49 protein-coding genes, 1 tRNA gene and 1 pseudogene (2 of these 51 only partly in view) are annotated in these 57,039 nt (G+C 64.3%); 18 read left to right on the plus strand and 33 right to left on the minus strand.

What is annotated here, in order from left to right; genetic code table 11:
- From fusA to N0B28_RS09875, 7 genes are all read right to left on the minus strand, one after another.
- Positions 1-1,402, minus strand: the 5' portion of a protein-coding gene (gene fusA / locus N0B28_RS09845; RefSeq protein WP_078481078.1) for an elongation factor G. It extends 704 nt beyond the left edge of the window; the window shows 1,402 of its 2,106 coding nt (coding positions 1-1,402); the start codon lies at positions 1,400-1,402; its stop codon lies beyond the left edge, outside the window.
- Positions 1,403-1,499: 97 nt separating this feature from the next.
- A complete protein-coding gene (locus tag N0B28_RS09850) occupies positions 1,500-1,889 on the minus strand; it encodes a tautomerase family protein (protein ID WP_078481076.1) in 390 nt (129 codons plus the stop codon).
- Between the two features lie 128 nt (positions 1,890-2,017).
- Entirely contained in the window at positions 2,018-2,416 is a 399-nt protein-coding gene (locus tag N0B28_RS09855) for an ACT domain-containing protein (RefSeq protein ID WP_210015095.1), read from the minus strand.
- A 100-nt stretch (positions 2,417-2,516) separates the two neighbouring features.
- Entirely contained in the window at positions 2,517-3,680 is a 1,164-nt protein-coding gene (locus N0B28_RS09860) for a Gfo/Idh/MocA family oxidoreductase (RefSeq protein ID WP_123753230.1), read from the minus strand.
- A complete protein-coding gene (aroQ, locus tag N0B28_RS09865; protein WP_043861097.1) occupies positions 3,677-4,132 on the minus strand; it encodes a type II 3-dehydroquinate dehydratase in 456 nt (151 codons plus the stop codon). Before aroQ ends, N0B28_RS09860 begins: the two co-directional genes overlap by 4 nt.
- Positions 4,129-5,526 (minus strand): MFS transporter, encoded by a 1,398-nt coding sequence (locus tag N0B28_RS09870; RefSeq protein ID WP_275731610.1) that lies wholly within the window; start codon positions 5,524-5,526, stop codon positions 4,129-4,131. Before N0B28_RS09870 ends, aroQ begins: the two co-directional genes overlap by 4 nt.
- A gap of 70 nt (positions 5,527-5,596) precedes the next feature.
- Positions 5,597-6,649, minus strand: coding sequence for a Gfo/Idh/MocA family oxidoreductase (locus tag N0B28_RS09875; protein WP_054916496.1), 1,053 nt, complete (start codon positions 6,647-6,649; stop codon positions 5,597-5,599).
- Positions 6,650-6,727: 78 nt separating this feature from the next.
- On the opposite strand from N0B28_RS09875, the gene N0B28_RS09880 reads away from it, so the two are divergent.
- Positions 6,728-7,681 carry a LysR family transcriptional regulator gene (locus tag N0B28_RS09880; RefSeq protein WP_043861094.1) on the plus strand — a complete coding sequence of 318 codons (954 nt, stop codon included), beginning with the start codon at positions 6,728-6,730 and terminating at the stop codon, positions 7,679-7,681.
- A 58-nt stretch (positions 7,682-7,739) separates the two neighbouring features.
- On the opposite strand, the gene N0B28_RS09885 is transcribed toward N0B28_RS09880, so the two are convergent.
- The gene (locus N0B28_RS09885; protein ID WP_043861144.1) at positions 7,740-8,387 is read right to left on the minus strand and encodes a TIGR04211 family SH3 domain-containing protein; all 648 of its coding nucleotides are present in this window, start codon (positions 8,385-8,387) and stop codon (positions 7,740-7,742) included.
- A 218-nt stretch (positions 8,388-8,605) separates the two neighbouring features.
- Between N0B28_RS09885 and N0B28_RS09890 the strand changes: the two genes are divergently transcribed.
- Together N0B28_RS09890 and N0B28_RS09895 are read left to right on the plus strand one after the other, a co-directional pair.
- Positions 8,606-9,001 carry a DUF4398 domain-containing protein gene (locus N0B28_RS09890; RefSeq protein ID WP_052504235.1) on the plus strand — a complete coding sequence of 132 codons (396 nt, stop codon included), beginning with the start codon at positions 8,606-8,608 and terminating at the stop codon, positions 8,999-9,001.
- An 11-nt stretch (positions 9,002-9,012) separates the two neighbouring features.
- On the plus strand, positions 9,013-9,783 hold the full coding sequence (locus N0B28_RS09895; RefSeq protein WP_043861092.1) for an OmpA family protein: 771 nt from the start codon (positions 9,013-9,015) through the stop codon (positions 9,781-9,783).
- Between the two features lie 3 nt (positions 9,784-9,786).
- Here N0B28_RS09895 and N0B28_RS09900 read toward each other — a convergent pair whose 3' ends face one another.
- Positions 9,787-11,403, minus strand: coding sequence for an inorganic phosphate transporter (locus N0B28_RS09900; RefSeq protein ID WP_100632490.1), 1,617 nt, complete (start codon positions 11,401-11,403; stop codon positions 9,787-9,789).
- 138 nt (positions 11,404-11,541) lie between these two features.
- Here N0B28_RS09900 and N0B28_RS09905 point away from each other — a divergent pair, with 138 nt between their 5' ends.
- Both N0B28_RS09905 and N0B28_RS09910 read left to right on the plus strand, forming a co-directional pair.
- Positions 11,542-11,949, plus strand: a complete 408-nt coding sequence (locus tag N0B28_RS09905; protein WP_054916493.1) for a DUF488 family protein — start codon at positions 11,542-11,544, stop codon at positions 11,947-11,949.
- A 121-nt stretch (positions 11,950-12,070) separates the two neighbouring features.
- Complete coding sequence (locus N0B28_RS09910; RefSeq protein WP_054916520.1) at positions 12,071-12,502, plus strand: GNAT family N-acetyltransferase; 432 nt, start codon at positions 12,071-12,073, stop codon at positions 12,500-12,502.
- Here N0B28_RS09910 and N0B28_RS09915 read toward each other — a convergent pair.
- The 11 genes from N0B28_RS09915 to N0B28_RS09965 all read right to left on the minus strand — a co-directional run bounded on the left by N0B28_RS09915 (position 12,492) and on the right by N0B28_RS09965 (position 26,852).
- Positions 12,492-14,000, minus strand: a complete 1,509-nt coding sequence (locus tag N0B28_RS09915) for a right-handed parallel beta-helix repeat-containing protein (RefSeq protein ID WP_255000040.1) — start codon at positions 13,998-14,000, stop codon at positions 12,492-12,494. The two genes, N0B28_RS09910 and N0B28_RS09915, sit on opposite strands and share 11 nt — an antisense overlap.
- Positions 14,001-14,017: 17 nt before the next feature.
- Positions 14,018-15,133: a polysaccharide lyase gene (locus N0B28_RS09920; protein WP_275731611.1), complete on the minus strand. Its 1,116-nt coding sequence runs from the start codon at positions 15,131-15,133 to the stop codon at positions 14,018-14,020.
- Positions 15,124-16,524, minus strand: a complete 1,401-nt coding sequence (locus N0B28_RS09925) for an alginate biosynthesis protein AlgX (protein WP_058540405.1) — start codon at positions 16,522-16,524, stop codon at positions 15,124-15,126. Before N0B28_RS09925 ends, N0B28_RS09920 begins: the two co-directional genes overlap by 10 nt.
- A gap of 38 nt (positions 16,525-16,562) precedes the next feature.
- Positions 16,563-17,207: an alginate O-acetyltransferase AlgF gene (locus N0B28_RS09930; protein ID WP_043860258.1), complete on the minus strand. Its 645-nt coding sequence runs from the start codon at positions 17,205-17,207 to the stop codon at positions 16,563-16,565.
- An 11-nt stretch (positions 17,208-17,218) separates the two neighbouring features.
- Positions 17,219-18,313, minus strand: a complete 1,095-nt coding sequence (locus N0B28_RS09935; RefSeq protein ID WP_043860259.1) for an alginate O-acetyltransferase — start codon at positions 18,311-18,313, stop codon at positions 17,219-17,221.
- Positions 18,314-18,322: 9 nt separating this feature from the next.
- Positions 18,323-19,750, minus strand: coding sequence for an MBOAT family O-acyltransferase (locus N0B28_RS09940; RefSeq protein ID WP_275731613.1), 1,428 nt, complete (start codon positions 19,748-19,750; stop codon positions 18,323-18,325).
- Between the two features lie 14 nt (positions 19,751-19,764).
- A complete protein-coding gene (locus tag N0B28_RS09945; protein ID WP_043860261.1) occupies positions 19,765-21,219 on the minus strand; it encodes an alginate biosynthesis protein AlgE in 1,455 nt (484 codons plus the stop codon).
- Positions 21,216-22,661, minus strand: coding sequence for a sel1 repeat family protein (locus tag N0B28_RS09950; protein ID WP_052504205.1), 1,446 nt, complete (start codon positions 22,659-22,661; stop codon positions 21,216-21,218). The genes N0B28_RS09945 and N0B28_RS09950 overlap by 4 nt, the downstream gene beginning before the upstream one ends.
- A gap of 11 nt (positions 22,662-22,672) precedes the next feature.
- A complete protein-coding gene (locus N0B28_RS09955) occupies positions 22,673-23,842 on the minus strand; it encodes a PilZ domain-containing protein (RefSeq protein WP_229590236.1) in 1,170 nt (389 codons plus the stop codon).
- Positions 23,843-23,857: 15 nt separating this feature from the next.
- Positions 23,858-25,390 carry a glycosyltransferase gene (locus tag N0B28_RS09960; protein WP_173925053.1) on the minus strand — a complete coding sequence of 511 codons (1,533 nt, stop codon included), beginning with the start codon at positions 25,388-25,390 and terminating at the stop codon, positions 23,858-23,860.
- Positions 25,391-25,544: 154 nt separating this feature from the next.
- Positions 25,545-26,852 (minus strand): UDP-glucose/GDP-mannose dehydrogenase family protein, encoded by a 1,308-nt coding sequence (locus tag N0B28_RS09965; protein WP_043860264.1) that lies wholly within the window; start codon positions 26,850-26,852, stop codon positions 25,545-25,547.
- A 724-nt stretch (positions 26,853-27,576) separates the two neighbouring features.
- Between N0B28_RS09965 and uvrY the strand changes: the two genes are divergently transcribed.
- The 4 genes from uvrY (at position 27,577) to N0B28_RS09985 (ending at position 30,777) form a co-directional block, all read left to right on the plus strand.
- On the plus strand, positions 27,577-28,218 hold the full coding sequence (gene uvrY / locus N0B28_RS09970) for a UvrY/SirA/GacA family response regulator transcription factor (RefSeq protein ID WP_043860265.1): 642 nt from the start codon (positions 27,577-27,579) through the stop codon (positions 28,216-28,218).
- A 1-nt stretch (position 28,219) separates the two neighbouring features.
- Positions 28,220-30,043, plus strand: coding sequence for an excinuclease ABC subunit UvrC (gene uvrC / locus N0B28_RS09975; RefSeq protein WP_043860266.1), 1,824 nt, complete (start codon positions 28,220-28,222; stop codon positions 30,041-30,043).
- Positions 30,044-30,075: 32 nt separating this feature from the next.
- Positions 30,076-30,636 carry a CDP-diacylglycerol--glycerol-3-phosphate 3-phosphatidyltransferase gene (gene pgsA, locus N0B28_RS09980; RefSeq protein WP_043860267.1) on the plus strand — a complete coding sequence of 187 codons (561 nt, stop codon included), beginning with the start codon at positions 30,076-30,078 and terminating at the stop codon, positions 30,634-30,636.
- A 65-nt stretch (positions 30,637-30,701) separates the two neighbouring features.
- Positions 30,702-30,777: transfer RNA gene (locus N0B28_RS09985), tRNA-Gly, on the plus strand.
- A gap of 115 nt (positions 30,778-30,892) precedes the next feature.
- Here N0B28_RS09985 and N0B28_RS09990 read toward each other — a convergent pair.
- Both N0B28_RS09990 and N0B28_RS09995 read right to left on the minus strand, forming a co-directional pair.
- Positions 30,893-34,108, minus strand: coding sequence for a hybrid sensor histidine kinase/response regulator (locus N0B28_RS09990; protein ID WP_275731617.1), 3,216 nt, complete (start codon positions 34,106-34,108; stop codon positions 30,893-30,895).
- Between the two features lie 99 nt (positions 34,109-34,207).
- Positions 34,208-34,333 carry a hypothetical protein gene (locus tag N0B28_RS09995; RefSeq protein ID WP_275731618.1) on the minus strand — a complete coding sequence of 42 codons (126 nt, stop codon included), beginning with the start codon at positions 34,331-34,333 and terminating at the stop codon, positions 34,208-34,210.
- Between the two features lie 228 nt (positions 34,334-34,561).
- Here N0B28_RS09995 and N0B28_RS10000 point away from each other — a divergent pair, with 228 nt between their 5' ends.
- The gene (locus N0B28_RS10000; protein ID WP_078481051.1) at positions 34,562-35,536 is read left to right on the plus strand and encodes a tripartite tricarboxylate transporter substrate binding protein; all 975 of its coding nucleotides are present in this window, start codon (positions 34,562-34,564) and stop codon (positions 35,534-35,536) included.
- Between the two features lie 228 nt (positions 35,537-35,764).
- Entirely contained in the window at positions 35,765-35,905 is a 141-nt protein-coding gene (locus N0B28_RS10005) for a hypothetical protein (RefSeq protein ID WP_275731621.1), read from the plus strand.
- Between the two features lie 348 nt (positions 35,906-36,253).
- Here N0B28_RS10005 and N0B28_RS10010 read toward each other — a convergent pair whose 3' ends face one another.
- Entirely contained in the window at positions 36,254-36,559 is a 306-nt protein-coding gene (locus tag N0B28_RS10010; RefSeq protein WP_058540395.1) for a DUF3077 domain-containing protein, read from the minus strand.
- Positions 36,560-36,742: 183 nt separating this feature from the next.
- Here N0B28_RS10010 and N0B28_RS10015 point away from each other — a divergent pair, with 183 nt between their 5' ends.
- Positions 36,743-38,056 (plus strand): hypothetical protein, encoded by a 1,314-nt coding sequence (locus N0B28_RS10015; protein WP_275731624.1) that lies wholly within the window; start codon positions 36,743-36,745, stop codon positions 38,054-38,056.
- Between the two features lie 655 nt (positions 38,057-38,711).
- Here the strand turns inward: N0B28_RS10015 and N0B28_RS10020 are convergent.
- Positions 38,712-39,605 (minus strand): LysR family transcriptional regulator, encoded by an 894-nt coding sequence (locus N0B28_RS10020; protein WP_275731625.1) that lies wholly within the window; start codon positions 39,603-39,605, stop codon positions 38,712-38,714.
- 94 nt (positions 39,606-39,699) lie between these two features.
- Between N0B28_RS10020 and N0B28_RS10025 the strand changes: the two genes are divergently transcribed.
- On the plus strand, positions 39,700-40,866 hold the full coding sequence (locus N0B28_RS10025) for an MFS transporter (RefSeq protein WP_275731626.1): 1,167 nt from the start codon (positions 39,700-39,702) through the stop codon (positions 40,864-40,866).
- A 109-nt stretch (positions 40,867-40,975) separates the two neighbouring features.
- Positions 40,976-41,201 (plus strand): annotated as a pseudogene (locus tag N0B28_RS10030) (hypothetical protein); the annotation flags it as partial.
- 59 nt (positions 41,202-41,260) lie between these two features.
- Here N0B28_RS10030 and N0B28_RS10035 read toward each other — a convergent pair.
- The gene (locus tag N0B28_RS10035; RefSeq protein WP_275731628.1) at positions 41,261-42,673 is read right to left on the minus strand and encodes an amidase; all 1,413 of its coding nucleotides are present in this window, start codon (positions 42,671-42,673) and stop codon (positions 41,261-41,263) included.
- Between the two features lie 88 nt (positions 42,674-42,761).
- Positions 42,762-44,054: an MFS transporter gene (locus tag N0B28_RS10040; RefSeq protein WP_275731629.1), complete on the minus strand. Its 1,293-nt coding sequence runs from the start codon at positions 44,052-44,054 to the stop codon at positions 42,762-42,764.
- 97 nt (positions 44,055-44,151) lie between these two features.
- Between N0B28_RS10040 and N0B28_RS10045 the strand changes: the two genes are divergently transcribed.
- Positions 44,152-45,135, plus strand: coding sequence for an Lrp/AsnC family transcriptional regulator (locus tag N0B28_RS10045; RefSeq protein ID WP_054914269.1), 984 nt, complete (start codon positions 44,152-44,154; stop codon positions 45,133-45,135).
- Positions 45,136-45,171: 36 nt separating this feature from the next.
- Here N0B28_RS10045 and N0B28_RS10050 read toward each other — a convergent pair whose 3' ends face one another.
- The 3 genes from N0B28_RS10050 to N0B28_RS10060 form a co-directional block, all read right to left on the minus strand.
- Entirely contained in the window at positions 45,172-45,504 is a 333-nt protein-coding gene (locus N0B28_RS10050; protein ID WP_275731632.1) for a hypothetical protein, read from the minus strand.
- Between the two features lie 76 nt (positions 45,505-45,580).
- The gene (locus N0B28_RS10055) at positions 45,581-46,090 is read right to left on the minus strand and encodes an autoinducer binding domain-containing protein (protein WP_275731634.1); all 510 of its coding nucleotides are present in this window, start codon (positions 46,088-46,090) and stop codon (positions 45,581-45,583) included.
- Between the two features lie 120 nt (positions 46,091-46,210).
- On the minus strand, positions 46,211-46,843 hold the full coding sequence (locus N0B28_RS10060) for a hypothetical protein (RefSeq protein WP_275731636.1): 633 nt from the start codon (positions 46,841-46,843) through the stop codon (positions 46,211-46,213).
- A gap of 346 nt (positions 46,844-47,189) precedes the next feature.
- Between N0B28_RS10060 and katG the strand changes: the two genes are divergently transcribed.
- Complete coding sequence (gene katG / locus N0B28_RS10065; RefSeq protein WP_275731638.1) at positions 47,190-49,460, plus strand: catalase/peroxidase HPI; 2,271 nt, start codon at positions 47,190-47,192, stop codon at positions 49,458-49,460.
- A gap of 90 nt (positions 49,461-49,550) precedes the next feature.
- Here the strand turns inward: katG and N0B28_RS10070 are convergent, their stop codons facing one another.
- From N0B28_RS10070 to N0B28_RS10085, 4 genes are all read right to left on the minus strand, one after another.
- Positions 49,551-51,419 (minus strand): ATP-binding protein, encoded by a 1,869-nt coding sequence (locus N0B28_RS10070; RefSeq protein WP_275731640.1) that lies wholly within the window; start codon positions 51,417-51,419, stop codon positions 49,551-49,553.
- An 8-nt stretch (positions 51,420-51,427) separates the two neighbouring features.
- Positions 51,428-52,111 (minus strand): response regulator transcription factor, encoded by a 684-nt coding sequence (locus N0B28_RS10075; protein WP_043861687.1) that lies wholly within the window; start codon positions 52,109-52,111, stop codon positions 51,428-51,430.
- Between the two features lie 107 nt (positions 52,112-52,218).
- Positions 52,219-52,854 (minus strand): LysE family translocator, encoded by a 636-nt coding sequence (locus N0B28_RS10080; RefSeq protein WP_043861688.1) that lies wholly within the window; start codon positions 52,852-52,854, stop codon positions 52,219-52,221.
- A gap of 81 nt (positions 52,855-52,935) precedes the next feature.
- The gene (locus N0B28_RS10085; RefSeq protein ID WP_043861689.1) at positions 52,936-54,348 is read right to left on the minus strand and encodes a PLP-dependent aminotransferase family protein; all 1,413 of its coding nucleotides are present in this window, start codon (positions 54,346-54,348) and stop codon (positions 52,936-52,938) included.
- Positions 54,349-54,708: 360 nt separating this feature from the next.
- Here N0B28_RS10085 and N0B28_RS10090 point away from each other — a divergent pair, with 360 nt between their 5' ends.
- On the plus strand, positions 54,709-56,124 hold the full coding sequence (locus N0B28_RS10090) for an amino acid permease (RefSeq protein ID WP_043861690.1): 1,416 nt from the start codon (positions 54,709-54,711) through the stop codon (positions 56,122-56,124).
- 222 nt (positions 56,125-56,346) lie between these two features.
- Positions 56,347-57,039, plus strand: partial view of a methyl-accepting chemotaxis protein gene (locus N0B28_RS10095; protein ID WP_275731644.1) — the 5' portion only. 1,191 nt of this gene lie beyond the right edge of the window; 693 of the gene's 1,884 nt are visible here — the first part of the coding sequence; the start codon lies at positions 56,347-56,349; its stop codon lies off the right edge, out of view.

Raw genomic sequence — 57,039 nt, forward strand, 5'->3', positions numbered from 1 at the left:
CCAGGTGCAACTCGCCCATGCCGGAGATGATCGTCTGCGCGGTTTCTTCATCGGTGCGCACGCGAAATGACGGGTCTTCCTGGGCCAGCTTGCTCAGGGCGATGCCCATCTTCTCCTGGTCGGCCTTGGTCCTGGGTTCCACGGCCACCGAGATCACCGGGTCGGGGAAGTCCATGCGTTCGAGGATGATCGGCTGGTTGATGTCGCACAGGGTGTCGCCGGTGGTCACGTCCTTCATGCCGATCAGTGCGGCAATGTCGCCGGCGCACACCGCCTTGATCTCGGCGCGCTGGTTGGCGTGCATCTGCACCATGCGGCCCACGCGCTCCTTCTTGCCCTTGACCGAGTTGAGTACCGCATCGCCCGAGTTCAGTACCCCGGAGTACACCCGGGCGAAGGTCAGGGTGCCGACAAAGGGGTCGGTGGCAATCTTGAAGGCCAGCGCCGAGAACGGCTCGCTGTCGTCGGCATGGCGCTCCAGGTGCCGGTCTTCATGATCCGGGTCGGTGCCGTTGATGGAGGGGATCTCGGACGGGGCGGGCAGGTAGTCGATCACCGCGTCGAGCATCAGCGGCACGCCCTTGTTCTTGAACGACGACCCGCAGATGGCCGGCACGATCTCGTTGTTGAGGGTGCGCTGGCGCAGCCCGGCCTTGATCTGCTCGTTGTCGAGTTCGGTGCCGTTGAGGTACAGCTCCATGAACTCGTCGTTGGCCTCGGCGGCGGCCTCGATCATGTGCGCACGCCACTCGGTGGCCAGCTCCAGCATGTCGGCCGGTATCGCCTCTTCGCGGTAGCTGGTGCCGTTGTCGGCCTCGTTCCAGTAGATGGCCTTCATCTTCACCAGGTCGATCTGGCCGATGAAGTGTTCCTCGGCGCCGATGGCCAGCTGGATCGGCACCGGGTGGTGGCCCAGGCGCTTGTCGATCTGTTTGACCACGCGCAGGAAGTCCGCGCCCTGGCGGTCCATCTTGTTGACGTAGGCCAGGCGCGGCACATGGTACTTGTTGGCCTGGCGCCACACCGTCTCGGACTGCGGCTCGACCCCGTCGGCGCCGCTGAACACCACCACAGCGCCATCGAGCACGCGCAGCGAGCGCTCCACCTCGATGGTGAAGTCGACGTGGCCGGGGGTATCGATGATGTTGAAGCGGAATTTCTCGGGGAACTGCTTGGTCGAGCCCTGCCAGAAGGCGGTGGTGGCGGCGGAGGTGATGGTGATGCCGCGCTCCTGTTCCTGGGCCATCCAGTCCATGGTCGCGGCGCCGTCGTGCACTTCGCCCATCTTGTGGTTGACCCCGGTGTAGAACAGGATGCGTTCGGTGGTGGTGGTCTTGCCCGCGTCGACGTGGGCGACAATGCCGATATTGCGGTACAGCTCGATGGGGGTGGTGCGCGCCATGGTCGTTCACCTGTGCAAAAGGCGGGCAGCCTGTGGCCCGGGTTCTTCCAGTTAAGCAGAAGAATGCACGGCTGCTGCTACCGGTCGGCGCGTGTGTTCAGACCTCCACGGTGTAGTTCAGGCCCAGCTCGTCGCCGGGCAGGCCGCGTATGCCCCAGTTTTCGCGGGGGGTCTCGAACAGGGTGATCTCGATGTCCTGGGCGCCGATGCCGGTGTGCTCGCCGATGCGCTGGAACAGTTGGCGGATCAGGTCTTTCCTTGCGGCGCTGGAGCGGCCTTCGAACAGGCTGATCTCGATGATCAGGTAGTGTTCGCTGCGGTCGTCGGGGTAGAGGAAGTCGGCGGGGTCCAGGGCCAGGTAGCGCTGGAAGCGTTTTTCCGGCGGGTACTGCAGGGCGCTCATCACCGCGCCATGGATGGCTTCGGCAAGGGCAGGGCGGTGCTGGTCGAGGGTGGTGCGCAATCCATAGATCTTGATCTGGGCCATGCTGACGTTCCGTGTAGGGCGGGGGGAGGTGCATCGTGGCCGATGGCCCTGGCGCCGGCAAGGCTGGCTGCTGCAGAGAACGCCGAACCTGTAGGAGCCGGCCTTGCCGGCGAAGGCCCCTGCTATCATCAGGCCCCCGCCGCCAACCCTTCCAGCACCGCCATCGCCCGCTGCGCATCGGCCTGCGCGACGAAGATATGGTCATGGTAGAACGCGGCCACCACGTTGCAGCTGATGCCGGCCTGGCCCAGCGCCGTGGCGAACGCCGCGGTCAGGCCCACCGCCTCCAGCGACGAATGCACCGTCAGGGTGATCCACGCGGCCTCGTAGCTGAAAGGCAGTTTCAGCGCCTCCGCCCGCCCACGCGACACGATCACCGTCAGCCCCTCCTGCTCGCGAAAACTGCCGATCACCTCGTCAGGCTGCAGCCCCGACCAGTCGGCCAGCGTGCAGAACACGTAGCTGCCTTCATTCAACTGCGGCCGCATGCTGCGCAACAGCGTGGCCAGACTTGTTTCACCCGACATGATCGTGCCCCTGCAAAAGAAATCGGCCGCCAGTCTGGCAGCCGATTGTTGATCAGCAAAATCAATTCTGCTGGGCCTGCATAAGTGCAGCTTCTGGCGTTCAGGCCTGCGTCCAGCGCCCATCCGCCGCATCCGAGCGCACGCAGGCATCAATGAAACGCATGCCGCGTACTCCATCCTCGGCCGTCGGGCACAGCAGCGACTGCGCGCTCGGCGCACGGTGCTCGCGGCGCGCCATGATCCGCTCGGCCGCCTCGCTGTAGATGTTGGCGAACGCCTCCAGCAGCCCCTCCGGCTGGCCCGCCTTGATTCGCGTCGACAACCTGGCCGACTCGCTCAGCCAGGCCTCGCCACGGCGCAGGATCTGGTGCGGCTGGTCCTGATGACGCAGCTCCAGCCGGTCGGGTTCCTCTTGATGCCAGTACAGCGATCCGGTGGAGCCGAACACGCGCAACTGCAGGCCATGCCGGTGCCCGGCCGCCACGAAGCTGGCCCACAGCATGCCGCGCGCGCCATTCTGCAGGCGCAGCTTCACGTGTGCGTTGTCGTCCGACTGGCGCCCCGGCACCAGGGTGCTCAGCTCGGCCGACACTTCGCTGACCTCCTGCCCGGTGACAAAACGCAGCAACTGGTGGGCATGCACGCCCACATCTGCCAGCACCGATGAGGCCCCGGCCTGGGCCGGATCGGTGCGCCAGGCCAGCGCCTTGACCCCTTGTTGCTCCAGCGGGTGGGTGCCGAAGGCGCTGGCGTGTTCCACCTGCACCAGGCGCACCTCGCCGATGGCGCCGCGCGCGATCAGCTCGCGGGCTTCGCGCACCAATGGGTAGCCACTGTAGTTGTGGGTCAGCAGGTGCAGCGCCGGGCCCTTGCGTGCGCGTTCAAGCAGTTGCTGCGCCTGGGCCAGGCTCGAGGCCAGCGGCTTGTCGCAGATCACGTCGATGCCCTGGTCGAGAAACGCCAGGCTGGCCGGCACGTGCACCGCGTTGGGCGCCATGATCGCCACCGCCTGCACGCCATCGGCGCGCGCGGCTTCGGCCACGGCCATGCGCTGGAAGTCCGGGTACACCCGCTCCGGCGCTACGCCGTAGGCCTGGGCAGCGGCGCGGTTGCGTGCCGGGTCGCGGGCGAAGACCCCGGCCACCAGTTCGAAGTGCCCGTCCAGTTGCGCGGCGTAGCGGTGGGTGGCGCCGATCGACGACTCCAGGCCGCCGCCGACAAAACCCAGGCGCAGGCGCTGGCTGGGGTTGGCTACGGTTTTCATTGCGCGGCTCCTTGCGCGGTGCGCTGCAGGTGGGCGAAGTGGTTGATGGCCAGCACGTAGCCATGGGTGCCGAACCCGGCCAGTACCGCCTGGGCCACCAGCGACACATAGGAGTGGTGGCGGAAGGCTTCACGCTTGTGCACGTTGGAAATGTGCACCTCGATCACCGGCACCTCGGCGGCGATCAGCGCGTCGTGGATCGCCACCGAGGTATGGGTCCAGGCACCGGGGTTGATCACGATGCCGGCCACGCGGCCACGGGCCTGGTGAATCCAGTCGATCATCTGGCCTTCGTGGTTGGTCTGGTGGAACTCGATGTCCAGGTCCAGGCGTTGGCCGGCGCTGTGGCACAGCGCCTGCACATCGGCCAGGGTTTCGCGGCCGTACACCTCGGGCTGGCGCAGGCCGAGCATGTTGAGGTTGGGGCCATTGAGCACGAGCAGGGTCTTCATTGGGCGGTTTCCGTAGCAGGGGTGGTGCGCAGGGCCTTGGCCCGCAGCGCGTCATACACGGGTTTGTCGAGGGCCACGGCGTCCGGCTTGCCGAGCTGGTCCAGGGGCGTGCGGTAGGTTTCCGGAGCGCTCCAGGCAGCCACGGCCGAAATGGCGGTGACCGCGCAGGTGATGGCGCCGATCAGCAGCGGCACGTTGTTCGAGCCGGGCGGGGCCACGGCGGTGAACAGCGCCGGAAGCAGGGCGGTGATCATGTAGCCGACGTTCTGCGCGATGGCCATGGCCGACACGCGGTAGTGGGTCTGGAACTGTTCGGGGAAGAAGCTGGGGAAGATCGCGTTGTAGCCCTGGTAGACCATGCCCCACATCAGCAGCGAGGCGCCGAACGCCAGCGGCAGGTTGTGCAGGCTGATGGCATACAGGTAGACGAACGACATCAGCCCGCTGCCCAGTGCGCTGCCGATGATCAGCGGGCGCCGGCCGATGCGGTCGGAGAGGTTGCCCACGAACGGGATCACCAGCACCGCGACGATGTTGCCCACCACCGGAATCCACAGGTACACGCTCTTGTCGAAGCCCACGCCATAGGCCGGCTGCACCGCGTAGGCGGCGCCGAAGATGGTGGTCACCACCGGGATCACGTTCATCAGCGACACGCCGAACACCACCAGCATGCCGCGCCAGCTGTAGGTGAAGGCATCGCGGATCGGCGAGCGCGCGGTCTGCTTGGCGGCCACCTTGAAGGCCTCGGGCTCCTTGACCTCGCGGCGAATGATGTAGGCGGCGATCAGCACCGCGGCGCTGAGCAGGAACGGGATGCGCCAGCCCCAGCTGTTGAAGGCGTCGCTGGGCATGAAGTACGCCAGCGGCAGGAACACCGCCGCTGCCATCACCTGGCCGGCCTGTACGCCCTGCAGGGTGAAGCTGGCAAAGAAGCCGCGGCGCCCGGGCGGTGCGTGTTCGAGAATCATCGAGCTGGCCCCGGCGATCTCGCCGGCCACCGCAAAGCCCTGCACCAGGCGCAGCACCACCAGCAGTGCCGGCGCCCAGTAGCCGATCTGCTCGAAGGTCGGCAGCAGGCCCACGGCCATGGTCGCGATGCCCATCAGAAACATGCACAGCAGCAACACGTTCTTGCGCCCGCGGGTGTCGCCCCAGTGGCCGAGCACGAAGGCCCCGACCGGGCGCGCCAGGTAGCCCACGCCATAGGTGGCCAGGGAGGCGAAGATGGCCAGCTTGGGGTCGGTGCTGGGGAAGAAGATCTGCGGGAAGATCAGCGCCGCGGCCTGGGCATAGATGAAGAAGTCGTAGTACTCCAGCGCAGAGCCCACCCAACCGCTGGCGGTGGCTTTGCGGGTTTGGCGCGCACTGTGCGCGGCGTCATGTGTGGCCATCGCAATTCTCCGTTTGTTGTTTTTATTGGGGGCACGCAGGCGTCCCGGCGCAGGGCCGGGGCACCGATGTTCAGAGGCTGTCGATCATTACCGTGTGGCCGCAGCGGGCGGCTTGGCCAATGGCGTCGATGACCTGCAGGTTGCGCAGGCCGTCGCGCACGCTCACCAGCGGCCGGGCCTGGCCACGGATCACCTGGCAAAAGTGCGCCAGCTGGCGGGCCAGCGGGTCGGCCTCGTCGAGGCTGGCGGTGGCGCACTGGAACGGCCGCCACCACGAGCGCTGTTCGTGGCGGGCGTAGTACTTGAGGCGCATGGTCGGTATCGACAGCGAGCCCTGGGTGCCGGCCAGTACGTAGCAGTCCTCGTCGGCGTAGCTGGGGTAGTCGAGGTTCTCGCGGGCGGTCTGCTCCCAGCTGCGCGCGCAGGCGGCGGTGTCGGAGAGCATGAAGGTGCCCAGCGCGCCGCTGGCAAAGCGCAGGCTGATGGCGATGCTGTCTTCCACGGCAAAGCCGCGGGTGGCGTTGGACGCCTGGGCCTGCACCGCGACGATCTCGCCGCACAGCGAACGCAGGTTGCCGATCTCGTGGATCAGGTTGATCAGCACCGGGCCACCGCCGGCTTCGCGGCGCCAGGGGGCGGCGTCGAAGTAGTCGTCGGGCTTGTAGAACAGCGCGCTGCCCATCACCGCCACCAGGTTGCCCAGTACCCCTTCGGCAATCACTTCGCGGGCCTTGTGCAGGATCGCACTGTGGGCGCGGTGGTGGCCCACCAGCAGGCGTGCATCACGCTGCTCGGCGATGGCCAGCAGGCGCTTGCCGTCTTCCAGGGTATGCGCCACCGGCTTTTCGATCAGTGCCGGTATGCCGTGCTCCACGCAGGCCAGTGCGCCGTCGACATGCAGGTGGTTGGGCGTGGCCAGGATCACCCCGTCCGGGCGCTGCGCGCCGAACAGTTCGGCCAGCCCCGGGTACAACGGTACGCCGCAGGCGTTGGCCAGTTCGGCGGCGGCGGGCGAGGGGTCGACGATGGCGGCCAGCTGGCACTCGGCGCTGGCCTGGATCAGTTCGATATGGCGGCGGCCGATCAGGCCGGCCCCGGCCACGGCAAGGCGTAATGCAGTCATGGTTCTCACTTTCTTGTTCTGGGTCGAAGCGCGTTTGTGAGAGGCTAATAAAAAAGCGCCAGGAGATAATCGGGCCAGATGAAGAATCAGAATGCGCTGATAGCGAATAATGAGCCGTTGCTGCGTGACCTTCAGTTGTTCTGCGAGGTGGCGCGGCGCTCCAGCTTCATCGCGGCAGCCACCGAGACTGGCCTGTCGCCGGCGCATGTGAGCAAGCGCATCGCCACCCTGGAGACGATGCTCGGGGTCAAGCTGTTCAACCGCACCACGCGGCGGGTCAACATCACCAGCGATGGCGAGGCGACGTTCGTGTGGGCGCAGAAGATCCTCGAGGACGTGGGCGCGATGTTCGATGCGTTGTCCGGCGGGCAGCGCGAGCCGCAAGGCACCTTGCGCGTGTGCACCAGCCTGCGCCTGGGGCGCGAGCACGTGGCGCCGATCCTGTCGCTGCTGCGGCGCCAGTACCCGGCGCTGGAGGTGTGGGTGGAGCTGCTGGACCGGCGCGTGGACCTGATTGCCGACAACTTCGATATCGATGTGCGGGTGGGCGAGGTGCAGGAAAAACACCTGATCGCGCACCGCATCGCCAGCAGCTCGCGGGTGCTGGCGGCCGCCCCGGACTACCTGGCGCGGCGCGGCCAGCCGCGGGTGCCGGCCGACCTGGCGCAGCATGACTGCCTGCTGTTTCGCAGCCGCGACGACCGTTTCGGGGTATGGCGCCTGGTGGGGCCCAATGGCGCCGAGACGGTGAAGGTGACCGGGCCGATGGCCTCCAACCACAGCGACATCGTGCGCCAGTGGGCCCATGACGGGCACGGCATCATCATGGCATCGCGCTGGGACGTGGCGGCCAGCCTGACCAGCGGGGCGCTGGTGCAGGTGCTGCCGGGGTATCACCAGCCGGCGGACATCTGGGCGGTGACGGCGGTGCGCTCGTCAAGTTCGGCCAAGGTGCGCAGTTGCGTGGCGTTTCTGCGTGAGCAACTGGCGCAGGGGCCCTATGCGCTGGCTGGGGGAAGGGCGGGGCAATAGTGGGGCGGCCTTCGCCAGCAAGGCTGGCGCCTGCACCCTGCGGGCGAAGGCCGGGGCCTCAGAACCAGCGGTCGCTGCGCTTGCGCCCGCGGCTGAGCATCGGCAGGATCAGCCCCGCCAGCAAGCCGGCCCCGGCAATGCCGCCGCCGTACACCATGTAGCGCATCAGCACCTGCTTGTTCTCGTCGCCCAGCTGCGCCTGGGTAGCGCGCAGTTGCGATTGCGCATCGCCCAGCTCGGCATTGAGCGCGGTGCTGCGCGCCTCCAGTTCGTCGATCAGCGCCTTGCGTGAATCCAGTGTCTCCTGCATGCCCTGCACCCGGGTCTTCCAGCTGTCGTCGATGGTCTTGAGCTGCTCGCTCAACTGGGTCACCTGTTCGCTCAGTTGCGGCACGCGCTCGGCCTGGCCGGGCACCGTCTGCAGGTCGCTGCTGTTGATCCACACGGTATCGCCCGACTCGCCACGTACCTGGCTGTAGTTGCCCTGGCTGGTCAGCAGGGTGACCTTCTGGCCGGATTTGAGGTTGCCGACGATCCGGTGCCCGTCGGTAGGGCCGCTGCGCACGTAGGTGCTGAGGCTGTCGCTGACCCAGCGTTCATTGCCGCTGCCTTCCTCGGCGTGGGCCGGGCCACACAGGATGACCAGGCTGCCGAGCAGGCCGGGGATAAGAGAGCGCCGTGCGCGAAGCTGAAAAGATGGGGGCATGGTGATCTTCTTGAAAACGGAAAAAATGAAACCCACAGACCATTTTTTGCCCGTCAGGTTCACTGCGCACTGACGAAGGGCAGGCACGAATCGTGGCAATGCCGGAGAAGTTTCCTACCTGACAGCAGGATGCCCCCTGATAGGGGCGGGGCATGACCGGGAATAGTCTTACGCGGCTTGAACAACGGTCTGTCTTTCTCATGTTATGGAGTCTTTCAATGGTTGCTAAACGCACCACGAACTACCTGGCCGCCAGCAGCCTGCTGATGGTGCTGGCCGGTTGTGCCGGCGTGCCCGTGCCCACCGAGCAGGTCGAACTGACCCGCAACGCGGTCAGCCGCGCCGTGACCGCCGACGCCACCCAGTACGCGCCAGCCGAAATGAAGGCCGCCCAGGACAAGCTGTACGCCGTCGAGCGCGCCCTGGGCGAACGGAACCTTGTCGCGGCCCGCACCCTGGCCGAGCAGGCCGAGGCCGATGCCAACCTGGCCGAGCGCAAGGCGCGTGCCGCCAAGGCCCAGCAGCAACTGCGCAGCGCGCAGCAGGGCATTGAAGTGCTGAAGCAGGAAATGCTCCAGTCGCCCGACGCCATCACCCCCACGATCACGCCGTAAGGATGCCCGTCATGTCCGTCAAATACCTGTTGCCTGCCGTTTCCGTGATGGGCCTGTTGCTCGCCGGTTGCAGCACTACCGCCGAAAACCCTGGCCTGCTGCAAGCCCGCGAGCACTTCAGCGTGCTGCAGAGCAAGCCGGAGTCCAGCCGCCTGGCGGCACTGGAAACCAAGGATGCGTTCAATGCCCTGGGCAAGGCCGAGCTGGCTTCGATCAAGGACCGCAAGGCCCCGCAGATCGAGCAGCTGGCCTATCTGGCCAACCAGAAGATCGCCGTCGCCGAGCAGACCATTGCCCTGCGCCAGGCCGAAGCCGGCCTGCAGGGCATCGAGGCGCAGCGCACCCAGGCCCGCCTGGACGTGCGTACCGCGCAGCTCAAGGCCCTGCAGCAGCTCAAGGCCAAGCAGACCGAGCGTGGCACCGTGGTGACCTTCGGCGATGTACTGTTCGACACCGGGCGTGCCGAGCTCAAGGCTGGCAGCCAGCGCAACATCGACCAGCTGGCCGAGTACCTGCGTGCCAACCCGGAGCGCAAGGTACGGGTCGAGGGCTTCACCGACTCGACCGGCAGCGACAGCCTCAACCAGCAGCTGTCAGAGCGTCGCGCAGCGGCTGTGACCAACGCCCTGCGCCGCAACGGGGTGGATGCCGGGCGCATCATCAGTGCCGGCTATGGCAAGGAGTACCCGGTGGCCTCCAACGCCGACGCGCAGTCGCGTCAGCTCAACCGCCGCGTCGAAGTGATCATCTCCCACGGCAATGCTGCCGTCGGCCAGCGCTGAGGCCTACAGCAGCCGGGTCAGCAGCCAGTACAGCCCGCCCGACAGCATGATCGCTGCGGGCAGGGTCAGTACCCAGGCCATCGCCAGGTTGGCGATGGTGCGCAACTGCAGGCCCGAACCGTTGGCCACCATGGTGCCGGCCACCCCGGACGACAGTACGTGGGTGGTCGACACCGGCAGCCCGTACATGTCCGCCGCACCGATGGTGCACATCGCCACCAGCTCCGCCGAAGCCCCCTGGGCGTAGGTGAGGTGGGTCTTGCCGATCTTTTCGCCCACCGTGACCACGATGCGCCGCCAGCCGACCATCGTGCCCAGCCCAAGGGCAATCGCCACCGCCACCTTGACCCACAACGGAATGAACCGGGTGGCGTCGTCGATGCGGCTCTTGAACAGCTGCACCTGCGCGGTGGCGGCCGCGTCGAGCCCGCCGTGCTGGTGCTTTTGCATCAGGCGGATGGCTTCGCTGGTCAGGTACATGTCGTTGCGCACGTTGGCCATGGCCTCGGCCGGTACGTGGGTCAGCGAGCCGTAGCCTGCGACTTCCTCGCCGATCAGGCCGGCCAGTGCCGCCAGGGCCGGTACCAGCTCGGGGCTCGGTTGCCGCTCGCGCAGGTACAGGGTGAGGGTGGCGCGCGGGTCGCCGACATGGGGCTGCGCCGACTGGCCGAGCAACTGCTGCTGGGTGGCCTGGGCCACGGCGGCAAACTGCAGCGACTGGTCGGCCGGCATGGTGCGGTTCAGCGCGTAGGCCATCGGCAGGGTACCCACCAGAATCAGCATGATCAGGCCCATGCCCTTCTGCCCGTCGTTGGAGCCGTGGGCGAACGACACCCCGGTGCAGGTGGCGATCAGCAGGCCGCGAATCCACCAGGGCGGCGGGGCGTCGCCGACCGGCGCCTGGTACAGCTCGCGGCGCTTGACCAGCATGCGCAGGCCCACCAGCAGCAGCGCCGCGCAGGCAAAGCCCACCAGGGGCGAGAACAGCAGCGCGTAGCCCACCTTGCTGGCCTGGGTCCAGTCCACGCCGCTGGTGCCGTCGCGCCCGTTCATCAGCGCATTGGCCACGCCCACGCCGATGATCGAGCCGATCAGGGTGTGCGAGGAGGAGGCCGGCAGCCCCAGCCACCAGGTGCCCAGGTTCCAGATGATCGCGGCCAGCAGCAGGGCGAAGACCATGGCAAAGCCGGTGGCCGAACCCACCTGCAGGATCAGCTCCACCGGCAGCAGGGCAATGATGCCGAAGGCCACCGCGCCGCTGGACAGCAGCACCCCGATGAAATTCCAGCACCCCGACCACACCACGGCGAACTGCGCCGGCAGCGAGTTGGTGTAGATCACGGTGGCCACGGCGTTGGCGGTGTCGTGGAAACCGTTGACGAATTCGAAACCCAGGGCAATCAGCAGTGCCAGGCCCAGTAGCAGGAAGGGCGTCCAGGTGGTGACCACGGTACCGGCGGCATCGATGTCGCGGAACAGGCTCCAGGCGGTGTACACCAGGCCCCCCAGCAACAGGCAGACGAACAGGGTGACGGAGGCGCGGCCGGGGCGGGTGGCCAGTTGTGCAAGGGAGGGGCGGCCACCCGCGGAGTCAAGGGTGGTGCTGATCGGGGTTGTCATTAGACGGGTCCGGTAGGGTGGAAGTCGTGCCTGGCGCATCAAGGATAAAAACCCTGAGTGATGGCATAGTGACTTCGATCAACAAAAACGCGGGTTGCCCAGCTACGCTTGTACCCAGGCAGTGGGAGGAACGTGCCGATGATTCAGTGCAAACGGGCCTATGAGGCGCCTGCGCCGCAGGATGGCGAGCGGGTGCTGGTGGATCGGATGTGGCCGCGCAACCGGCGCAAGGATCAGTTGCACCTGAGTGCCTGGCTACCGGAGGTGGCGCCGTCGTCGGCGTTGCGCCAGGCCTTTCACCGCGGTGAGGTGGACTACGACGGGTTCTGCCAGCGGTATCGCCAGGAGCTGGCCGACCGGCCGCAGCATTGGTGGGGGCTGCTGGACAAGGCCCGTGGCGGCACCCTGACCCTGGTGTACGCGTTCAAGGATGAACAGCACAACAATGCGCGGGTGCTGGCCCAGTGGCTGGAGGATGAGCTGGATCGCCAGGGGCCCGGGAGTTCGCCGGTTTGCTATGCCGATGAGCTGGGGCCTAAAGTGTGACTCTCTGAATCTGCGTTACGGCCATCGCGGGTCAAGCCCGCTCCCACAAGGCCCCGCCTTACCTGTGGCAGCGGGCTTGACCTGCGATGGCCGCGCCGAAAATCCCCTGACGGGCACCCAAATGACCCCAACCCTGACCCCCGCCACCGACCTGCACCGAACCTTCGCCCGCGACCTCACGCGCCGCGCCATGCTGGCGTACTACCGCGAATTCGATCTGCTCTGGCTGGAGGAAGCCTTCGACCAGGCCTGGGGCTGGCGCGAGCAATGGCTGATTGTCGACGCCGGACAGCCCCTGGGCTTCTGCAGCCTCAGCCAGGACAGCCGTGCGCTGTACATCCGCGAACTGCACCTGGTCGAGGCCGCCCGCGGCAAGGGTATCGGTGGCTGGGTGCTGGAGCAACTGGCCGAATGGGCCGGCAGGCGCCATCTGCCGCTGCTGCGCCTGACCGTGTTCAAGAGCAATCCGGCCCAGGCCCTGTACCTGCGCCACGGCTTCGTCGCGCAGGGTGAGGACGAATGCTTCGTGCGCATGCAGCGGGTTATCGGCTAGCACTCTGCACGCAGGTCAGCCCCGGCTGCGGGGTACCGGCGGCCACCCGGCGTACCTGCACCACGCAGCCCTGGCGCACGGTGGCGTCGAGCAAGGGGCCCTGCACCGGCAGCAGGTCGCCGATCAGCAGGTTCTGCAGCAATGGCTTGCCCTCGAAACGGTTGCTGCCCAGCAGCACCTGGTCCATGCCTTCCACCCGAACCACCGCCTTGCCCACCCGGCCCAGGGTGTTGCCGCCCAGAATCAGCGGCCCGGCCAGCGGCTGGGTGTTGCGCAGGCTGATGGCGTACTCGGGGGTGTTGCCGATGTGGTTTTCCAGCATGACCGCGCCAGCCACGTCGCTGGCGTCCACCGCGCTGCCCTGGCTGTTGCCGATGAAGTTGCCTTCGATCAGCACCGGCATCTCGCCCTTGAGGTTGCGCAGCAGCACGCCGTTGCCGCGGCTGGCGCCGATGCGGTTGCCGCTCAGCAGCAGGGCGCCTTGCTGGTCGCTGACCTCGATGGCGGCCTTGTGCGTGCCCAGGATCAGGTTGTCGTCGAGCCAGGCGCGGGTCTGCCCGCGCAGGCGGATGCCGCTGTTGTTGTCGACCCCGCGAATCTGGTTGTGCGCCATGCGCATCTGGCTGTCGCGCACGTCCACGCCATACTGCTGGGCACTTTCGAAGCGGCTGCCCTCGATCACCCCACGGCTGTGCTGCAGCTCCACCGCCGACAGCTCGCTGAACTGGCTGTCGCGTATCAGCACGCTGGCCGGCCGGGTGGCCGGCGATTGCTGGCTGCTCAGGGCAGTGGTCAGGCCCCGCGACAGGTTGGCGTTGTAGCCCAGGCGGTTGAGGGTGGCGCCGATCAGCTGGGTATGGCTGCCGGCCCAGGCCACCACGAACGGACGCCAGGCGCGCTCGGTGTTGCCGGCCTTGTCGCCGGCCACGCTTTCCAGGCGCGACTGGTTCAGGCCCAGCCAGCCCTGGTTGATCAGGGCCGTGCCCGAATAGCTGTAGAGGTACAGGCTGGTGCCCTCCAGCACCAGCCCGCCATCGGCGGCGATCATCAGCGGGTAGCTGAGCAGATAGCCGTCCTTGTAGCGCTTGAGTACCTGCGGGTTGTTCAGGGTGTCGGCCAACTGCGCCAGGGTGATGCTGCCACCCTGGATCAACACCGCCTGCGGGTGGTGCGCCTGGTAGCCGGCCACGGCGCGGAACAGGCCGTTGTTGACGAACGGCTCGAACGGCCAGCTGCCGCCCTGGGCCGAGAACATCGGTTGCAGGCTGACAGTGGCACGCCCGCCGGGGCGCGGGCGTTCCTGCAGGGTGAAGCTCACCGCTTCGCGGGTGCTGGCCTGCACCTGTTGCACCTGCGCCTGGTAGTCGTTGGGGCTGACCACGCGCAGTGCCTGCTGCATCGGCAGGCCCTGGGGGGCGGCGTGGGCCACGCCGGCGAGGCCGGCCAGCAGCAGGCCGGCCAGTCGGGTAAAGCGGAAAATGCGGGCAGGCTGGGCCATGGCGATTCGTCCTTGGGTTACGGCAAAGGGGGGTAGAAGGGCTTGAGCGGGCCGCCGATCTGACTGTAGTTGTCGACGTTGCCGTCCTCGCTTTTGTACAGCTGGCGGGCCAGGCGGTTGTTGGGCGCGCGGTACAGGAACGGGATCAGCCAGGCCAGCTTGTAGGGGGCTACCTCGGTCTGGGCCTGGCCCATCAGTTCGGGCAGCGGGCCGGGGTCGAGCACCGTGCGTGCGGCGAAGTTGCCCAGCAGCTCCAGGGTCTGCTGGTCGTGTTCGCTCCAGGGCAGGCCATTGGCCCGCGCCGACTCGGCCAGCAGCACCAGCGGCACCAGCGCGTACTGGCTGTAGGTGGCGGCAAGCCGGGCCCGCGCCACTTCCAGCGGCAGGTAGGCATAGCTGCCGTCCCCGCTGCGCACCGCCTGCTGCAGGCCGCGACGCAGATTGCCGTCGGCCCAGCGGATGAAGTCGTCGCGCTGCACCAGCATGCCGCTGGCGGCCACGGCCCAGGCGGCCCAGTAGTCGTGGTTGTTGAACCAGGTGAAGCTGGCGGCCTGGCGTGGCTGGTACTCGCGGATGATCAGTTCGCCGAGCTGTTCGAACCAGCGCGTCTGGGCCGGCGACAGCTGCACCTTGCCGTTGCTGGCGGCCTGGGTCAGCAGCAGCGTCGAGGCCATGGCCGCCACCGCCCACTTGCGCGCCGCCATGCCGGTGCTGCTGGCATCCGGGTTGAGCAGGGCACCGGCCTGCGCCCAGTGCTCCAGCCACTGGTCCTGGCAGGCCAGGGCCATGTTGGCCTGTTGCGGGGTCTTGGCGCGCTGGAAACGCTTGCTGGCGAAGATCAGCCCGGCGATGAACTGCTTGACCTGCTTGCTCGCCGCCTCGGTGTCGGCATCGGGGCGGCTGCGCAGGGTCGACTTGCTGGCATCGCGCTGGTCGTACTTGCTCTGCATGCGCAGGCTGGCGGTGTACGGTGGCGGCGGCTGTTTGCTGCACTGCAGGGTGCGGTAGTCGGCGATCATCGCCGACTGGGCGGTGGCCCGCGCCGGCCAGATCGATTGCGCGGCCAGGCTGCTGCCCAGCTGCAACCCGGCGCACAGGCCCAGGGTGGCGACCAGCCAGGGCTTCAGAGGCATAGACGGGTTTCCACCTGGGTGGCGGCCTGGCTCGGCTTGGTCGGTTCGAGGAACACCGAGAGCAGGTTGGCCCCGGCGAACTCCTTGGCCTTGCTCAGCTCCAGGTAGTACTGGCCACCGCTGACGGCCGCCTCGCGGCGAAACCACACCTTGTCGCGGGCACCGTTGTCGTAATACACGATCACGTAGAAGTCCTTGACGTTCTTGTCGCTGATGCGGATGTCCAGAAAGCCCTGGCCGCTGCCCAGTGCCTTGCGGCTTTCGCCGGCGTTGCTCAGCAGTTCGATGCGGTCGTTGACGCGCAGCGCCGGGCGCTGCAGGCGGTTGCCCAGCACCGGTGTGGAGGTGCTGCAACCGCCCTTGACCGCCGGAATCAGCTGGCGGTACATCTGGTCGGACTCCAGCTGGTAGTTGGCCGGCAGCTCCCAGATGATCAGTCTGGGCGGTGCGTCGGGCTTGTAGTTCTCGGAAAGCAGGTATTCGAGCAGCGAGCCGTCCTGGCCAACGCCGGGCAGGGCGTAGTTGAGGATGTCGACATCCAGGTACTGCTTGAGGTAGCCGTCGAAGTTGAACTGCTTGCTCTCGTCCTCACGGGCTGCGGCGTTACTGTCGCCCACCAGGATCACCTGCGGGTCGGGGGCTTCGTCGAACAGTGCGTCGGCATCGTCGGCCACCGGGATGGTCTGGTAGCCGCGCACATACTGGAAGCCGTAGTTGTTGCCGCAGATGCTGCTCATCGCCAGGTTCATGGTGCCGTCCTTGGGCACCATCACGCCGGGCTCGGTGCGGTAGTGCTTCTTGGTCAGGTCGGCATAGAACGGCTGGCGGCGCACCTCATCGGCCACCAGGCGTGCGGTGGCCTCGGCACCGCTGGGGGTCCAGTGGTGGTCGCGGCGAAAGAAGTACTCGCCCGCCGGCGGGGTGCGCACCAGTTGCATCAGGTCGGGCACCACCGCGCCGCCGCTGCGCAGCTGCTGCAGGTAGCTGGCCAGGTTGTTGCTGGCGCGCTCGAAGTCGAACCCGTGCAACTGCCCGGGGTAGAGCTTGTCGCGGTGCATCAGCCCACGGGTGGGCTGCACGGCCATGGCCACGTGGATACCCTGCTGGCGGAACGCGGCCATCAGGCGCGCGAACTCCGGGCGCATGGGCGCGGGGATGCCGAAGTCGTTGGTCAGGTCGACGGCCGAACGGAACAGCCAGCGGTCCTTGCCCGGGACGATCTCGCGCATCAGTTTCATCCGCCCTTCGGCGTATTTCTGCGGATCGCTCAGGGCCGGGCAGACCATGCACTCAAGGCTGGTGCAGCCGGTGCTGGGCGCCTCGGCGGCCTGGCCGGCCTGGCTGGCGGCAGCGAGTACGGCCATCAGGCCGAGGGAGGTAAGGATCTTCATGCGCGGTTCATCATCCTGTGTTCAAGGCCAGCCTGCGGTTACAGCGTGGGGTCGATGCTGTTGGCCACGCTGATGCTCTTGTAGCCATTGGCGGCGGGCAGCAGCACGTAGCTGTACGAGCGGCCTTTCTTGAGGAACAGGTCGTCGAACTGGGCGACGTTGCGCTGATCGACATAGGCGGCGAAGCCGATCTTGATTTCGTTGACCAGGCGGCTGCCGGTCTGGTCCTTGCCCAGCGGGTCGATGACCGAGGTCTTGCCGTCGGAGGTCTTGAGGGCGGCCTGCGCGGGGGTCAGGTTGTAGAAGGCGATCTGGGCCTTTTTCGGTTCGTTGACGTATTTGTCGGCGATCAGGGTCAGGCCCTTGCCGTCATACACCACGGTGCTGGCGGCGTTGGCCTTGAGCTGCGGCTCGATGGCCTGCTTGTCGACCGCGATCTTGTGGCTGCCGGCAGGGGTGAAGCGGTAGCCGCTGAGCTGGCCGGGGGCGACCTTCTGTGGGTTGACCTTGCCGCTCAGGGTCACGTCGATGCTGCGATCGCTCAGGTTGAGCACGCGCACGAAGGCCGAGTCGGCCGGGGCCACGGCGTCGTAGAGGTCGGCATTGCCGTCGTTGGCGAGGCTGGCGGTGCTGACCAGCAGCAGGGCGGTGGCGGCGAGCAGTTGGCGTGGCGAACGGGTCATGGTGTATCTCCTTAGAAGTGTTGGGTCTGGTTCATCTGACGCTGGCCGCTGACCCGATGGGCCAGCAGGGTGCGCAGCGGGAATTCCCAGACCACGGTGTCGATGTCAGGGTTGCCCAGCTCATCGCTGGCCAGAAACTGGTTCATTGCCTCGAACGGCCCGCGGGCCTCCACGGCAATGCTCAGCAGGTCACGGTTGAGGGCTTCCTTGAGAAAACCGACGAAGTTCCAGTCGTCGATCTTGCTGTAGCTGGTACCTACCAGCAGCAGGCTTTGGGCCTGGTCGGCGAACAGCTCATCGCTGCTCTGTTCGGCCTTCAGGGTTTCGTACACGGCGATCTGGTTGGCGCCAAAGTCCGGCATCAGCCGGCTCTGGTCGAACTGGATGTAGTTCATCAGGTCGCCCTTGACGGTCTTTTGCGCGACCTGGTGCGACACATAGCGCTCCTGGCCCAGCAGCTCCGGGTGCTGGCGCGCCAGTTCGAAGGCGGCCAGGCGTGCGCCATCGGGGCTCCAGTGGGTGTCGGACTTGAGAAACAGCGGCGGGCCGCCGAGGTTGTCCAGAAACGCCGAGCGCAGCGGCGTCACCGTGACGTTGCGTGCCTGCAGCTGCGCCACGAAGCGGTCGTACAGGCTGATGGCGCGCGGATCGAACGGGTGCTCGGCATGCGCGGCATAGATGTCCAGCTTCATCGGCAACGGCAGCAGCACCAGGCGCTTGCCGTGCTGCGCCAGTTGCGCCTGCACGGCGTCGATCTGTGCCAGCTGGCCTTGCAGGTTGGCCTCCAGATCATTGGGCACACGGTATTCCTGGGAGGTATAGAGCCAGCCGTCCTTGCCCAGTACCACGCCCTTGGTGCCCTCCCTGAACAGCAGGTACTGCGCGTCGGCCCACAGCTGCACCGAGGGCTCACGCAGGAAGAAGCGCTTGTCGTAGGCCTGCTCGAACTTGCGCAGCAGCTTGCCGTCGACGAACAGGTTCCAGGCGTCACTCTGGTTTTTCGCGAAACTGAAAACCGGTGGCAGGGAGTAGACGAACATCCCCGCCAGCACCAGGCAGAACAGAATGCCGTTGACCTTGCTTGCCGAGTTCATCACCGGGTACATGACAGTCTCCTAGAACTGGAAGTAGAGGAAGGGGGAGAACGAGTGCGCAGCCAGGCTGCTCAGCGCCAGCGCGAAGCCGGCCCACAGCAGCACGGCCTTGAGCCCGCCGACATGGGCCATGAAGAAGTGCTGCTTGTTGCCGGCGTAGTAGCGCACGTTGTTGCTACCGGCCAGGATCAGCCAGCACAGCGCCACCGCCACGAACGACATGGCCATCTTCGAGGCGCCCAGCACGTAGAGCTCCAGCGAGCCCAGGCCGTTGAAGCCGAACAGCGCCTGGTAGATGTCCAGGCTGTGGCGCAGGTCGTTGGTGAAGAACAGCGGCATGCTCAGGATGATCAGCAACCCGGTGCGCAGGTTGCGCCCCAGGCGGTAGGGCGTGGTGACCTTGGTGGCCAGGTTGAACTTGCGCTCGATCACCATGCCCAGGCCGAAGAACAGCCCCCAGCAGATGAAGGCGAAGCTTGCGCCGTGCCACAGCCCCGACAGCAGCATGGTGTACACCAGCGCCGGCATGGCCCCGGCGATGCGCTTGCGCACCAGCGGCATGTACACGTAGTCGCGCAGAAAGTGCGCCAGGGTCATGTGCCAGCGGCTCCAGAACTCGGTGATGCTCTGCGAGACGTAGGGCTGGTTGAAGTTCTCCGGGAAGCGAAAGCCCATCATCAGCGCCAGGCCCAGGGCCATGTGGCTGTAGCCGGCGAAGTCGAAGTACAGCTGCAGGGTCGACACCACCAGGCCGAACCAGGCATCGCTCAGCTGCAGGCTGCCCTCGCTGATGAACAGCACGTTGATCGGCGCCAGCTGGTCGGCGATCAGCACCTTCATGATGAAACCGAGCATGAACCGGCATACCCCCAGCGAGAACATCTCCAGCGAGTGGGTACGCTGGCGCAGCTGCGGGGCCAGTTGGCTGTAGCGCAGGATCGGGCCGGCCACCAGGTGCGGGAACAGCGCGACGAATGCGGCGAAGTCGATGAAGTTGTTGGTGGGCGTGGCGTCCTTGCGGTAGATGTCGACGATATAGCTCAGGGCATGGAACACGTAGAACGAGATGCCCAGCGGCAGGAAGATCGTCTCCAGGGTGAAGGTGTTGATGCCCAGCGGCGCCAGCAGTGCGCCCAGCACCTCGGCGCCGAAGTTGGCGTACTTGAAATAGCCCAGGGTCGACAGGTTGCCGATGATGCCGATCCACAGCAGGCGGAACGCCCAGCGCTTGTCGTCGGCGTCCAGACGCGCCTTGATGCGCAGGCCGAACCAGTAGTTCCAGTAGGTGATGCCGACGAACAGCAGCAGGAAGTCCGGGCGCCACCAGGCATAGAAGATGTAGCTGGCGGCGACGATCACCGTGGAGCGCCACGGCGCACGCGCCAGGAAGTACACCGCCAGGAACAGCGGCAGGTAGAGGAACAGGAACACGTTTGAGGCGAAAATCATCGCGGGGCCCGCCCTTAGTAACTGATCACGACGCCGACCGTCAGCTGGTAGTCGTCACCGGTATCCAGCGCGTTGCCGGCATTGAGGTAGCTGGCGCTGACCAGGGTGTTGACGTCCAGGTGCTTGCCGTCGAGGGCGACCGGAAACATCTTCCAGTAGTAGTTGAGGTCGAGCATCTGCCCCACGTGCTTGCCGTTGCCGTTGCTGCCCTGGGCGATGGCCTGGTTGCGCGCGCTGCGCTGGTCGCCGTCGACGCGGATCGGCAGGGTGCCACTGGCATCGCGCAGCTTGAGTTCGGTGAGGCGAAAATCCAGGGCGCTGCGCGGCGTGGGCCGGGTTTCCACGGCAAAGCCGTAGTAGCTCAGGTTGCGCAGGTCGAGGCTGACGAACGAGCTGGCCAGGCGGGTGCTGTAGGAGCCCTGGCGGGTGATGCGGTCGGACTGGATGGTGTTGAGACGAAAGCCGTCGTTCTCGTTGCTCGGCTTGTCGGTCAGCCCGCCGCGCAAGGCCAGGCGCGGGGTCCAGGGCAGGTCGTCGAAGCGTTTGCCGATCTCGCCCAGCGCCGCCCAGCCGCTGGCGTTGTGGCCGGTGGTGGTCAGGCCGTTGCCGTCGGTGTTGTCGACCTTACCGTCGAGTGCGGCCAGTTCCAGGTGGTAGTCGCTGAACAGCGGGCTGACCTGCAGGTTGTCGGCCTTGAAGAACAGCCCGTAGCGCATGCCGGTGAAGTCGTAGCGGTCACGCGGGTCGTGCCCGCTGTGGTCGTCTTCGTACATCACGCGCGTGCCGGCCCAGTTGTTCTCGCTCCAGCGGTAGGCGTACTCGCCCATCAGGTAGGTGGTGCGTTCTTCGCTGTCGGCCAGGCGGTTGACGTCGCTGTTGTAGTTGTAGAACTTCTGCGCCACGGCGAAGAAGCCCTTGGCGAAGGTGTCCTTGTAGTCGAAACGCAGCGATTCGATGCTGTCGTCCCACCAGATGCCGTAGTCGTCGGCAAAGCGCTGGCGTCCGGCCGACAGCGAGAAGCGTGGGTCGTCGCCCAGCAGGTTGCGCTTGACGTACAGCTCGCGCAGCTCGGCGTACCAGCCTTCGGGCTGCTCGCGGTCGAAGGCGTTGGTGCTTTCGTTCTGGCTGTTGGCCGTCTGGCTGGAGTCGTAGTTGAGCCACAGGCGACCGTAGACCATCCACTTGGCCCAACGTTTTTCCGGCGAGTACCAGGCGAACGAGGGTTCGTAGCGCAGGCTGTAGAAGCTCTCGCGGCTGCGCCCCACCTGGGAGTCTTCGGGGCCGTAGCCGGTCTGCACGGTGAGCTTGTTGAAGAATTCGGAGGTGATCACCGGCGTGCTGGCGTCGGCGTCTACCCGCACCGGCTCGCTGCTGTCGGCCTCGGGGCCGGTGATTTCTTCGGCGGCGAACGCGGTGTACAGCGGCGCGAGCATGAGCAGGGCGCCAAACAGGGACGGATGCGCTTTCACAGGGTGGTCTCCTTGAGCAGGTCATTGCGTGCCGCCATGGCGCGCTCGATGTCAGCCGTTTTCAGGGTTTTGTCCAGGCGCTTGAGCAGCCCGCGGGCGCGGCGCTCGCCCAGGTCCAGGGCAAGGCGCGCGTAGGTGTAGGCCTTGACCGGGTCGTGGCAGATGGCGCGGCCGCTCGCGTAGATGGTGGCCATGCGGTACCAGGCGGCAGTGGCGCCGCGCTCGGCCTGTTCCTGATAGATCGCCAGGGCACGCTCCTGGTCGGGCTGGTCGAGGCCGCCCTTGCTGTACAGGTCGGCCAGCAGCAGGTGCGCGTCGCGAAAGTTGCTGGCGATCAGTTCGTCGATCAGCACCTGGGCCTTTTGCGGGTCCAGGGTCAGCCAGTTGGTGACCATGTACAGCGAGGCATTGAGCGCCTTGGCCCGGGTCGGGTCCTTGGCCTGCACCTGGGCAATCAGCGCCTGTACCTGGTCGGCGTTGTGCTCGGTGGGGTTGGAGATCATGAAGTTGGCCTTGGACACCAGCGCCGGCACGAAACCGCGCTGCGCGGCGTTGTCGAACCAGCGCTGGACCTCGGCCATGGCGGCCGCCCATTCATCGGCCAGGGCCTTTGCACGGGCCTGCTGTTCGGGGGTGGGCGCAGGCCTTGGGGCACCCATGGCGTTGCCCAGCTGCTCATCCTGTTCGGCTTGCTGGTCGGCACGCTGCACGGTGCTGATGGTGTCGAGCAACGAGCCGATACGGTGCACGATCTCCACCGGCAACTGCGCCATCCGGGGCTCCAGGGTGCGGGCGAAGGCGGGGAACGCGGTGTCCTGGCGCTCGCCGAGGAAGGCGTAGTAGCGGTCGACGCCACGCGGGTCGACGCGTACCGCCTGCTGGTACCAGTGCTCGGCAGCGGCGCGGTCGCCCTGGCGCTCGGCGACCACCGCGCGGTACAGCTCGGGGTGGCAGTCGAGCAGGCAGGACTGCTCGTACAGCGCCAGCAACTGCGCGGCCTCGGCGGTGGGCACCAGGTCCGGGTAGGTCAGGAACACTTCCAGCGTGGCATTGGTGTTGCGCGGGTCCAGGGTGGCCGGGTAGCGGGTCAGCGCCTGGGCCACCCAGGCGCGCTGCTGCTGGCGCAGGCCGGGGCTGCGGTCAAGCAGGCGGGCCAGCGAGGCCAGCGCCGGCACCAGGCCGCGCCCCTCGGCAAACGCTTCCTGGTACAGGCGGATCGCCTCCTGGCGGTTGGCGCTGTCGCTGCTGGCCAGCACATCGCCCAGCAACTGCTTGGACGCCAGGTCACCGCGCTCGGCGAGCACGCGCAAATCGGCGCTCACATCGGCTTGCGGGTCCTTGTACAGCGCGTAGCGGATCTGCTCCAGGCTTTGCCCGGCAAGGGCAGGGCCGGTGCAGGCGAGGGCGGTGAACAGCAGCCAGGCGGGCGTCATTGGTTTCATCTGGGGGCCCTTCAGTGCGACAGCGACGGCAAGGCCGGCAGGCCCAGGTACAGGTCCACCGCCACCGGTTTCTGGTAGGCCGCCAGTGGCAGCGGACGGTCCGGCCGGATGGTCAGGGCGAGGTTCTTGTTCAGTGCGTCGACCCGCGAGTCCACCACGGTGCCGCCGAAGCGTTCGTCCAGGCCGAATACCTGCAGGTCCACGGATCTGACCCGGCTGATGTCGCTCAGCTTGTCGAACGGCACGTTGGCGCTGACGTACAGCGGCTGGTCCTTGGGCAGCAGGTGCAGCAGCGGCGCCTGCTTGTAGCCGTAGCCGTTCATGGGCGTGCTGGGGAAGTACACCTGGCAGTCGCACGGGCTGTTGATCACGGTCTCGATGGTGGCGCGCCCCAGCAGGGTCTGCAGGTCGCCGGGCGCGAGGTCGGCCAGCGCCTTCATGTCGGCCGGGCTGGTGAAGCTGGTGGCCAGCTGGGTGGAGATGTTGGCCAGCGGCTCGCCGGCCTTGACCTCGCTCTGCCCAGGCTGCAGCAGGAACTTCACGTAGCCGTTGTCGGGCATGCTGATGATCTGCGCATCGGCACTGACCTGGGCCTGCACGGCCGGAATGCGGAAGAACAGCAGGTAGCTCTTGTAGGCCACGAAGCTCAGCGCGGCGATGCCGGCGGCGGTGAACAGCAGGGTGCCGCCGATGGCGCGCAGGCGATCGCCTGCATTGCGTGCGCTGGCGTACTTGTGCTTGCGCTCCTTGATGTAGTTCTCGCGCTGCATCACGTTGAACAGGCCGTTGACGTCGGCAATTTCGCCCGACAGGTAGGCGCTGATGATGTAGCGCAGGATGTCGCGCTTCTGGGCGTCGAGGTCGACGAACTGTGCGCCGACTTCGGCGCCGCGCTGCGAGACGATCTTGATCTGGCTGTCGATGTTCAGGTCGACCTGGTTCAGGCGCAGCTGGATCGAGGCGTTGTACAGGCTGCCGATCTTCAGCGGGGCGCTGTGCACCAGGCCCAGGCCGCCCAGGGAGATGTCCTGCAGGGTGCTGTCGATGGGCGCCTGGCCGGGGGCGCTGAGCCTGACCCGGGCATTGAGCTTGGTGCGCACGTACTGGCGTTCGTCGATGGCCTCGTGGACCACGTTGGCTGCAGTGGTGCCGGGGGCTGCTGGGATGTTCGAGCTACTCATGGCAGGCGCCTTTCCTTAACGTTGCGTGAGTTCGAGAAGTACCGAGATGGCACCGAAGAAAATCGCGATGGATGAAAACAGCATCGCCTTCGATGACCAGCGGTTCAGGGCCGTGTCGAAATCGACAGTGCCGTTGCTTAGCGTGGTTTTTTGCCGGGTCCAGCTCTGCTGGTCCATGTGGAACAGTGCGTACACCTTCATCAGCGAGCCCACGATCTGGTTGTAATAGAGAACGAACGGGTACACCGGGCTGACCGGGTGACCGGCGAACAGGAACAGCACCGTCACCAGGCTGCGCGAGAGCAGTACCCAGAACAGGTACACCAGCAGGTACTCGATGCCGAACACCACGCCGGCCACTACCGAGGCGGTCAGGCCCATCAGGCAGGTCCACATCGACACGCGCTGGTCGAGCAGCACGTACAGGGTGAACAGGCCCAGGCGGGCGCGGCCCAGCAGGTGGGTGGCGCGAAAGTTCTGGCGCAGCGAGTTGCCGTACCAGCGGAACATCAGCTGGCGGGTGGCGCGCCAGAAGCTGTTGTCTGGTGGATGCTCCACGGTCAGGGTGTTGCTGTCGGGCACGTAGAAGGTGTCCCAGCCGGCGCGCATCAGGCTCAGCCACGAGGACTTGTCGTCGCCGGTGAGAAACTGGAAGCGGCCCAGGCGCCAGTGTTCGAGAAAGTCGGCTTCCACGTCGCGGATGAATTCGGGGTCGGTCATCACGCTGGCGCGAAAGAACGACAGCCGGCCGGTCAGGGTCAGCACCCGGTGCGACAGGGCCATCGAGCACATGTTGATGTGCCGCTGCACGAAGCGCATCGAGTGCCACTGGCGCATCAGCGGGCTGCCTTCGACCTCGCAGAACTCGTTGGTGGTCAGGCCACCGACATTGGGCAGGTAGGCGAACAGCTTGACCGCGCGCTCGACGCAGCCGGGCAGCATCATGGTGTCGCCGTCGACCACGCCGACCACCGCGTCCTGCAGCGGCATCTGCCGCGACAGGGCACGGAAGGCATGGGCCAGGCCGTCACGCTTGCCGGTGCCACGGGCGCGCACGATCACCAGCTTGATGTCGTCGCGATCGACCACCTCGTTGCGCATGATGGTCTTGATGAACTGCTCGTCGCCTTTTTCCACGATCGAGGCGATCACCGTGCACGGCACGTTCAGCCGCTGCACTTCCTGGAATACCGACTGGTACACCTTGAAGGTGGTGTGGGTGGGGATGCGAAAGCTGGTCACCACCATGAACATGTGCGAGGGCAGGGCATCGTCGCCCATGCGCTCGACCGCCTTGCGGATGCGCGGGAACTTCCAGTGCAGGAAGTACATGCCGCGGATGTAGTGGACGATGGCATTGCCGTAGCGCCACATGCCCAGGGTACCGATGATGAAGATGAACGTGTGGTGGCTGGGGTCCAGGTACTGCGGCGCGATCATCTGCGACGCCAGCGCGACCAGGCCGAACAGGCAGGCCCAGGCACAGAAGCTGGCGCCTGCCTGCAGGTAGCCGGGTCGGCCCTCGGGCCGCTGTTGCTGTGGTTTCATGGTGCCGTTTCTCCTTGGTACGGGCAGCGCGCACCCGGCCGTTCACGCACATGAGGTTCGCCGGCGCTCCGAAGGAGGCGGCACTCAGGCAGGTAAACAGTCGGGTGACGCGTGGAGTCGAACGCCTTGGGCTCTCTTGACGGAGCCTGTGGCCTTACCAGCAGATCCCTTCCTGGGTGGCGTTGCTGGCGTTGGGCATGAAACCGACCAGGTCGACGATCTGCTTGTCGCCATTGCCTTCCAGGGCCTGGGCGAAACGCGGGTCGTTGTTGCCCAGCACGATGATCTCGGCGCCGTCGATCACCTGGTCGAGGTCGTTGCACAGCAGCGACGACACGTGCGGGATCTTCGACTCGATGTAGTCGCGGTTGGCGCCGAACACCCGGGCATACTCGACGTTGGCGTCGAAGATGCGCAGCTCGTAGCCCTTGCCGATCAGCATTTCGGCCAGCTCCACCAGCGGGCTTTCGCGCAGGTCGTCGCTGCCGGCCTTGAAGCTCAGCCCCAGCAGGCCGATACGGCGCTTGTTGAAACCGCTGACCAGGTCGAAGGCGTTCTGCACCTGGCTGCGGTTGCTGGACATGATCGAGGCCAGCAGCGGGTGCTCGACGTCCAGCTGGCCGGCGCGGTAGGTGAGGGCGCGCACGTCCTTGGGCAGGCACGAGCCGCCGAAGGCGAAGCCGGGGCGCAGGTAGTAGCGCGACAGATTGAGCTTGTGGTCCTGGCACACCACGTCCATCACCTCGCGTCCGTCCACCCCGGAGGCCTTGGCGATGTTGCCGATCTCGTTGGCGAAGCTCACCTTGGTGGCGTGCCACACGTTGCAGGTGTACTTGATCATCTCGGCCACTTCGATCGACTTGCGGATCACCGGGGCGTCCAGGCCCTCGTACAGCGATTGCAGGATGTCGCCCGACTGGGTGTCGAGTTCGCCGATCACGGTCATGGCCGGGAAGTCGTAGTCCTTGATGGCCGTGCTTTCACGCAGGAACTCGGGGTTGACCGCCACGCCGAAATCGACGCCGGCCTTCTTGCCCGAGGCTTGCTCGAGCAGCGGGATGACCACGTTGTTGACCGTGCCTGGCAGCACGGTGCTGCGCACCACCACGGTGTGACGGCCAGCCTTGTCGCGCAGGGCTTCGCCGATCTGGCGGCATACGGCCTCCATGTACACCAGGTCGAGGTCGCCGTTCTTCTTGCTGGGCGTGCCCACGCACAGCAGCGACAGTTCGGTGTCGAGCACGGCGCGTTGTACGTCGGTGGTGCCGTACAGGCGCCCTTGCTGCACGGCCTGTTGCAACAGCTGCTCGAGCCCCGGCTCGACGATGGGCGACTTGCCCTGGTTGATCATGTCGATCTTGGCCGGGGAGATATCCACCCCCACCACATTGTGGCCACGTGCCGAGAGGCACCCGGCGCACACGGCACCTACATATCCGAGCCCGAAAATACTGATGTTCATAGAGATCCCTTTAGCACTGTTCGCCTGAGCGAACCCTTGTGTAGTTGATAAATGTTCAGGCGGCAGGCGCAAACTGAAACGCGGCGAACGTTGATGTTCGTCGGCGGCTTATCTCTCTTTTTTTCATCCTATAGCGTTTAATTTTGGAACGGCAACACTTCATATCAAATTAACTAGAAAAAAATATAGTTTGTTTTGTGAAAGTTAAAAAACCGTTAAAAAACAATGACTTATAGTTTGTGTAAAGTTCGACGTCAAAAAATTGATATGTGTATTGTGTGCGTTTTAATGGCGCCAAAAAAATGCTTCCACGGGGGTTTTACATAACTTTTAATAGTGGCAAATCGCCTTCATTTAATTAGGTAAACCGTTTCAGCTTAATGTTTTGAAAGTTGCAATCGGGCGACGGGTTAGTTGTGTTGATGAGTGCATCGCGAGCGTGAACAGCCTGTTTTATTGGCGTTGCTTTTTTTGCATTCGCCACCGCTTGTGCTCCGCGTGGCGAGCCGGGCATAGTTTCAGTTTCATGCGTGGCCTGTGCCTGTACAGGCAGGTCTGCTCATCCAGGCAGAAGCCCAGCTGCAGTGACGATGAGCCGCGTAGGAAGCCACGTAGGAAGGCTGGGAAATTGACGTCAGCCGGATGGCGTTTACAGTTAGCTCACCCGGTCGATTTTTTGCTAAGGTGGCCGGATACAATTCACACCGTAACGCGAGGTGTCTGCTTGATCAGGGTCCTGGTGGTCGATGACCACGATTTGGTGCGTACGGGCATTACCCGCATGCTGGCCGACATCGACGGCCTGCAGGTGGTAGGGGAAGCCGATTCCGGCGAGGCAGCACTGAAACTCACCCGCGAACTCAAGCCCGACGTGGTCCTGATGGACGTCAAGATGCCCGGCATCGGTGGCCTGGAGGCGACCCGCAAGCTGCTGCGCAGCCACCCCGACATCAAGGTGGTGGCCGTGACCGTGTGCGAGGAAGACCCGTTTCCCACCCGCCTGCTGCAGGCCGGTGCGGCCGGCTACCTGACCAAGGGCGCCGGGCTGGGTGAAATGGTCCAGGCCATTCGCCTGGTGTTTGCCGGGCAGCGCTACATCAGCCCGCAGATAGCCCAGCAGCTGGCACTCAAGTCGTTCGAACCGCAGAATGCCTCGCCGTTCGACAGCCTGTCGGAGCGGGAGATCCAGATCGCCCTGATGATCGTCGGTTGCCAGAAGGTGCAGATCATTTCCGACAAGCTGTGCTTGTCGCCGAAGACGGTGAATACGTACCGTTACCGGATCTTCGAGAAACTTTCCGTTACCAGCGACGTGGAACTGACGTTGCTGGCCGTGCGCCACGGTATGGTTGACGCCAACCTCTGATATGACCCCAGCGTTTGATTCAAGTGCCTTTCTGGCGACCTGCAGCGGACGTCCGGGTGTCTACCGGATGTTCGATGAAGGCGCGCGCCTGCTGTATGTCGGCAAGGCCAAAAACCTCAAGAAGCGCCTGGCGAGCTATTTTCGCAAGGCGGGCCTGGCGCCCAAGACAGCCGCGCTGGTGGCGCGCATCGCCCAGGTCGAAACCACCATTACCGCCAACGAGACCGAGGCGCTGCTGCTCGAGCAGACCCTGATCAAGGAATGGCGCCCGCCGTACAACATCCTGTTGCGCGACGACAAGTCCTACCCCTATGTGTTCCTCAGTGATGGCGACTACCCGCGCCTGGGCATCCATCGCGGGGCCAAGAAGGCCAAGGGCAGGTATTTCGGCCCTTACCCCAGTGCCGGTGCCATTCGCGAAAGCCTGAGCCTGCTGCAGAAGACCTTCTTCGTGCGCCAGTGCGAAGACAGCTATTACGCCAACCGCACCCGGCCGTGCCTGCAGTACCAGATCAAGCGCTGCAAGGCGCCGTGCGTCGGCCTGGTCGAACCACAGGAGTACGCCGCCGACGTGCGCCACTCGGTGATGTTCCTGGAGGGGCGCAGCCACCAGTTGACCAACGAGCTCAACGAAGAGATGGAGCGCGCCGCGATGGCCCTGGAGTTCGAGCGTGCCGCCGAGCTGCGCGACCAGATCGCCTTGCTGCGTCGCGTGCAGGATCAGCAGAGCATGGAGGGCGGCAGCGGCGACGTGGATGTGGTGGCCGCCTTCGTCAACCCGGGCGGGGCGTGCGTGCACCTTATCAGCGTGCGCGGCGGGCGGGTGCTGGGCAGCAAGAACTTCTTTCCGCAGGTGGGCATCGAGGAAGACGTGGCCGAGGTGCTGTCGGCGTTCCTGGCCCAGTACTACGTGGGCAACGCCGAGCGCGAACTGCCTGCCGAGCTGATCGTCAACGTGGTGCACGAAGACTTCGAAGCCCTGTGCGCCGCCGTCGAGGCCCTGCGGGGTCGCGAGCTGACCATCAGCCATCGGGTGCGCGGCACCCGCGCGCGCTGGCAGCAACTGGCCGTGACCAACGCCGAGCAGGCGCTGATGGCGCGTCTTGCCAACCGCCAGCACATGGCCGCGCGCTTCGATGCGCTGGCCCAGGTGCTGGACCTGGATGAAACCCCGCAGCGCCTGGAGTGCTACGACATCAGTCACTCCAGCGGCGAGGCCACCGTGGCCTCCTGCGTGGTGTTCGGCCCCGAGGGCCCGATCAAGTCCGACTACCGGCGCTACAACATCGAGGGCGTGACCGCCGGCGATGACTACGCGGCCATGCACCAGGCCCTGACCCGGCGCTTCTCGCGGATCAAGGACGGCGAGGGCAAACTGCCGGACGTGCTGCTGGTGGATGGCGGCAAGGGCCAGCTGAACATGGCCCGCGACGTGCTGCAGGAACTGGCCGTGCCCGACCTGATTCTGCTGGGCGTGGCCAAGGGCACCACGCGCAAGGCCGGTTTCGAAACCTTGTACCTCAACGATGTGGCCCACGAGTTCACCCTCAAGGGCGACTCGCCGGCGCTGCACCTGATCCAGCAGATCCGCGACGAAGCGCACCGTTTCGCCATCACCGGTCACCGCGCGCGGCGCGGCAAGACGCGGCGCACCTCGACCCTGGAAGGCGTCGCCGGGGTAGGGCCCAAGCGCCGGCGTGACCTGCTAAAACACTTTGGCGGGCTGCAGGAACTGAGCCGTGCCAGCGTCGAAGAAATCGCCAAAGCACCCGGAATCAGTAAAAAGCTTGCCGAGTCGATTTATGACAGCCTGCATAGCGAGTAGAATGCCCGCTCACCTCGCAGCCAGTTGTGCCGATGAATATCCCGAATCTGCTTACCGTACTACGCGTTCTGCTCATACCGATCTTCATACTGCTGTTCTATGTGCCGTATCACTGGAGCTACATAGCCGCCAGCAGCGTGTTTGCCGTTGCCGCCGCCACCGACTGGCTGGACGGTTACCTGGCTCGTCGGTGGCAGCAGAGCACTCCGTTTGGCGCCTTCCTCGACCCGGTCGCGGACAAGCTGATGGTGGCCGTGGCCCTGGTGCTGCTGGTGCAGGTGCATGCCAACCTGTGGCTCACGCTGCCGGCGGCGGTCATCATCGGTCGCGAGATCGTGGTGTCGGCGCTGCGTGAATGGATGGCCGAGATGGGCGCACGTGCCCATGTGGCGGTGTCCAACCTGGGCAAGTGGAAGACCGCGGCGCAGATGCTGGCGCTGGTGATCCTGCTGGGCAATCCGCCGGTGTGGGGGTTCTGGGTAGGCCTGGGTTATGCGCTGCTGCTGGTGGCGGCGGGGCTGACCCTGTGGTCGATGGTGCACTACCTGCGTGCAGCCTGGCCGCACCTGCGTGAAGGCTCTGAAATAAAATAAACTTTTTTGAATCAAGGGGTTGACGGCGTTTTTAAAATCGCTAGAATGGCCCCCATCAACACGACGCGGGAATAGCTCAGTTGGTAGAGCACGACCTTGCCAAGGTCGGGGTCGCGAGTTCGAGTCTCGTTTCCCGCTCCAGTATTTGGAGCTACAGATCGAAAGGTCTGTAATTCGTCAGAAAGAAGGGCCACTGAAAAGTGGCCCTTTTTTCGTTGCGCAACAATCCTCTTCGAATACGCAAGACAGGACGGCTTCAACCGTCCAGGGCCTGCTGTGTGTTCAGCACGGTCTCCAGGCGCGTTTGCACCTGGCGTACTTTCCGGGCCAGCTGCGGCGTGATGTGCGACCCCGCAAGCTGGCATTCCAGTTCGGCGCACAAGGTGGCCAGGGTGAACGCCTGAACCGAGCACAGGGCGCCGCCCAGGCTGTGCAGTACCTGCGCCAGGACGCCGGCATCGGCGTTGTCCAGTGCGACGTGGATCTTGTGCAGGTCGTCGCGCATCGAGGTGATGAACAGTTTTCGCATCGCAGGCGGAACGTGGACGGTGTCGACGTCGCTCGATGGTGTGGTGGCGGCGTCGTCGACCTCGGTGAAGGGCTGCGGCAGAACCAGCTCGCAGTGCTGCAACAGCTGAGTACGCAAGGTGTGCAGGTTCAGGGGCTTGACCATCCAGGCGTTCATGCCCACGGCCGCGCAGCGCTCGCCTTCATCGCGCATGGCGTTGGCTGTGATGCCGATCACGGGCAGGTCGGCATCCTGCTGGCGCAATGCCTGGGTCAGCTCATAGCCATTGATAACCGGCATGTTGACGTCGGTGAGCACCAGGTCGTAAGCCCCGGGCGCCCAGAGTGCCAGTGCCTGCTCACCGTTGAACGCCACCGTGACCACGCAGCCCAGGGCTTCGAGTTGCTCCTTGATGATCGCCTGATTGATGGGGTTGTCTTCGGCTACCAGAATCCGCAGGTCCAGTGGCTGGCGGGTGCCCGCTGGCCAGGCGCTGTGCTGCGTGTCGTGACCGCCGTGCGCCAGGCCCACCGCCCTGGCGATCGCGCGAACGTCGTAGGCATCGACCTCCCAGCCATCAGCGCCGTAGTCGGGTGGGTTGGGCCCGCCCGGTACGGCGTTGATCCGGGGGCCAGCCCACGCTTGACCGGACGCGAGCATGTCCACCAACAGTGTCGCGTCGTTGCCCGAACCCATGTCGCTGGCCAGCGGACGGGCGTCGACCCCCAGCCGAACGAGCCAGGCGCAAAGGTGCCGGGCCAGTTCCGGGACGGGTGCGCGCACGTACACAGGGGCGGTGGATGGCTCGAGTTCAGGACAGTCGGTGAGTGCGCCGGGCGCGCGGGGCAGCTTCAGCTGCAGGGTGAAACTGCTGCCCAGCCCGATTGCACTGACCACGTCGAGCTGGCCGTCCATCAGTTCGCAGAGCCGGCGGCAGATGGACAGGCCCAGGCCTGCGCCGGCCTCGCTGCTGGCGTCGCGCACCTGATAGAACGGGTCGAACAGATGCACCTGCTGGGCCTGGGAAATACCCAGTCCCGAATCGCTGACCTGCCACTGCAACTGGCTGTATTCGCTGTCCTGTTCCACGACCCGAGCCCGCAGCACCACCCGGCCGCTGTCGGTGAACTTGATGGCATTGCTCAGCAGGTTGTTGAGGATCTGGCGAATGCGCAACGGATCGCCGCGCAGCCGGTCGGGCAGGTCGGCATCGATGCAGGCATACAGTTGCAAGCCTTTGGCCTGGGCGTATGCACTGTAGGTGCCGAGTGTGGCCTCGATCATCTCCAGAGGGCAGAAGTCCAGATCGTCGATGCTCATCTGTCCGGATTCGATCTTCGACACATCCAGCACGTCGCTGATCAGCTGGAACAGGGTGGCCGATGATCGCTGGATGGTCTGCAGGTAGTGCTGCTGGCGCGGGTCGAGCGCGGTCAGCCCCATCAGCTCCAGGGTGCCCAGTACGCCGTACAGCGGTGTGCGGATCTCATGGCTCATGGTGGCCAGGAAACGTGTCTTGGCTTCATTGGCGGAATCGGCGGCCAAGCGCGCCTGTTCAAGGCTGGCGGCATCTTCGACAAGCCGGGTAACGTCATGAAAGGCACACAGCCAGGCGTTTTCGCCGTGGTAGCGGGTAGGCACAAGGCTCACGTGCCAATGGCGGCCTTCAACCTGCAGATCGGTTGAGCCCCGCTCGGGCAGGTCGTGCTGTCGACGCAGGGCGCCGATCAGCGTGGCGCTGCCGTGGGACTGCTGGGCGTGCTGGTTTTCCAGCAGCACCGCGTAGTCGCTGCAACGCAGCACGCACAGACCGGCTGGCGCCGTGTCGATGACGGCTCGACTGAAAGCCTCGCTCTCGGCGATGTCTTCAAGTGCACGGTGGGCAGGCAACACCACATGCTTGCGATACCAGTGATTGAACGCCCAGCCGCCGCCCAATCCGGCCAGCATCAGTGCAACCAGCCCCAGCAGCGGCCAGAAGGCATAGTCCACAAAGCTTTTGAAACCGATCACATAGATGCCGGTCCAGGGCTGCTCGCCCGGGCTTGTCACACGGAACACCAGCCCGTCAGCGTTCAGGTTCAGGCCTTCATGCAGCACCCGATCGGGCTTGAACTCGCCCACCAATGCCTCGCGGGTGGGGGCGATCAGGCTGAAGTGATCGTAGATCGACCATTGCATGATGCGTTCGATGTTGTTGACCTGATCCAGCGTGAACATGGACGCCACCACCACCGAGGGGCTGGCCCCTGAAATGTGCAGCCGGGTTGCCGACAGGTCGATGTCGACATACCCCAGCACAGTGGCAGGGGCATCGGGGCCTGCGTCATAGGGCACCCACTGCACCTGGTGGTCCTGCGGCGCGTGGTCGTGCAGGCTCTTGCCCACCTGGCGCACCACACGATCGAAGTCCTCTTGTCGGGGCCGACCCGTGCCGCGCAGGCGCCCCATGGCCGGTACGCTGATATCGAAGTTGTCCGGCAGGTTGAACAGCAGCACCTGGGGCGATTGATAGTGCGAAGCCGACCAGAATGCACTGTAGTAGTTGGCCAGGTTCGCCCCCAGGGTAGAGACGCTGGCGTGTTGCGAGGCTGCGATCCTGGCCGGGTTGATCTTCACGCTGAACGGCAGGGAGAAGGCGTATTCGAGTTCTTCATAGACCGCACCGGTAGCATCGGACGAAGACCGTTGCACCACCACCGGCACACTGGAGGCGCCCAGCAGTTGGCCTTCGGCGCTTTTGCGCGACACGGCGCTGAGAAAGGCTTCCTGCTCGCGGATGTTTTCCATCAGGCGGGCGAAGTGAAACTTCACCGTGTCTTCCTGCTTCTGCAGCACGCGATTCACGCCCCAGTAGCACAAGCCAGTCAACAGCAGTGCCAGGCCCAGGAGCACGGCAAGCCCCATGTTCAGGCGCAGTGAACTGCTGGCCAGCCTGTCCAGGCGGGTGTAGCGGTGATTCATCGTGCAATCCCGTGAGTGAGGCGCGTCCAGACCCAGTCTATACAAGCGCTGGAGTGCTTGCCGTCGAACTGATGGGCTGATCGGGCACCCATTCACGCACTACGCCCCGTTGCCAGCCTCTTCCTTCAGCCACGCAATGAACTGCCGGGCCATGTCGCTGATCTGCTTGTGCGGCTTGGTCAGCAGGTAATACGCCAGCTGATGCGGCATCAGCTGCGCGAGCACATTGGAGTCGCTGACCACGTGCCCGCTGAGCGTCGGCCGCCAGGCGGGCGCTGCGTAACTGCCGTGGTGCCGGTTTTGCAGTCATGGCGCGGGCAGCGTACGCTGCCTTGCTGCAAGGTTGGAGAAAGCTACACAGCCTAAGATTTGGTACGTGCAGTTGTGCAGTGGCGACAACCCGCCCGGTGCGCAACTGCCAAGTCATACCAAAAACAATAACAGGCGACCGCCATGACGTTTTTCCTGCGCAGTATCTGTTCGATTGCTTGCTCCCTGTTCGCCACTTCGTTGCTGGCGGCGCCGCCGTCTTCGCCTGAATGCATCGTGCCCGGTTCATCGGGTGGCGGTGGGGACCTGATGTGCCAGTTGATCAAGACAGCCCTGGCCCAGAACAAGGTGTTCGACCAGCCCATGCAGATCACCTACATGCCCGGTGGGGTCGGGGCGGTGACCTACAACACCATCATCGCGCAACGGCCGGCAGAGCCGGGCACCCTGATCGCGTGGTCCAGCGGGTCGCTGCTCAACCTTGCTCAGGGCAAGTTCGGGCGCTTCGACGAGGGCGCGGTACGCTGGGTCGCCGCCCTGGGCAAAAGCTATGGCGCCATCGCGGTAAGAAGCGACTCCCCGTACAAGAACCTCGACGACCTGGTCAAGGCGCTGAAGCAGCAGCCGCGCAAGGTGCTGTTCGGCTCCGGCGGCACTGCCGGCGGGCAGGACTGGGTGCAGGCCGCATTGCTCGCCAAGGCCGCGGGTATCGATATTGGCGAATTGCGCTACATCGCCCTGGAAAGCGGCGGCGAAAGCGCCACGGCGTTGCTGGGCGGTTACATCGAAGTCAGCAGTACCGATGCGTTCGAGGTCATCACGCACCTGCAGCGCGGCGAGATGCGCCTGCTGGCCGTACTCTCGGAAGAACGCCTGGGCGGTGAGCTCAAGGACGTGCCCACCGCCAGGGAACAGGGCTACGACATCGTCTGCCCGGTGGTCAGGGGTTTCTATCTGGGGCCCGGGGTCAGCGACGAGGACTATGCCTGGTGGAAGCACACCTTCGACCAGCTACTGGCCTCGGAACAGTTCGCCCAGCTTCGCAGCGGCTTCAGGCTGCTGCCGTTCGCCCTGACCGGTGATCAATTGCGCACCTACGTCAAGCAGCAGGTGGCCGGGTACAAGACCCTGATCGACGACCTTCGCAGGGGCCAGTGAGGCGGGTGCCCGAAACAGCTGCCATCTGTCGAGATACGTGCCTTGGCACGGAATTTTCATGCCTTTTTCGAACGCTGTTTTTTGTGGTGTAACCAGCACGTTCCTTCCCGCCCAGAAAAACAATCAGGGGGTTGCATGAGCTGTCTGATCTGCGCCGGCCACGCCGAGGCCATCGACTGCCCAGCCGGGTGGGAAGGGCGGCGTTGCGTTCAGTGTGGATGTTACCGTATGTCTCAAACGCTCATCTTGGCGATGATGGACGAGGGGCAGATTTTCGATGCCTGCAAGATGCGCCAGTGGCTCGCCACGCGCCGTTGTGTGGTGCCGATACCGACGATTGATGTGCATGAGGCGATTCTGGTGGTGTAGTTGTGGTGGCTGACAACTCGAATCTCACAGGCGTTGGCACGTGGCAGCCCATGTAGGAGCCGGCTTCGCCGGCGAAGCGCCGCGCTCGCGGCGCTCGATCTTGTGACCGGCACAACAGCATTGACTGGCACCTGATAACCTCACCGCGATCCTTTGGTGGCCTTTCTGAAGACATCCTCAGTCACCTGTCTTGTAATTGCATCTGGGTTTGGGGGGCATGCCTTGAATCTGATGGCGCTCTCTAGGCCGCGCGCTGCCCGCGCGTCGCTTCGCCGGCAAAGCCGGCTCCTACTTGGCGCATAGGCACCCCTATCAGTGGGCCGCGTCTGCGGCCCGGGTGTCTCGTCGTTACGCGTCTACCGCTTGCGCCTCCATGCCGTCCAGCACCGTGTCGATCAACACGGTGCTCATCTCCAGCGACTGCTGCGCTGCCACCAGCAGGTGCTTGAACTGCGCGTCGGCGCGTTCGCAAGCTTGTGCGGTGGTGTCCTTGGCGCATTGGATCTGTAGCGACAGATGGACCAACGCATCTTCGAGCTCGATGCCTTCGCAGACGGAAAACAGGGGAGGGTGGTTTCCGTTGCAACAGCCGAAGGCGGTGTAGGCGGTTTTGCGGGGATTAACAAGCGGGGGATCGGGGACGATTTTTGTCATTGTGCAGCTCCCTTTTGCAGTGGAACCGCCAGCCATCACTTGCAGTTGATAGGGTGGCGGCTACGTGCGGGTCTGCAAGACCGGGGCAAAAGGAACCCGGCAGACCCGAAGGTCTCCCACACGTAGCCACCATAAATCGAAACCACGGGCACAAAAAAGCGCCAATGACTTTCAGGTGGCGCTGTGCGCCTTTTGCTTGGCGGGCTTGCAGACCCGGCCGCTGAATTGGCAGCGGCGAGACGAAGGGTAGCGAGGATTGGGGGGATATTCAAGGGCGGGGTGGTTGAGGCTGTCTATGCGTATATCGATCGATACCTGGTTTTTGGTGAAGGCTGCTTTCGGCCAGAAGCAGCCAGTGAAAAGCGTATAGGAAATCAGGGGCGATTCAAGAATCCTCGAGCAAGGCCGAAACAAAGCATCAATACACACTTCCCTGGCAAGGCACGATCACTAAATGCCGGCCTGGCAACCATGTGTTTGGCCAACAAGGAGAGTTACCCAATGCTAGATCTCATTTACATCGTAGAAGATCATTTTTCCTCCGACACCTCCCAGCCAAATGATAGCGGCTACACTCCAAACTTCACACTTCCTGGCCAAAATACAACATCGCTTATTGGAAAAACTGCATACTCCGGCTTAGCGGCTGTAGCATCGTCATTCCTTATTCCTATCCTGCCTATTTCTATGATTATTGGCGCAGCGGCCACCGCTGCCGGTGTTGCAGGCGCGGGTGAATCAATAGACGCCAAAGATCGTAGCGCCACAACTGATGAATCTGCCCCAGCTAAAGCCATAGCCGAAGAAACACGTTTGCTCACTGCTTACGTACAACGCCATTCGCTTTCCCGTACCCAAGCCAAAGAGGCTGATTATCGTTTCCAGCCAGGGCACCCAGTCGTTGGCAAGGCTTACCGCAAACACCCACTGTCCGACTACTCGAACCCGGATAACAAGAACCTCTACATTCCCAGTGATAGCTATGACGCAATCCTGCTGGAGGAGCGCGAATCGGAACTGGTCAAGCTATTGGTTCAACTCGGAGCGACCAAAATCAGCATCACCAAGAAAGTATCCGATAAAACGCGCGGCTCCATCAGCGCAGAAGCATCTGTGCAAGTTGGCCCTATGGGTGGAGGCGCAGTCAGTTACGCAGGTAAAACTGAATGCGATACTGATTCACTCGATACACGTGAGTTCTCGTTAACCGGCAAGCCTTGGAAAGCAGATAGCAAAGTCGATCGTGAGAGCTTCTTTTGGCTGCCGTATGAGCCTTCGTGGAAGGCGGTCGTGTTTGCACGCGAAGTGGGCGGCTGTCTGACCGCGTCCCTAGAAATTAAAGAAAACACGTCATTCTCCACAGACAAAAATTTGGAACTGTCAGTCAGGGCAAAGCTAGTAGAGGTTGGTGCGCAGGCCGGTATATCGAATCTGGAAACCGAAGAAAAAACCTACTTTGTGAAAGCAGAGTTCGCACCGGTAAACCACAGCGCTTGAACAAAACCAAGCGATTTAGCATTGCGAGTAAACAGGAGTGAGTGCCCTTTACAGAGGCACTCCTTTTTTATTTGGCGATTATCACCGATTAAGGAGTCGCGCCCGACTGCGTATCGAAATACTGACTGCTGATGGCAACTCACGAATGACTGCTTTTGGCCGACCTCGGCCTGTCGCCATCTCCTTGGCGCATTGGATCTGTAGCGACAGATGGACCAACGCATCTTCGAGTTCGATGCCTTCGCAGACGGAAAACAGGGGAGGGTGGTTTCCGTTGCTACAGCCGAAGGCGGTGTAGGTGGTTTGCGGGGATTAACACGCGGGGTTCGGGGACGATTCTTGTCATTGTGCAGCTCCCTTGATTGGCGGAGCCGACACCTATCGCTATCAAACGAAGGGTGGCGGCTGTACGCAGGTTGGTAGACCGGGAATCAAGGAACCCGGCGCGCACGAATGCGCCCCACGCACAGCTGCCATGACACGAAACAGCAGACACAAAAAGCGATAGGCGAAGGTTAACGGGGTGGGGGTGGGTATTCAAGGTTCTGGCTTGTGGGGAAGCTGGAGGGGTTACCGTTTCAGCATCGATGCTGGTGGGGTAACGACATTTTGGAGACTTCAACACCACAAGCACCCGGAATTTCAGATCAAGCGCTTACATCCGGTGATGTTCCAGCAAGAAGTCCACGAACAATCGCACCCGCGCCGGCATTGCCGCCCCGCCGACGAACACAGCATGGATCGGTTCCTGGTCCCCAGGGTTCCAGGCTTCCAGCAGCGGTATCAGGGCGCCGCGCTGTAGATCCTCGCGCACGCTGAACTCGCCGATACGTGCAATGCCGGCACCTACTCGCGCAAGTTGTGCCAGCGCTTCACCACTGCTGCATTCGATGTTGCCGCTGACCTTCAGGGAAAACTCTTTTCCACCGCGGATGAACGGCCAGTTGGGTTCGGCACGCCGGAAGTTGAAGCGCAGGCAATTGTGCTGAAACAAGTCTTCCGGCTCCGTGGGGATGCCCTCGCGCTGCAGATACTCGGGCGATGCCACCACTACCTGGCCGGTGTCGCCGATCCTGCGCGCGGTCAGTGGGCTGTCGGGCAGATGGCCGAAGCGGATCGCGACATCGGCCTGCCCGCCGAGAATGTCGACCACTTCGTCGCCGAGGGTAAGGTCGACGACGATGTTCGGGTAACGGGCGCTGAATGCTGCCACCAGCGGGACGATGGCCAGCCGCCCGTGGCCAAGGGCGGCACTGACCCGCAATCGCCCCCTGGGCACGCCCTGGTCAGCGATCGCTGCTTCGACCTCGTCCATATCGGCCAGGATACGCCGGGCGCCGCGCAGGAACGCTTCGCCCTCGGCAGTGAAGGCGATCGCTCGGGTGGTGCGCAACAGCAGGCGGGTGCCAAGGCGTTGCTCGGTACGCGCGATGACCCGACTGACTGCCGAGGGTGTCACGCCCAGTGCACGCGCCGCGGCCGACAGGCTGCCTTCGTGCGCCACGGTGGTGAACACGCTCATTTCACCTGACCTGCCGTTGAAGTCCACTTGTGCCTCCTGCGCAAAGGTGATTGCCAAAAATGCTATCTACCGCGTTAAAAAACTGCATCGTAGCATTGGCGGCATAGATAAGGAGCCTTCCATGCGTATCAATCCACCACTTGTCGCACTTGCCATCGGTGCCTTTGGCATCGGCGTAACAGAATTCGCCCCCATGGGCATGTTGCCGGGCATCGCTCAGGATCTGGGCGTTTCGATTCCCGCTGCCGGTTTGCTGGTCAGCGCCTATGCGCTGGGCGTATTGCTCGGCGCACCGCTGATGACCCTGACCACCGGCAGGATTCCCCGACGCTATCTGCTGATCGGGCTCATGGGGATTTTCACCTTGGGTAATCTGATGTCAGCCCTGGCCACCGATTACTACAGCCTCATGGTCGCCAGGGTGGTGACCTCACTGAACCATGGTGCATTTTTTGGCGTTGGCTCCATCGTCGCCGCCAGCGTGGTCGCCCCGGAAAAACGTGCCGGGGCGGTGGCGGCTATGTTCATGGGCCTGACCTTGGCGACCATCGGCGGTGTGCCGCTGGCCACCTGGTTTGGTGAACTGTTCGGTTGGCGCACCGCTTTCTGGGGAATTACCGGCCTCGGCGTGGTGACCATGGCCGCATTATGGTTCGCCCTGCCTAACCTGAAGACGTCGCAAAGCGTCGGTGTAATGGCCGAAATTCGAGTACTGGGACGCGGTCCGGTGCTGGGCGCGTTGGCCCTGACCGTAGTCGGGTCGAGCGCGATGTTTACTGTCTTCACCTACATCGCGCCGATCCTCAGCAGCGAGACCAATGGTTCCACCGCCTATATCACTGGCATGCTGGTTCTTTTCGGGGTGGGGTTGACGCTGGGCAACCTGTGGGGCGGCAAGGCCGCCGACCGCTCGATAGATCGCACCTTGATCGTCTCGCTAAGCGTTCTGATTCTCGTCTTGCTGGCGTTCACCCTGCTGATGCGTTGGGCGGTGCCGGCCGCTCTGGCCATCCTGATATGGGGTATCGCCAGTTTCGCCCTGGTGCCGCCACTACAGATGCGTGTGATGGAAGCAGCGAAAGACGCGCCCAATCTTGCCTCTGCGGTGAACATTGGCGCCTTCAATTTTGGCAACGCGATTGGCGCAGCACTGGGCGGAGCGGTGATCAATGCCGGGTTGGGTTATCCGGCCATTTCCCTGGCCGGAGCGTCGATGGGTGCTCTGGGGCTGCTGATGGTGTTGGCGTATGGCTGGCGTTCCAGAACGATTGCATCAACAGTGGTGTGACGAAGCGCTGATGCCAGTGGCGTAGCGACAGTGGTCGAGCCTGAATTCAATGCGTGATGGTTGGCCGCCCCGATGACCCCTGGCGTGATCGAAGAGGTTGTTCAGCGCTTCGCGAATACTGCACGCCTTGGCGAACATGGCCGTAGTGAAGTTTCAACTGCGTAAACTCAGTCGCAATAAAAAATCCCGACCCGAGTGTTTCACCGTTGTTCGCGCTGATCCTGCAACAGGCCGCCATGGCCTTTCGCACCCGCCAGTACCGGAGATGGGTAGAAAAGTCTTCGCATTGCAACGGCCTGACGATCGCAGCGCACGGCGATGGTCTGCCTGGATGACACCTGCGCAACATCACTGAAGACGTTGCGCCAGGTGCTACGCGAGTGTTGTTCCGGGCTTAAAGCCCCCACCGCCCCAGCTCGGGCTTGCGCTCGTCAAGCAACAGTGCAGGCGCCATGGCGCTCGCCATGTTCAGCAAGTGCATGTCGGTAGATACCGGTGACAGCAGCTGCACGCCAATCGGCATCTGTGCTTCATCGAATCCGGCGGGTAGGGCGATTGCCGGGGTGCCGAGGTAGTTACTGGCGCGGCTGAACGTGCCGATGCTCACGTGAGCAGCGTCCTGGTCATCAAGAGGCAGGGCCCCGTGACCGCTGACCGGCATCAGCAGAACACCGGATGAGCCGATCGCTCGTCTGAAGGCCTCGGCGGCGTGGGCACGCTGTGCAACGGCGTGTTCGTAGTCGTCACGGCTGATGGCCGCGCCGGCCAGGATGCGATTGCGCACCACCTCCCAGAGCGGCTGCGCGGGGTCATGTGCAAGGTGGCCGAACTCGCGATACCCCTCATAGGCAATGATCATCGAGTTGCACTCGGACAGCCGGCCAATGTTCAACTCATCCTCTGGAACCCAGCTCTGGAGCGTCCAGCCGGCCTTTTCCAGGGTGACCAGGGCCTGATCCCAAACCCGGCGAGCGCCCACGGACAGCGCACTTGGGAACGCGCTCTGGTCCAGTACGAACACCGTGCCCGGCTTGGCTGGTACCAGCTCACCTGCAAGGTCGGCCTGAACGCTCGACCCACTGCCGGTAGACGGGCTGGCAAGGATGGCCGTAAGTGCATGGGCGTCGCCAACATCACGGGCGATCGGGCCCAGCACGTCGAGGCTGGGCGCAAGCGGAACCACACCGTGCACGCTGATGACCCCGCTGGATGGCTTGAAGCCGACCAGATGATTGAGCGATGCGGGGGCTCGGATCGATCCGCCGGTATCGCCCCCCACTGCAACAGGTACAAGCCCTGCGGCAACAGCAACCGCCGCACCTGAAGAGGAACCGCCCGGGGCGCGATGCAGCGTTGTGTCCCACGGGTTCCAGGGCGTGCCTCGGGTCGGGTTCTGCCCGGACAGGCCGAACGCAAATTCGGTCATCTGGGTCTTGCCCAGGATAACCATTCCGGCCGCCTGCAATCGTTGCGCGACGGTGCTGGTCACGGCACTGACAGTGCTCAGGCGGCTCAACGAACCTGCCGATGCCGGGGTATGGGCGATTTCGATGTTGTCCTTGATGGCGACCGGTACGCCATGCAAAGCGCTCAAAGGGTGGCCTGCCTCGAGCGCACTGTCGGCGGCATCGGCTGCCGCCAGGGCTTGCTCTGCGAACACTGCGGTAAAGGCATTGAGCTCGCTGCCGCGAGCAATGCGGTCCAGAAAGTAGTGCGTGACGGCACGCGAGGTGATCTGCCGGGTAGCGATCAGATGGGCAATCTGCAGGGCAGACTGGAAACATAGGGCTTCGGATCGTTCGAGCATGGGTTCTAGGTTCTAAGCGGTGTGGGTCGGTAATCCCCGTATCCGATACTCGTTGGCGGGGATTGCATGGCGTTGTTCGAGCCAGTGACTATTTCAGTGGCTTTCCGGCTGTTTCCGGCATTTTGATGAAGGTCACAAGCGTGAGCGCGGCGCCTGCGAGCACGTAGTAGAAGAACCAGCTCTCCTGACCGTTGCTCTGCAGCCAGGTCAGCAGATACGGCGTGGTACCGCCCAGCAGCGCCACCATCAGGTTGTAGGGAGCACCAATGCCGACGGCGCGAACGCGGCTGGGGAACTGTTCGGACATGATTGCCGGGGCGATGGAGGTATAGAGCGCGTAGAGCATAAGGCCGAACAGCTCCACCATCAGGATCGACGAGAACGTCGGCTGCATGCTGGTGATGATCGGGTAGAAGAACACCAGGTAGCCCAGGGCGAACACGATCAGTTGCGGCTTGCGCCCGAACTTGTCAGAGAGCATGCCGAAGAGTGGGTGCACGAGCATGAACGCGACCATTGCAACCGTGTTTGCTGCGAACGCTGTCGAGGACTCCACGTGCAGCGCACGGATGGCATAGGTCGGGATGTAGATGACGAACAGGTAGAAGGCAAAGGTGCTCAGGATCGAAAAGCCCACGATCCGCAGGGTCTCGCACGGATAATCGCGCAGCAGGGTGCGCAGCGGTTGCTTCTCTACCTTGTCTGCGGTTGGCGGCGTGGAGGCTTCTGCTTCAGGTACCGACATACGCAGCCAGATGCCTGCGATACCGCCCAGGGCGCCGAGCAGGAACGGAATGCGCCAGCCGAACTCTCTCATCTGTTCCTCGGTGAGGAGGGTGGTAAGCGCCCAGCCGATCGCCGAGGCGGTCAGAATGCCCGCGGCGGAGCTGAAGAACACAAAGCTCGAAAAGAACCCGCGACGGTGGTCCGGCGCCAACTCGGCAAGGTAGGTAGAGGCTGAAGCGTATTCACCGCCCAGCGACAAGCCTTGCATCAGGCGCGCTATCACCAGCAAGACCGGCGCGAGCAGGCCGATCTTCTCGTAGGTGGGGGTGATGCCGATCATCAGGGACCCGCCTGCCATCAGCAGGATGGTGACCCCCAGTGCCGATTTGCGGCCATAGCGATCAGAGTAGATCCCCAGGGCCCAGCCACCGATCGGGCGCATGAAGAACCCCACGGCGAAAATCGCGAAGGTCGCCAGCAGGGACGCCGTTTCGTCATTTTTTGGAAAGAATTGTGTGGAAAAGAACACCGCGAACGACGCATAGATCGTCCAATCGAACCACTCCACCGCATTGCCAATGCTGCCAGCAGCAATTTTGCGCGCGGTTGATACCTGCGGCTTTGCCGCTTCGGACGTTTGAGTCGCATAATTCATTGGCTTGTGCCTTTGGGTTTGAGTTGTAATTGTTTTTAGACATATGCGGCGTTTTTTTGTATTAATTTGGCCACTTGAGCGAAGGTATTGTAAGGATATGGTCTCGTCAACCGTTGATTCGGATGAAAAAAGACATTTTGCGTTGGATGACGCGGATCTGGCCTGCCTGATTGCACTGCAGGCGAACCCTCGCGGCACCTGGCGGGATCTGAGCGCCGGCTGCGATGTGGCGGAGCGTACGCTTTCGCGTCGCCTGCAACGCTTGATGGACAACGGGTATATCCGGGTGATCGGCGAGCTCGACCCGGTTGTGGTGGGGAGTGGCCCGGTGCTGCATGCCTGGATTCGGGTAGCAGACGGTCGTCAGAGCGAAGTGGCGCAGCACCTGGCGCAGTGGGCACAGACGCAGGTTGTGATGGCGACAACGGGCGAGTTCGACATCTTCACCGAGATCAACCTGCCCAGCGTGGAAGCGCTTTCTGACATGGTGGTGCGGGAGTTGCCGCTGGTGCCGGGGGTTAGGCAGGTTCAGACGCAGGTGGTGCTCAGGTCGTTCCGACGAGCCAGCCGCTGGCGTATTGATGGTTCGGTGCCTACCGAGCCGGTGCTGGCCGGGCCTGTGAGCCTGAGTGCTGACGAAATGCGGTTACTCGGCGCCCTGACCCTGGATGGAAGGGCCAGCCTGGGCGTGCTTGCCGAGACATGTGGAGTCAGTGAGCCGAAGGTTCAGCGGATGCTGAGTGGGCTCGTCGACAGCAATGCCCTGACATTTCGTGTGGAGCTCGAGCCGTTGCTGGTGGGCTATGGGGTAGAGGCGATTGTGTCGTTGCAGACTCGACCGGGTGCGGCGGAGGGCATTGCCCAGGAACTGGCGAAGGATGAACACACGCGTTGCCTGTTTGGCACCAGTGGCGGCTCGCAGCTGTTCTGGCATGTGCTGTGCCGTGATATCCATGATCTATGGACCGTCTCGACCGCCCGCATGGGATCCTTGGAGGGGATCATCTCGTGTGAGACCAACACGGTGGTCAGGGCCTACAAACGGGCGGGGCGAGTGCGTCGAGGGTTGATGGTCGAGTAGGGCTCATGCCTGCCTTTGTGCAAGCAACGTAGCTGGCTACGTTGCCTGTTTGGGCTTCCAGTAGTCCATCTCGGCCATCGCTCTTTCAATGTCATCCATGTCGTCGCAGCCCAGCTCGAGGTTGAACTTTTCAGTGATTGTTCTTCGCATGGCGGCCAGTCGACGGGTGATCTGGTTTTCATCGATGAACCGTGTCGTCTCTTCGCAATACAGCGCTCTGTTGCCTGGGCTGATGTCGCCATCAACATCCTTGTAGTAATGGCGGGCAATGTCTCTCAGGGAAATGAGCATGTATTCGATATCGGCGACAAGGTGGATGGCTTCCTCTCCAGACAGGAGGATTTCTCTGTTTTCCTTCAGCAATTTCAATGGGTCTTCCACTCGATCTTTGAACGGGTCAGGTAGCGAGGATATCCCATGTGGCGCTGGCGAACCCCATTGCGGGTCACTCGGATGATGACGGCCCCTGCGGGTCATTCACCAGAGCGGCCGCCGTCGCATGCAGCACCTGCACCAGCCACAGCACCGCGGCCCCCTTGCGGTAAAGCTCATTGACGGTCACGGGCGGGTGTTGGCGTATCACGCTCAAGCTGCTGAACCTGCCGTGCTCATCGTGAAAGGGTTGGGTCCAGCCGAGGCAAACGCCGTGATCCTGCGCGCCTGCCCACAACTCGGGGGGGCTGGTGAAAGCCTCTGGTGTCCACAGCAACGGGAAGGATGAGTGCCGGCTGTGCGCAAGCAGGGGCTCAACGACCGCAGGCTCATGGCGACGGTAGCGCTCGCCCCATGGGTTGGGGCAGTTGCTTTGTGTGATCGAAAAGGTCGGGGTGGTGAAACTGAAGGCGTAGCAGTCGAAACCCAGGCACCGAAGCAGCTTTTCCAATTGCGCCAACTGGCTGTCCAAGTCCTTCGAGCACACCAGCTGACGCAGTTGCTCCGTTGTCCAGTGATCCATCGTTGCTCATCCCTGCATGATGTGAACATCCGTGGATACAGATCAGTTTCTCCTGATAAATACGTATCAGATGCGCCTTTTACGACTGTAGCTCAGCTTTTTGCGCTATTGCAAAAAGCGCTAACGCTTTTGCCGGGTGGCCTGCCTCCGGTCGGACCCGCCCTCAGGGTCAAGCTCGCGCAGGCTTGCGGGCCCTTGTGCCGGTGATTCACCAGTCACCTGGCACAGCAACGCGCTGACTCGCTCGCCGTCCACCACGCCCCGTGCCTGCAAGAGGTCGGCCACTGCTACCAGCCCCGCCCAGTACCGGCGTACCAGGCAGCCAGACCGGGCGATGGCCAGGGCCTCGGCATCGAGCAGCTTGTGCGCGGGCAACAGGCTGATCAGTTCATGCCCGCGGCAGCGGTCGCCACGGCCGCTGCCGCGCAAGACCCGGTCATAGCGTGCGTGCCGGTGGATGGCTTCGGCCACGGGCCCGGCAAAGCAGTGCAGCAGGTCGCGCTCGATGGGTTCGACGAGGGAGGGCAGGTACTCGGCAATGCCACGGGCGGCGAAGGCCGGGTGCACGATCAGGTAGTCCGCCTCCACCAGCCCCTCGGCAAAGTGCGCACGCCCGTTCAGGTCGATCAGCGGGCCGCTGGCGGCCTGGGCGTGGGTCAGCACGGTCACCCGTGCAATGGGCTGGCCGTTCCACCACACGGCCAAGGCGTGACCGGCCTCGTGGATGGCGGTTGAACGCGGGCGCATGTCCATGGGGCGAGCCTCCCGTGGGGTGGTCGCTCGCCCTGACTACGCCTGCGTTATCGGTGCACGGCTCAGCGAGCGTTTGTCCTACCTTCTGCTCCCTGGCGGGTTCCGTATAAGAGATTATGGCTATCACCCACCAATACTGCGGCTATTTGCCGACTCGGGGGCGGCGAACTAGCCTTAGTTCGGTGCCGGCGCCAGCTGGCCGACCCATCCTGATGAAGAGACAAGATCGCGGCGCTCAGCCGTTCGAGTCGTTGACGATGCAACCTGTGTAACTGATTTCGCACGTTGCCACGGCGCCCTGGCAGGGCTGCCTGGCGACATGAACTCGACCAAGGGTAGCTCTCACATGGCAACTGAATCGAAATGCCCGTTCAATCATGCCGCCGGCGGTGGCACCACCAACCGTGACTGGTGGCCCAACCAGCTCAACCTGAAGATCCTGCATCAGCACGTGCCCCAGGCCGACCCGCTGGGCGAGGGCTTCGACTATGCCCAGGCGTTCAAGAGCCTGGACTTCCAGGCCCTCAAGCAGGACCTCACCGCGCTGATGACCGACTCGCAGGACTGGTGGCCGGCCGACTTCGGCCATTACGGGCCACTGTTCGTGCGTATGGCCTGGCACAGTGCCGGCACCTACCGTACCGGCGACGGGCGCGGCGGCGCCGGCTCCGGCCAGCAGCGCTTCGCGCCGCTCAACAGCTGGCCCGACAACGTCAGCCTCGACAAGGCGCGGCGGCTGCTGTGGCCGATCAAGCAGAAGTACGGGCGGGCGATTTCCTGGGCCGACCTGATCGTGCTCACCGGCAACGTGGCGCTGGAGTCGATGGGCTTCAAGACCTTCGGGTTTTCCGGCGGTCGCCCAGACGTGTGGGCGCCGGACGAGGACGTGTACTGGGGTTCGGAGAACAAATGGCTGGGCGGCGACACGCGATACGGCAAAGACCCTGAAGCCATGCAGCCGCCGGGCGAGGGCACCCTGGTGGCCGAACCCGAGCAGCACGGCAATGAAGAAAGCCGTACCGAGCAGGGCCGCAACCTGGAGAACCCCCTGGCCGCAGTGCAGATGGGGCTGATCTACGTGAACCCGGAAGGCCCGGAAGGCAACCCCGACCCGGTCGCCGCCGCCAAGGACATTCGCGAGACCTTCGGGCGCATGGCCATGAACGACGAGGAAACCGTGGCCCTGATCGCCGGCGGCCACGCCTTCGGCAAGACCCACGGCGCCGGCCCGGCCGACAACGTGGGCCCCGAGCCTGAAGCGGCGGGCCTGGAGGAACAGGGCCTGGGCTGGAAGAACAGCTTCGGCACCGGCAAGGGCCCGGACACCATCACCAGCGGCCTGGAAGTGACCTGGACCACCACCCCGACCCGCTGGAGCAACAACTTCCTGGAGAACCTGTTCGGCTTCGAGTGGGAGCTGACCAAGAGCCCGGCCGGGGCCCACCAGTGGACGCCCAAGGGCGGCGCCGGCGCCGGTATCATCCCCGACGCCCACGACCCATCCAGGCGGCGCAATCCCACCATGCTGACCACCGACCTGTCGCTGCGCTTCGACCCGATCTACGAGAAGATCTCGCGCCGCTACCTGGAAAACCCCGACCAGCTGAGCGATGCCTTTGCCCGCGCCTGGTACAAGCTGATCCACCGTGACATGGGCCCGCTGTCGCGCTACCTGGGCCCGGAACTGCCCGCTGAGGAGCTGCTGTGGCAAGACCCGATTCCCAAGGTCGACCACCCGCTGGTCGATGACGGCGACATCGCCGCGCTCAAGGCCAAGGTACTGGCCTCGGGCCTGTCGGTGGCGCAGCTGGTGTCCACCGCATGGGCGGCGGCTTCCACCTTCAGGGGTTCGGACAAGCGCGGCGGTGCCAATGGCGGGCGGCTGCGCCTGGCCCCGCAGAAGTTCTGGCAGGCCAACCAGCCCGAACAGCTGGCCGCCGTGCTCGCGACCCTGGAAGGCATCCAGAACGAATTCAATGGGGCGCAGGCCGGTGGCAAGAAGATCTCCCTGGCCGATCTGATCGTGCTGGCGGGCAACGCCGGTGTCGAGCAGGCCGCGAAAAACGCCGGGCATACGGTCACGGTGCCGTTCACGCCGGGGCGCACCGATGCCAGCCAGGAGCAGACGGACGTGGAGTCGTTCGGCTTTCTCGAACCCATTGCCGATGGTTTTCGCAACTACCTCAAGGGGCACTACCGCGTGCCGGCCGAAGCGCTGCTGATCGACAAGGCGCAACTGCTGACGCTCAGTGCACCGGAGATGACGGTGCTGGTGGGCGGCCTGCGGGTGCTGGGGGCCAATGTGGGCCAGAGCAGCCATGGCGTGTTCACCCAGCGGCCGCAGGCGCTGACCAATGACTTCTTCACCCACCTGCTGGACATGGGCGTGGAGTGGAAGCCGGTGTCCGAGGCCGCTCAGGCGTTCGAAGGGCGTGATCGCAAAAGCGGGCAGGTGAAGTGGACCGCGACCCGGGTCGACCTGGTGTTCGGCTCGAACGCGCAATTGCGGGCCGTGGCCGAGGTGTATGCCAGTGCGGATGCGCAGCAGCAGTTCGTCAGCGACTTCGTGGCGGCCTGGGCCAAAGTGATGAACCTGGACCGTTTCGATGTGAAGTAGCGCGTTCGCCGGGAAGGCCGGCCCCTGCAGAGCAGCACAACCCCTGCAGGGGCCGGCCTTGCCGGCCAAGCGAATGCCTGCAGTACCGGCTCACACGCTGGCCGGCACCTCCCGTTGCAGCGCAAGGCGTGCAACAAGCCGCGTACAACCCGGCAGCGAAACCACCTCCAGCTGACCGCCCACCCGGGCGATGCGCGCATGCATGCTGCGCATGCCCACGCTCACCCCGGCGCGCTGTACCGCCAGCACGTCGAAGCCGATACCGTCATCCTCGATGTTCAGCTCCAGGCTGTCGGGCTGCGGCTGCTGCAGCTCAACCCGCACATGCCGGGCACGGCTGTGCTTGACCACATTGGTCAGCGACTCTTCCACCAGGCGGGTCAACGCCATGCACTGCAAGGCGCTGGGCGGTGTGCACCACTGCGCGGCGAAGTGCCAGGTGCAGGTCACATCCAGTTCGTCGAACAGCTGGGTGAAGCGATGGCGCAGAGGGGCGATCCATTCCTGCGGCGTGGCCGGCACCTTGATGCCGGCGCTGGAGCCATTGTCGATGGTCTGGCGCAGGTCATCACGCAGCAATTTGAGCATCGACAGAAACTGCGGGCCCTGCAGCGGCGTGCTGGCCTGCTCGACCATGGCCATCATGCGCACCAGCGAACCGCCCAGCCCATCATGCAGGTCGTGGGCGATCTGCAGGCGGTCCTGCAGGCGGGAGTTGGTCAGCGCCAGGGCGTGTTCGCGTTCGAGGGTGGTGGCCAGTTCCCCGCGAGCGCGCTCGATGCCTTCGGCCAGTTCCAGGTTGAAGCGCTCGATGCGGCGCACGCTGCGCGCATGGCGCAAGCCCAGCACCACCGACATGCACAGGGTCGTCACCACGCTGGTGAGCGGTGTCCACGCGGGCGTTTCGCCGATCAGCTTCAGCATTATCAGCAGGTCATGGGCCCCGGCCAGCATGAATACCAGCAGGCTGGCGGCCAGCCACACATGCTCGGGCCGCCGGGTGCGCAAGGCATGCAGCTGAAACTGCAGGCAGTTGAGGAAAAACACCGTCGCCGTGCTCAGCACCGCCACCAGTTGCGCGTTGCCGACGCGGGCATCCGGGGCCAGTGCCATCAAGGCCACCAGTGCGGCAGTCAGCAGCCAGAGTGCCTTCTCCAGGCGCGGCAGCGATTGCCCGCCAAAGCGCCAGACAAACACGCAGAAACAGGTGACGTACATCACCAGCGCGATGCCGTTGAAGCGCGCAGCCATCAGGGTGGTGGAGAAGGGCCAGGGGCTGGTCATCAGTATATTGGCGATGAACAGCACCCAGCACAGGGCCATGGCCGCATACCAGCCAAAGATACGTTGCTCGCGGCGGATCACCCAGATACAGAAGAACAGCCCGCCCAGCACCGCCGAGACGGTCAGGTTGAGCACGAACAACGAGCGGTTGGTCCACAGCAACTCTTCATACAGCTGGCGTGCCGAGGCCTCATCCCCCAGGTACACCGGCCCCAGCCCGGGTGACTGTACCGCCAGGCCCACCACACGTACCCACAGCGTGTTGACGCCTTCGTTCAACAGGCCTTCGGGCAGGTGCCAGTAGCGGGGCATGTTCCAGCTGCGTGACAGCGGCTCGCTCAGCTGGCTGTCACGCCACAGGCGCTGGTCGTTGACGAACACTTCGCCGGCCATGATCACCGAGCGCAGCGTCAGTGCCACCGGCATGCGTTGACCGGCCGCGCAGTCGCGCTGCCACTGGAGGCGGTACCACACCGTGCCGTCGTGCTGCGGCCAGCGTCGGCTCCAGTCGTCGGGCAGGGTCACGGCCTGCCAGGGGCCGGCCTCGGGGCGGTTGCCCTGGTCATCACCCTGGGCGGCGGCTACCGACAGCACCTGCACGGTGCAGCTTGCATCGCCCGGCGTTGCAGCCTGCGCTGCACCCGACAGGCACAGGACGAGCAGCCAGCACGCCATCAGGCCTCTCAATCGAGCAGACCACGCGTGCGTGCCGCATGGATGGCGCGGGTGCGCGAAGACACCGCCAGCTTGCGATAGATGCGTTTGACGTGGCATTCGACGGTGTAGCGCGACAGGTTCAGCTGTTCGGCGATTTCGCGGTTGCCCAGGCCCTCGGCCACCAGGCGCAGGATCTGGTCTTCACGCGGGGTCAGGCGTTCGCCATCGGCGGTGTCGACCGGCTGGGCGGCCCCCGGGCGCAGTTCCTCGATGATGCGCCGGGCCACGAACGGGTCGATGGGGGCGCCGCCGCGCAGCACGCTGCGCAGCGACAACAGGATCTCCAGGTCGTCGCGTTCCTTGAGCACATAGCCGGTGGCGCCTGCCCGCAGCGCCGCGAGCAGGGTGTCTTCGGTGCTCCATGCCGAGATCACCAGGATCGCCTGGCCGGGGTCGGTGGCGTGCATCTCTTCGATCAGCTCGATGCCGTTGCCGTCGGGCAGGCCCAGGTCTACCAGCGCCAGCGCCACCGGCTGCGCCGCCAGGCAGGCGCGGGCCTCGGCCAGCGAGCTGGCGAACAGCAGGGCCTCGGGCCGGTAGCCCAGTTGCAGCAGCAGGGCTTCCAGGCGGCGGTGGATCAGTGGCTCGTCCTCCACCAGCAGTACCGGCGCGAGCAGCGTGGGTTCGGGAACAGTCGTCTGGATAGGCATGGGCAGTCTCGGGCGCGCGGTGGGGGCGACTGTGCCCCATGCAGCGGCCAATAGGTATCCCTGAAAACAGGTAAAAGAAGCCTCATAGCCTACCCCACGCCCCGGTGCTAGCCCAGCGCCATTACCGCGATCACGCCCAGCGCCAGCAGCACCAGCATCGCCCCCGTGGCCCGCTCCAGCCACGGCAGGGCACGGGCGAAGCGGCGGCGCACGTGTCGGTTGCCGATCACCACCGCCACCAGCAGGTCCCACGCCAGCACCACGCCGAACATCCACAGGCCGTAGGCCAGCTTCCAGCCAGGGCTTGCCTGCGGCCCGCTCAGCATGGCCGCCAGGCTGGCGTAGAACAGCGCGTTCTTGGGGTTGAGGATGCCGGACACCACCCCCATGCCGGCGGCGCCCAGCCAGGTGGTGGCCGCGGGCGACGGTGCCGGCGACCCCTGCGGGGCAACCTCCAGCGTGCTGGCACCGGCATGGCGGATGAACAGCCAGCCCAGGTACAGCAGGTAGGCGCAACCGGCCAGTTGCAGCACGATGAACAGCGTGCTGTGCGGCTGCAGCACCGACACGCCGGTAAAGGCGGCGACGATGAATACCCCGTTGGCCAGTGCGATGCCCAGGCAGGCTCCGCTGGCCACGCGCCAGCTGGTGGCCAGGGAGGTGCGTGCCACCAGGAAGAAATCCGGCCCGGGTGACAGCAGCGCCAGAAAGTGCGCTGCTGCAATGATCAGGAACTGCTCCATGTAACCTTCACTTCTATGGATGTGGGTCCAGGAAGTGTGTGGCGGGGCCGGGGGCGGCGTATTGAACAAAATTGCGCAGGTTCAGGCGGCGTGACGGGCGAACAGCTTTTCCAGTTGCTGCCACAAGGCCGGGTCGGTGCTGAACGCCACGTTGAAGCGCATCCAGCCGGTGGCCTGGGCGTCGACCATGAACAACTGGCCGGGGCCGATCATGATGCCGCGCTCCAGGGCGTCGTCCACCAGCGCTGCGCTGTTGGCGATCTGCGGGTGGCGGGTCCACAGGTACATGCCCTCGTCGGACTCGACGAAAATCTCGAAGCCCAGGCGGTTCAGGCGCCGGCTGACCTCCTGCTGCGCCTCGGCCAGGCGCTGGCGCAGGCGCTTGAGGTGCTTGCGCCAGCGCCCGTCGGTGATGGCCGCATACACCACGCGCTCCATCACCTGTGAGGTGGTCAGGCCCGAGCGCATCTTCAGTTGCAGCAGCTTCTGGATCAGTTCGGGGTTGGCCAGCATGTAGCCCACCCGCACGTTCGGCGAGATGCTCTTGGAATAGCTGCCCACGTACACCACCTGCTGCAGGTGGTCCAGGCTGCTCAGGCACGGTTGCGGTTCGGCCACCATGTCGGCGTACAGGTTGTTCTCCACCAGGCGAAAGCCGTGTTGCGCCGACAGTTGCAGCAGGCGGTGCAGTTGCGCCAGCGGGGTGCGCGAGCAGGTGGGGCTGTGCAGGTGCGGCTGGGTGAAGAACACCGTGGGCCGGTGGTGGGCCAGCAGCCGCTCGAGATGCTCCAGGTCATACCCGGCCGGGGTGCGCGGCACCCCGATCAGGGTGGCGCCCTGAAAGCGCAGGATGCTCATCAGGTTGGGGTAGCCCGGGTCGTCCACCAGCACCACATCGCCCGGGCGCACCAGGGTGCGCACCGCCAGGTCCAGCGCCTGGCTGGCGCCGTGGGTGAGCATCAGCTGGTTGGGGTTGGCCACGATGCGCTGATCCTGTTCCAGGTTCTGCGCGGTGAGGGTGCGCAGCTCGAGCAGGCCCATGGGGTCGCCGTAACCGCTCAGTTCCATCACGCTGCCGGCCACCTGGCGCAGGCCGCGGCGCAGGCCGTCCTCGAACATCCACTCGTTGGGCAGCCAGCCACAGCCGGGCTTGAAGGCCAGCTGGCGGCTTTCGAAGATGTTCTGCAGGTACCACTCGGAGTTGAACTCCGGCTTGCCCGGCTCGGCGTCGCTGGCCTGGCTTTCGATGCGCTCGTTGACCGAGCGGTTGACGAAGAAGCCGGCATTGCCGCGGCTGACCAGCAGGCCCTGGGCCACCAGCCGATCGTAGGCTTCGACCACGGTGAAGGTGCTGACCGAGTAGGTGGCGGCGAAGGCGCGGATGGACGGTACCTTGGCACCGGGTTTGAGGGTCTGGTTCTCGATCAACTCACGCAACCCGTTGATGATCTGGTTGACGAGCGGGGGGGCGGAGTCGGGTCGTAATTCAAGCATGTTGGGGCTGTGCCTTCAGGGTGCGTAACGCCTGGCGCCTGCAGGGAACGGGGGTGTACTGCATTGGCGGCCTGTACAGTGCAGTGCATATTTCACGGCGCTGTGCATGGCTCTCTGTGTCGTACATTTTTACATTAGGGGTCTGTATTCGCCAGCTAAAGCATGTTGAGAGGCCCGATCACTACCGCCAGGGGCAAGCCCCCGGGCGTGCACAGCACGATTGCCGACCTTCAAGGCCATGGATGCCCGCCGGGTTTGCGATCCATCCCGTACACAATCAGACACTGACGAGCAATGAAGCCCGGCATTCGCCGGTCTTGCGTGTTCGCTGGAAAAAGAAAAACAAGGGGTAGACAACTGATGGACGCTACATCGACTTCCACATCCTCCAAGGTGGAGCCCGAGAGCAAGCTTAGCGCTTCGCTCAAATCGCGCCACCTGACCATGATGTCCATCGCCGGGGTGATCGGCGGTGCGCTGTTCGTGGGCTCGGGGAGTGTGATCCACAGCGCCGGGCCGGCCGCCATCCTGGCGTACCTGGCCGGCGGCATCCTGGTGGTGCTGATCATGCGCATGCTGGGTGAAATGGCCACCTCCTCGCCAGACACCGGCTCGTTCTCCACCTACGCCGAGCGCGCCATCGGGCGCTGGGCAGGCTTCACCATCGGCTGGTTGTACTGGTGGTTCTGGGTCATCCTGATGGCCTGGGAAGCCTATGTGGCGGGCAAGATCCTGCACGGCTGGTTCCCCTCCATCAGCGTCAACGTGTTCGTGCTGGCCACTACCCTGGTGCTGATCAGCGTCAACTTCTTCAACGTCAAGCACTACGGGGAGTTCGAATTCTGGTTCGCGCTGATAAAGGTGGTGGCGATCATATGCTTCCTTGTGGTGTGCGGGCTGGCCGTGGCCAACCTGTGGCCCACCGGTGAGGTCCACGGCATCAGCAACCTTACGGCCCAGGGCTTCATGCCCAATGGGGTGGAGGCAGTGGTGGTGGCCATGCTGGGGGTGATGTTCGCCTTCCTGGGCGCCGAAATCGTGACCATCGCGGCCGCCGAGTCGAAGAACCCGTCCGAGCAGATCGTCAAGGCCACCAACTCGGTGGTGTGGCGTGTGTGCCTGTTCTATGTGGGTTCGATCTTCCTGATCGTGGCCCTGGTGCCGTGGAACGACCCGCTGATGGGCCAGTCGGGCTACGGTTCGTACCGTCGTACCCTGGAACTGCTGGGCATTCCGGGCGCTGAGTTCGTGATGAACTTCGTGGTGCTGACCTCGGTGAGCAGCTGCCTGATCTCGGCGCACTACACCGCCTCGCGCATGCTGTTCTCGCTGTCGACCCGCGGTGATGCACCGTCGTTCTTCAAGATCACCCGCGCCGGTACCGGTGTGCCGGTGTTCGCCATCATCGGTTCGTGCTCGGTGGCGGTGTTCGTCGCCCTGATCAACTTCAGCGACACCCTGCGCCCGAAAGACGTGCTGGACGTGCTGATGAACACCACCGGCATGATCGCCTTGCTGGTGTACCTGGTGATCGCGTTCTCGCAACTGAAGATGCGTCGCAAGCTGGAAGCCGAGGGCAAGGAAATCCGCCTGAAGATGTGGCTGTTCCCGTGGCTGACCTACCTGGTGATCGTGTTCATCATCGGGTGCCTGGTGACCATGGCCTTTGTGCCGGACTACCAGGTACTGGTGTTTTCCACCGGTGCGGCGGCGGCCATCGTGGCACTGATGGGCGTGTTCATGCACGTGCGTGCGGCCAGGCAGCTCAAGGGCTGACAGGCACCATGACGAAAAAGACCAGGGCCGCAAACGGCCCTGGTTTTTTTTTGCCTGCCCGCGGCGCGGATGCCGCCCGCCGGGTTCGTCCTACAAGCAGTGGCCGTGATGCCGGTAAACAATCCCCATTACGGCACCGGGCAATCATCGCAACGTTGATTGCAGTGTGCCAGTACGCCTGCCTAGCATGCCCGTTTGCTCGATTCGGCACGGAGTGCAGGCATGAAGATCGTTCACAAGGTTGGCCTGGCGGCCGCCACATTGCTGTTCATTACCACCGGATTGCTGTCGGTCACGCAGGTCAGCCAGGTGCGCGAGGCCCTGCACAAGCAAGTGTCTGCCGGCATCGCCGAGTCCAGCGGTGCCCTGGCCCGGCAGATCGAGAACTGGCTGAACGCCAAGCTCAAGCTCATGGGCCTGGTGGCGCAGGTCATCGACAGCCGCTACAGCCCTGAAAACACCCAGCGCATCATCGACAGCCCGATGCTCAAGGACGAGTTCATCCTGATATTCGGCGCCTTGCAACGCGACGGCAAACCCCTCACCAACACGCCCAGCTGGCGCCCCGATGCGAGCTGGGACGGGCGCACACGGCCCTGGTATGCCGTCGCCAAGGGCGCCGACAAGGCGGTGCTCACCGAGCCCTACATCGACTCGGCCACTGGCGAAACGCTGATTTCGGCGGTCACGCGCCTCCACGATGGCGCTACCTTCGCCGGCGTGCTGGGCGGCGATATCCGCCTCAAGAGCGTGGCCGATGCCATCAATACCCTGGACTTCAACGGCGCCGGCCATGCCTTTCTGCTCAGCCGCAACGGCACGATCATTTCCCACCCCGACAGCCAGTACAACGGCAAGCCCTACAGCAGCCTGTTCGATGGCCAGCACCCGGCGCTGGACAGCCAGCTGCAGACG

The organism is Pseudomonas sp. SD17-1 (genome assembly GCF_029201585.1).
GTDB classification, from domain to species: Bacteria; Pseudomonadota; Gammaproteobacteria; order Pseudomonadales; family Pseudomonadaceae; genus Aquipseudomonas; species Aquipseudomonas palmensis.

Excerpts from the sequence above, each read along its gene's own strand:
- N0B28_RS09905 (WP_054916493.1), top strand. The coding sequence starts at position 11,542 with ATGATTCAGTGCAAACGGGCCTATGAGGCGCCTGCGCCGCAGGATGGC.
- N0B28_RS09990 (WP_275731617.1), bottom strand. The coding sequence starts at position 34,108 with ATGAATCACCGCTACACCCGCCTGGACAGGCTGGCCAGCAGTTCACTG.
- pgsA (WP_043860267.1), top strand. The coding sequence starts at position 30,076 with ATGAATATCCCGAATCTGCTTACCGTACTACGCGTTCTGCTCATACCG.
- N0B28_RS10040 (WP_275731629.1), bottom strand. The coding sequence starts at position 44,054 with ATGAATTATGCGACTCAAACGTCCGAAGCGGCAAAGCCGCAGGTATCA.
- N0B28_RS09930 (WP_043860258.1), bottom strand. The coding sequence starts at position 17,207 with ATGACCCGTTCGCCACGCCAACTGCTCGCCGCCACCGCCCTGCTGCTG.
- N0B28_RS10080 (WP_043861688.1), bottom strand. The coding sequence starts at position 52,854 with ATGGAGCAGTTCCTGATCATTGCAGCAGCGCACTTTCTGGCGCTGCTG.
- N0B28_RS09900 (WP_100632490.1), bottom strand. The coding sequence starts at position 11,403 with ATGACAACCCCGATCAGCACCACCCTTGACTCCGCGGGTGGCCGCCCC.
- N0B28_RS09960 (WP_173925053.1), bottom strand. The coding sequence starts at position 25,390 with ATGAAACCACAGCAACAGCGGCCCGAGGGCCGACCCGGCTACCTGCAG.
- N0B28_RS09950 (WP_052504205.1), bottom strand. The coding sequence starts at position 22,661 with ATGAAACCAATGACGCCCGCCTGGCTGCTGTTCACCGCCCTCGCCTGC.
- N0B28_RS09940 (WP_275731613.1), bottom strand. The coding sequence starts at position 19,750 with ATGATTTTCGCCTCAAACGTGTTCCTGTTCCTCTACCTGCCGCTGTTC.
- N0B28_RS09850 (WP_078481076.1), bottom strand. The coding sequence starts at position 1,889 with ATGGCCCAGATCAAGATCTATGGATTGCGCACCACCCTCGACCAGCAC.
- N0B28_RS09880 (WP_043861094.1), top strand. The coding sequence starts at position 6,728 with ATGAAGAATCAGAATGCGCTGATAGCGAATAATGAGCCGTTGCTGCGT.
- N0B28_RS10035 (WP_275731628.1), bottom strand. The coding sequence starts at position 42,673 with ATGCTCGAACGATCCGAAGCCCTATGTTTCCAGTCTGCCCTGCAGATT.
- N0B28_RS09860 (WP_123753230.1), bottom strand. The coding sequence starts at position 3,680 with ATGAAAACCGTAGCCAACCCCAGCCAGCGCCTGCGCCTGGGTTTTGTC.
- N0B28_RS10045 (WP_054914269.1), top strand. The coding sequence starts at position 44,152 with ATGGTCTCGTCAACCGTTGATTCGGATGAAAAAAGACATTTTGCGTTG.
- N0B28_RS09965 (WP_043860264.1), bottom strand. The coding sequence starts at position 26,852 with ATGAACATCAGTATTTTCGGGCTCGGATATGTAGGTGCCGTGTGCGCC.
- aroQ (WP_043861097.1), bottom strand. The coding sequence starts at position 4,132 with ATGAAGACCCTGCTCGTGCTCAATGGCCCCAACCTCAACATGCTCGGC.
- N0B28_RS10000 (WP_078481051.1), top strand. The coding sequence starts at position 34,562 with ATGACGTTTTTCCTGCGCAGTATCTGTTCGATTGCTTGCTCCCTGTTC.
- N0B28_RS09870 (WP_275731610.1), bottom strand. The coding sequence starts at position 5,526 with ATGGCCACACATGACGCCGCGCACAGTGCGCGCCAAACCCGCAAAGCC.
- N0B28_RS09885 (WP_043861144.1), bottom strand. The coding sequence starts at position 8,387 with ATGCCCCCATCTTTTCAGCTTCGCGCACGGCGCTCTCTTATCCCCGGC.
- katG (WP_275731638.1), top strand. The coding sequence starts at position 47,190 with ATGGCAACTGAATCGAAATGCCCGTTCAATCATGCCGCCGGCGGTGGC.
- N0B28_RS10085 (WP_043861689.1), bottom strand. The coding sequence starts at position 54,348 with ATGCTTGAATTACGACCCGACTCCGCCCCCCCGCTCGTCAACCAGATC.
- N0B28_RS10075 (WP_043861687.1), bottom strand. The coding sequence starts at position 52,111 with ATGCCTATCCAGACGACTGTTCCCGAACCCACGCTGCTCGCGCCGGTA.
- N0B28_RS10090 (WP_043861690.1), top strand. The coding sequence starts at position 54,709 with ATGGACGCTACATCGACTTCCACATCCTCCAAGGTGGAGCCCGAGAGC.
- uvrC (WP_043860266.1), top strand. The coding sequence starts at position 28,220 with ATGACCCCAGCGTTTGATTCAAGTGCCTTTCTGGCGACCTGCAGCGGA.
- N0B28_RS09935 (WP_043860259.1), bottom strand. The coding sequence starts at position 18,313 with ATGTACCCGGTGATGAACTCGGCAAGCAAGGTCAACGGCATTCTGTTC.
- N0B28_RS09875 (WP_054916496.1), bottom strand. The coding sequence starts at position 6,649 with ATGACTGCATTACGCCTTGCCGTGGCCGGGGCCGGCCTGATCGGCCGC.
- N0B28_RS10005 (WP_275731621.1), top strand. The coding sequence starts at position 35,765 with ATGTCTCAAACGCTCATCTTGGCGATGATGGACGAGGGGCAGATTTTC.
- N0B28_RS09925 (WP_058540405.1), bottom strand. The coding sequence starts at position 16,524 with ATGAAGATCCTTACCTCCCTCGGCCTGATGGCCGTACTCGCTGCCGCC.
- N0B28_RS10070 (WP_275731640.1), bottom strand. The coding sequence starts at position 51,419 with ATGGCGTGCTGGCTGCTCGTCCTGTGCCTGTCGGGTGCAGCGCAGGCT.
- N0B28_RS09890 (WP_052504235.1), top strand. The coding sequence starts at position 8,606 with ATGGTTGCTAAACGCACCACGAACTACCTGGCCGCCAGCAGCCTGCTG.
- N0B28_RS09910 (WP_054916520.1), top strand. The coding sequence starts at position 12,071 with ATGACCCCAACCCTGACCCCCGCCACCGACCTGCACCGAACCTTCGCC.
- N0B28_RS10010 (WP_058540395.1), bottom strand. The coding sequence starts at position 36,559 with ATGACAAAAATCGTCCCCGATCCCCCGCTTGTTAATCCCCGCAAAACC.
- N0B28_RS09955 (WP_229590236.1), bottom strand. The coding sequence starts at position 23,842 with ATGAGTAGCTCGAACATCCCAGCAGCCCCCGGCACCACTGCAGCCAAC.
- N0B28_RS10025 (WP_275731626.1), top strand. The coding sequence starts at position 39,700 with ATGCGTATCAATCCACCACTTGTCGCACTTGCCATCGGTGCCTTTGGC.
- N0B28_RS09920 (WP_275731611.1), bottom strand. The coding sequence starts at position 15,133 with ATGCCTCTGAAGCCCTGGCTGGTCGCCACCCTGGGCCTGTGCGCCGGG.
- N0B28_RS10055 (WP_275731634.1), bottom strand. The coding sequence starts at position 46,090 with ATGGATCACTGGACAACGGAGCAACTGCGTCAGCTGGTGTGCTCGAAG.
- N0B28_RS10060 (WP_275731636.1), bottom strand. The coding sequence starts at position 46,843 with ATGGACATGCGCCCGCGTTCAACCGCCATCCACGAGGCCGGTCACGCC.
- N0B28_RS09915 (WP_255000040.1), bottom strand. The coding sequence starts at position 14,000 with ATGGCCCAGCCTGCCCGCATTTTCCGCTTTACCCGACTGGCCGGCCTG.
- N0B28_RS09895 (WP_043861092.1), top strand. The coding sequence starts at position 9,013 with ATGTCCGTCAAATACCTGTTGCCTGCCGTTTCCGTGATGGGCCTGTTG.
- N0B28_RS09855 (WP_210015095.1), bottom strand. The coding sequence starts at position 2,416 with ATGTCGGGTGAAACAAGTCTGGCCACGCTGTTGCGCAGCATGCGGCCG.